The following is a 56,786-nucleotide window of genomic DNA, read 5'->3' as shown; positions in this document are numbered from 1 at the left end:
GTCATGAACGCCCCGCTCGGTCCCGGTGTCGACCGCATCATCGCGTGCGAGCTGGGTGCGACGCCGGGCGAACGCACCGAGCCGCTGGAGTTCGCCGAGGTCGTGGACGTGTGGAAGCGGCTCACCGGTGAGGACATCTCCGGTGGCACGCCCGAGTGGGTGAGCGTCTTCGGTGACGCGGCACGGCAGGCGACCGAGTACCGCCGCGGCCGGGTGCTGCTGGCGGGCGACGCCGCGCACATCCACCTGCCCGCCGGTGGCCAGGGCCTCAGCGTCGGCGTGCAGGACGCCGTCAACCTGGGCTGGAAGCTCGCCGCCGCGGTGCGGGGCTGGGCGCCGGACGGGCTGCTCGACACCTACCACGACGAGCGCCACCCGGTCGGCGTCCGCCTGCTGATGAACACCTCCGCGCAGGGCCACCTGTACCTCAGCGGGCCCGAGGTCGACCCGGTGCGGAGCGTCTTCGCCGAGCTCCTGCGCTTCGAGGAGGTCGGCCGTCACCTCGCGGGCATGGTCAGCGGGCTCGACGTCCGCTACGACGTCGGCGGCGGCGACCACCCGCTGCTCGGCCGCCGGATCCCACCGTCCGAACTGGACGACGGAACCACGACGGCCCAGGCGCTGCACGGCGGCCGGGGCGTGCTGTTCGACTTCAAGGGCGACAGCCACCTGCGTTCCGTCGCCGCTCGATGGGCGGGCCGGGTCGACGTCGTCACGGCCGCAGGCAGCCCGTTCGACGGCACCAGCGCGGTGCTCGTGCGGCCCGACGGTCACGTCGCCTGGGCGACGCCCGGCCACGTCGACGAACTGGGCGACGTGCTCGGTCGCTGGTTCGGCACGCCGGAAGTCTCGACGTGAGCGCGCGCACCTTGGGCAGCCCCAACGGTTACGGGCACTACGACACCGCCCGCCTCACCGAGTTCCACACGGCGCTCGACGCCGCCAGGGACTCGATGTACACGCGGGCCGAGCGGATCCCGCTCGACCAGCTCGCGCAGTGGAGCGCCGACCCCGACTCGGGCAACATCCGGCACGCCAGCGGGAAGTTCTACACGATCCAGGGCGTCGACGTGAGCGTCGCGGGCCCGGCGGGCACCCGGCAGTGGCACCAGCCGATCATCAACCAGCCCGAGATCGGCATCCTGGGCATCCTCGTCAAGCAGTTCGACGGGGTGCCGCACTACCTGATGCAGCTCAAGGCCGAGCCCGGCAACATCAACGGCATCCAGGTGTCGCCGACCGTGCAGGCCACCCGCAGCAACTACACGCGGGTGCACGGCGGCAACCCCGTGCCGTACCTCGACTACTTCCGCGAGCGCGACAGGCACCGGGTGATCGCCGACGTCCGGCAGTCCGAGCAGGGCAGCTGGTTCCTGCTCAAGCGCAACCGCAACGTGATCATCGAGGTCGCGGGCGACGTGCCCGTGCTCGACGGCTTCCACTGGCTGACCATCCAGCAGATCCACGAGCTCCTGCAGGTCGACGACCTGGTCAACATGGACGCGCGTTCGGTGTTGTCGTGCCTGCCGTTCCTCGACCTGATGCCGGCCACGATGGCGCTCGACCGCGACGAGCGGGTGCTCTCGCTGATCAGGTCGTGGAGCGGCGACCGGCGCAGCGTGCACGACACGGCCGACCTGCTCAGCTGGATCACCGACGTCCGCACGGTGACCGACATCGAGGTGCACGACGCGCCGCTCAACCGGTTGCCGCAGTGGCGGTACGGCGCGGACGTGATCTCGCACGAGACCGACCGCTTCTTCGACGTCATCGGCGTGCGGGTCGAGGCGGGCGGGCGCGAGGTCGGGCGGTGGGACCAGCCGATGGTCGCGGCCAGGCACGTCGGTCTCGCCGCGTTCGTCGTCGCGCGGTTCGACGGTGTGCTGCACGTGCTGGTCGGCATGCGGGTCGAGCCCGGCTTCGCCGACGTCGCCGAGATCGCGCCGACCGTGCAGTGCACGCCGGCGAACCTCGACCACGGCGACATCGCCCGGCCGCCCTTCCTCGACGTCGTGCTCGACGCACCGGAGGACCGCGTGCTGTACGACACGATGTTGTCCGAGGAAGGCGGCCGGTTCTTCCAGACCCGCAACCGCTACGTGATCGTCGAGGTCGACGAGCAGCTCGAGCACCCCGGCTTCCGGTGGATGACCCTGCACCAGCTCACAGAACTGGTGCGGCACAGCCACTACGTCGCGATGCAGGCGCGAACCCTGTTGGCCTGCACGGCAACCCTGGCCACCACGCGTGACGGGGCGGCCCGATGACCCGGTCGCCGAGGATTGCCGTGCTGGGCGCCTCGGGGTACGTCGGATCGGTCGTGTCGGGGCTGCTGGCCCAGCGCCCCGTGTCGCTGCGCCTGGTGGCCCGGCGGAACTGCGTGGTGCCGCCCGACGCGGTCGCCGGCACCGAGGCGGTGTCGATCGACCTCACCGACCCGGACGGCGTCGCCCGTGCCGTCGACGGTGCGGACGTCGTGTTCCACCTGGCCAAGCACAGCGGCGACTGGCGCCTGCCAGAGGAGAACCCGGCCGCCACCGAACCGGTGAACGTCGGCATCATGCGCTCGCTCGTCCGGGTGCTCGCGGACCGGCCGGGCTCGCCACCGCTCGTCGTGTTCGCCGGCGCGTGCACGCAGATCGGGCACACGCCGGACCACCCGATGGACGGCACCGAGCCCGACGACCCCGACACCGAGTACGACCGGCAGAACCTCGAGGCCGAGAACGTCCTCATGGCGGCTTCCGCGGCCGGTGCCGTGCGCGGCATCAGCCTGCGGCTGGCCACGGTCTTCGGTCAGACCGCGCTGTCCGGCGCGCCGGACGCCGGTGTGGTCACGACCATGATCCGCAAGGCGCTGGCCGGTGAGCAGCTGACCATGTGGCACGACGGGACCGTGGTCCGCGACATCACCTACGTCGAGGACGTCGGCCGCGCCTTCCTGGCCGCGCTCGATCACCCGGACGCGCTCGTCGGCCGGCACTGGATGATCGGCACCGGTGTTGCCGACCGGCTCGGTGACGTGTTCCGCACGGTGGCCGAAGCCGTGGCCGACGCCACCGGCAAGCCGGAGGTCCCGGTCGTCACCGTCACACCACCGGGTGCCGCCGTCGTCACCGACTTCCTCAACGTGTTCATCAACCCCGTTCCGTTCGGGTCGGCCACCGGCTGGACGGCGCGGGTGCCGCTGCGCGAAGGGATCGACCGCACCGTCGCGGCACTCCTGCGGCAGCCCGTACCGACCACCACGCCATGACCCCGGCGAGATCGAAAGGACTTCAGATGCCGACCCGAGTGTGGGACTACCAGGCGGAGTACGAGAAGGAGCGCGCGGACCTGCTCGACGCGGTCGAGACCGTGTTCGGCTCCGGCCAGCTGGTGCTCGGCCCCAGCGTGCGCTCGTTCGAGACCGAGTTCGCCGCGTGGCACGGTGTCGGGCACTGCGTCGGCGTCGACAACGGCACCAACGCGATCAAGCTCGGCCTGCAGGCCATCGGCGTCAAGCCGGGCGACGAGGTCATCACCGTGTCGAACACCGCCGCACCCACGGTGGTGGCGATCGACGCGGTCGGCGCCACGCCGGTCTTCGTCGACGTCAACGAGGACGACTTCCTGATGGACGTGTCCAAAGTGGAGGCCGCGATCACCGAGCGGACGAGCTGCCTGCTGCCCGTGCACCTCTACGGGCAGTGCGTGGACGTCGAAGCGCTGACCGCGCTCGCCGGTGACCTCGACCTCGCTCTGCTCGAGGACTGCGCACAGGCGCACGGAGCCCGTCGGAACGGCAAGCTCGCCGGCTCGTTCGGTGACGCCGCCGCGTTCTCCTTCTACCCGACGAAGGTGCTCGGCGCGTACGGCGACGGCGGGGCCACCGTCACCTCCGACGAGACCACCGCCCAGAACCTGCGCCGCCTGCGCTACTACGGCATGGAGGAGCGGTACTACGTCGTCGAGACGCCCGGCCACAACAGCAGGCTCGACGAGGTGCAGGCCGAGATCCTGCGCCGCAAGCTGCGTCGCCTGGACGACTACGTGGCGGGCCGCCAGGCCGTGGCCGCGCGGTACTCCGAAGGGCTCGGCGACACCGGCCTGGTGCTGCCGAAGGTCAACGAGGGCAACGAGCACGTCTACTACGTGTACGTCGTCCGCCACCCGCAGCGCGACGAGATCATCGAGCGGCTCAAGGGCTACGACATCCACCTGAACATCAGCTACCCGTGGCCGGTGCACACCATGACCGGCTTCGCCCACCTCGGCTGGGAGAAGGGTTCGCTGCCGGTCACGGAGCGGCTGGCGGGCGAGATCTTCTCGCTGCCGATGTACCCCTCGCTGTCCGAGGACGTGCAGGACAAGGTCATCTCGGCCCTGCGTGAAGTGCTGGAGACCCTCTGATGGAGGTTCGCGAGCTGGCCGTCGAAGGGGCGCTCGAGTTCTGCTCGGACGTCTACTACGACGGGCGGGGGCTGGTCGCGACGCCGTTCGAGCGCGCGACCTTCGAAGCGGCGCACGGCGGCGCGCTCTTCGGTGTGGCGCAGACGATCCACAGCTACTCGCAGCGCGGTGTCGTGCGGGGCATGCACTACACGGTCACCCCGCCGGGGATGGCGAAGTACGCGTACTGCGCCCGTGGCGAAGCGCTCTACCTGGTGGCCGACATCCGCGTCGGTTCGCCGACGTTCGGCAGGAGCGACACCGTGGTGATGGACCAGAAGTCGTTCCGCTCCATGTACCTGCCGGTGGGCGTGGCCAACGGCTTCGTCGCGCTCACCGACGACACGGTCATCTCGTACATGATCTCCAAGCCGTACGTGACCGAGGACGAGCGCGCGCTCTCGGTGCTCGACCCGGAGCTCGGCCTGCCCGTTCCGGACGGCATCGAGCTGGTCATGGCCGAGCGCGATCGCACGGCGATCACCCTGGCCGAGGCGCTGCGGCTCGGCCTGCTCCCGTCGTACGAGCAGTGCGTGGAGCTGGACCGCCTGTTGAGCGATCCGAACGCCGCCGTCGGCGCCACGACCACCTGAAAGGAGAAGACATGCGCTTCCTGTTCACGACCCTCCCGGGGACGTCCCACACCCTGCCGTGGGTGTCGCTGGCGCAGGCCGCCCAGTCGGCGGGGCACGACGTGCTGGCCGCGGTCAGCGGTCCGGCGTTGCAGACCGCGGCGGACGCCGGGCTGCTCGCCGTCGCCACCGACGACGGCGAGGCGCGCCGGAACTACGAGAAGCTGGCGGACATGCTCGCCGAAGGCGGCTCCGGCATGGAGGTCGGCGGCGAGCAGATGGCCCGGTTCGTCGGGAAGGTCTTCGCGGACACCAGCGCGGCGATGATCGACGGCCTGCTCGACACCGCGAGGGCGTGGCAGCCCGACCTCGTCGTCTACACGCCGCCGGCGGTCGCCGGTCTCGTCACCGCCAGGGTCCTCGGCGTGCCCGCGGTCATGCACGGCCTCGGCACCCCGCTGCCGACGCCGCCGCCCGCACTGGCCGCCTTCGCGGCGGAGGCGGAACGGCGCGGTGTCCCGGATCTGACGAAGGAGGTCCGCGACGTCGAGATCGACGTGAGCCCGCCGTCGCTCGACGCCTTCGGCCCGCCCGCGCAACGGCGATCGGTGCTGCCGATGCGGTTCACGGCCTACACCGGCGGCTCGCACCTGCCGGAGTGGCTGCTGAGCCGCGGGCCGCGGCCGCGCGTCGTGCTGACGCTCGGCTCGTTCACCCGCTGGTTCGGCGACGGCGGCCTGATGCGAGAAGTCGTTCTCGGTACCGCGGATCTCGGCGTCGACCTGGTCGTCGCGACGGCGGGCGCGGACCTGCCCGCGCTGCCGGATCCGTTGCCGGAACACGTGACCCTGGTCGACTGGGTGCCGATGCGCGCGTTGCTGGCGGTGAGCGATTCCGTGATTCATCACGGTGGTCTCGGTACGATGTACGCAGCTTTCGCTGTGGGGGTTCCTCAGTTGGTGCTGCCGGCCGCTGCCGGTCCGGCCGTCGCCAACGCTCGACTTGTCGCGGCCCGTGGGGCGGGTGCCGTGGTGGCCATGGACAGCGCCGTTCCAGCCACGCTCAAGCCTGCCGTCGAGGACGTGCTGGTCAACTCCGCATACCGCAAGGCGAGTGAGGAGGTCGCCCAGGAGATGGCCGCGATGCCCGCCCCTTCACGGGTGGTGGAGCAGCTCGCCGATTTCACGGCCTCGTACCAGCGCTACCGGCGCCCGCGCCGTCCGGCCGAGTGACCGGTGCACAACCGAAGTACCGAACCTGGAAGGAAGTTCATGACCGACACCCCGATCAACCTCGCCATCATCATTGGCAGCGTGCGGCCCGGCCGCGCGGGGGAGATGGTGGCCAAGTGGTTCAGGGATGAAGCGGCCAAGCACGATCAGTTCAAGATCACTGTCGTCGATCTCGCCGACTACCCGCCGCCGCTGATCATCACCAACGAGCCGCCCGCCGAGCTGGCCCCGATCACCGAGGCCCTCGAGGCCGCGGACGCGTTCGTGGTCGTCACGCCGGAGTACAACCACAGCTTCCCGGCGTCGATCAAGAGCCTGATCGACTGGCACTACACGCAGTGGCGGGGCAAGCCGGTCGGCTTCGTCTCCTACGGCGGCACCGCCAGCGGCCAGCGCGCCGTCGAGGCGCTCCGGCTGGTCTACGCCGAGATGCACGCGGTCACCATGCGGGACTACGTCAGCTTCGGCATCTACACCGGCGACTTCGGCGGCGAGGACAAGCTGCCCGCCGACGTCGAGGCGTCGAGCACCGCGACCAAGGTGCTGCTCGACCAGCTCGCCTGGTGGGCGTTGCCGTTGCGCGAGGCGCGCGCCAAGACGCCGTACCAGGTGGCCTTCTAGCAGGCCGCCAGTCGCACGAGGGGGAGATCTTGTACGAAGCCGATACCGCGAGCGTGTACCACGACTTCTACCGCGAGCGGAAGGGCAAGGACTACGCGGCCGAGGCGGCGCATCTGGCCGCACTGGTTCGCGAACGGATGCCGCAGGCGTCCTCGTTGCTCGACGTGGCCTGCGGTAGCGGGTCGCACCTCGAGCACTTCGTCCACGAGTTCGAGCACGTCGAAGGGATCGAGCTGTCCGAGGCCATGCTCTCGGTGGCCCGCCCGTTGCTCCCAGGGGTCCGCCTGCACCAGGGCGACATGCGCGACTTCTCCCTCGACCGCCGCTTCAGCGCTGTCACCTGCATGTACAGCTCCATCGGGTACACAGCGCACGAAGCGGGGCTGCGGCAGACGATCGCGTGTCTCGCCCGTCATCTCGAGCCGGGTGGCGTGCTGCTGGTCGAAGCGTGGTGGACACCGGGCGAGCTGCTGGACCGCTACGTCGCCGGGGACACCGTGAAGGTCGGCGACCGGACCATCTCCCGCGTCTCGCACACGGTCGATCTCGGTGACCGGAGCCGCATGGAGGTCCACTGGGTGGTCGCGGATCCCGAGCACGGGATTCGCCACGTCGCCGAGCAGCACGAGCTCGCGCTGTTCGAACAGGCGCAGTACGAGGCCGCGTTCGAGCTCGCCGGGCTGACCGTCGAGCACATCCGGCCCGCGTGGTCGGGGCCTGGGCTCTTCGTCGGCGTGCTGCGGTAGTCGGAGCAGGACAACAGGAATCCGGCCGGGGCGTGACGTACGCGCCCCGGCCGGAGCCGTGTTGATCGCGTGTTGGCCGTGCGGCGTGGCCGCTGGTCTGGTTCGCGTGGTCGCTGGGTCGAGGCGCGGCTTCGCCGGGGTCCCCGCCTGGGGGTCCCCTGATTTCATTCTCCCAGCCAGCACTGACAATTCCGGTCCGCTCGGCATGGCCGGAGCGGTACTCGGTTTCGCTGAGCGCGAAAGCGGCCTGCGGGGCCGGTATCGCGGTGGCCGTGCAGAACAACAGGATTCCGGCCGGGGCGTGACGTACGCGCCCCGGCCGGAACCGCGTTCACCGGCCGACGAGACCGTCGATCCGGCGCACGTGATCGACCGGGCCGGGCAGCCCGGCGATCTCGTCGGCCATGGCCGACGCCCGCTCGGCGAACGTGCGGTCACCGAGCAGTTGGTCGCATGCCTTGGCGACGCGTTCGGTGGCGTGTTCCTCGGCTCCGCTGAGCACGATGGCGGACCCGTGGTCGGCGAGCCGTTGCCACAGCGGCTTGTACAGCGGCCATTCGGAGAGCACCAGCTGCGGTGTGCCGGCGGCCATGGCGTTCATCGCGGTGGAGCCGCCGCCGTGGTGCACGATGAGATCGCAGTTCGGCACGAGCACCTCCAGCGGCATCCAGCCCACCCGCAGCTCCGGCAGCGCTTCGCGCACGGCCGGTGCGACGTCCTCGGGCGCGGCGACCACGAGGTCGGCGTCGAGGTCGCCGAGGTCGCGGGCGAGGCCGATCAGGAACTCCTGGCTCTCGCTGGCGGCGACCCTCGTGCCCGCGGTGACGCAGATGCGCGGCCGGGAGCCGCGCGCCAGCATCCACGGGTCGATCGGCCGGGCCAGGTTGGTCCCGATCCAGCGGGCGTGCACCGTGCCCGGCGCGTGCGGCGCCGGGCTGATGCTCGGTGGCGTCACGTCGAGCACCAGGTCGGGGTGCGGCAACGCGTCCAGCCCGAGCTCGCCGAGCTCGGGGGCGAGTTCGACGTCGGCGTAGGGGTTCGCCTCGGGGATCTCCAGCGCGTCCCACGTGTGGCGCACGTGCGGCACGCCGAGGCGGGCGGCGAGCAGGCCGGCGGCGTAGGACTGGCTGCCGCCGACGACCACGTCCGGGCGCCAGTGGTCGGCCAGCTCGCGCAGCTTGGCGTAGCTGGCCGCGGCGAGGCGGGCCATCCACGCGCCGTGGAACTCGATCTGCTCCTCGACGGTGACCGGCCACGGGAGCTCGACGCCGTTGCGGTCGGTGGACAGCAGCGCCTCGAGCGGGCGGTCGCACACCGGCACGAACGGGATCGCCATCTGCTGGGCGATCGGCGTCGTCTCCTCGGTCGTGGCCAGGACCACGGTGTGGCCCGCGTTGCGCAGCGCGGTGGCCAGCGGAGGCGCCCAGAACATCGTGGCCGGGCTCGGCCCGGTGACGAACAGGACGTTCATCGAGCGGCCGACCGCGAGTGCACGACGGTGTAGGTGTGCGGCTCGTGCGAGTTGACCAGGGCCTGCCCCAGCGCCCGCCGCTCGCGCACCTCGGCGGGGCGCTCGCTCTCGGGCAGCACGTGGAACGCGTCGTAGGACTCCTTGCTGTCCCACTGGGCGTACATCGCGACGTGCGTCCCGTCGATGCCGCGCAGGATGCTGTGCGAACGGAAGCCCGGCACGGTCTTCAGCCACTCGTCGGGCTGCGCCAGCGCCTCGACCAGCTGCGCTTGGTTCTCCGGGTCGGCAGCGAACAGCGTCAGCACCGTGAAGTCGTCGCGCTCGGCCGAGATCTCGACGATCCCGCCGAGGTCCGGGTGCGTCTGCGTGAACACGACCTCGGCCTTGATCGACTTGAACGACGTCGTCCACTGGTAGAACGCCGGCATCGTCACGTTGACCATCTTCTCGCGCTTGTAGCGCGCCTCGATGGCGTCCCGCGACCGCATCTGGATCAGGTTGGCGGTGCCGGGCACGTCCTGACCGGAGTGCACCGACGACGACACCCAGCCGGGGAACTCGTGAGCGTTGTCGACGATGTCACGCATGGCCTCGACGATGCGCTCGTGCTTGTACGGCGTGTCGGTGCCGAACCAGTTGAGGATGTTCAGATAGCCGTCGTCGACGGACAGGTATGCCATGTCTTCCTTATTCTCCCCATTTTTCAACCGCTCAAGCGGAAATCGTCATCACGTACTGGCCGTAGTCGGAGTTCGCGAGCTGCCTTCCCAGCCGGTGACAGGCCTCCGCGTCGATGTAACCCATGTTCAGCGCGACTTCCTCGATGCACGCGACGCGGATTCCCTGGCGCTGCTCCATGAGCTGCATGTAGTGGCTCGCGTCGGTCAGCGAGTTGTGCGTGCCCGTGTCCAGCCAGGTGAAGCCGCGGCCGAGGTCGACCAGGGTCGCGGCACCGCGTCCGGCGTAGACGAGGTTGACGTCGGTGATCTCCAGCTCGCCGCGCGCGGAGGGTTCGATCGACCTGGCGATCTCGACGACGTCGTTGTCGTAGAAGTAGAGTCCGGTCACCGCGAGGTTCGACCGCGGGCGGGTGGGCTTCTCCTCCAGCGTGACGATGCGCCCCTGCGCGTCGGCCTCGGCGACGCCGTAGCGCTCGGGATCGGGCACCCGGTATCCGAAGAGGACGCACCCCTTCACGTCGGCCGCGTTGTGCTGCAACACTTCGCCGAACCCCGGACCGTGGAAGATGTTGTCGCCGAGGATGAGCGCGACGTCGTCGGACCCGATGTGGTCCGCTCCGATGTGGAAGGCCTCGGCGATGCCGCGCGGCTCCTCCTGTGCCGCGTAGGAGATGTCCAGCCCGAGCTGGCCACCGTCGCCGAGCAGTGCGCGGAAGGACCCGAGGTCGTGCGGCGTCGAGATGAGCAGGATCTCCCTGACCCCGGCGAGCATCAGCACCGACAGCGGGTAGTAGATCATCGGCTTGTCGTGCACGGGAAGCAGCTGCTTCGAGACGCTGAGCGTGAGCGGATGCAGCCGGGTCGCCCGGCCACCCGCCAGGATGATGCCCTTCATCGAGTGCCTTCCGGTGGTTGGCAGAAACGCCTGACAAAAGCATGGCAAACCAGGTGTTGCGGTATCAATCGGGGAATTGTCAGGTTAGGAACAACTCCGTGTCAGGTCATTGAAAAGTGTGCTGGATCGTCTTGACGGTCGCAGGGAAGTGTCCGGCATGCTTTGTGACGAATGTCCGCCAGTGGTGAAGTGGGGCAGCATGCTGAACGTCGAGGATCTGGCCGCCCGTGCGGCCGCGGCCGCGCGTCAGGCTGAGGACCGGCGCAAGCTGGACCCGGAAGTGGTCAAGTCGATGCTCGACGTGGGCTTCGCCCGCTACTTCGTGCCGAGCGAGTTCGGCGGCGTGCAGGGCACGTTCCGCGAGCTCGTCCGGGCCGTCGGCGCGGTGGGGGAGGCCTGCCCGGCGACCGCGTGGTGCGCGTCGCTCACCGCCCACCTCGGCCGGATGACCGCGTTCCTGCCTGCCGACGGCTACCGCGAGATCTGGGCGCAGGGGCCGGATCCGCTGATCGTCGGCTCGCTCGCCGGCTTCGGTGAGGCCGTCGAGTCCGGTGACGGCTGGACGGTGTCCGGGCGCTGGCCGTACATCAGCGGCATCGACTACGCGGACTGGGTCCTGCTGTGCGCGGTGGAGCAGGACAGCGGAAGCGCGCGCGTGTTCGCGGTGCGGCGGTCCGAGGTGCTGTCCGACGACTCGTGGGACAGCATCGGCATGCGGGCGACCGGTAGCCACAACGTGTCCGTCAAGGACGTCTTCGTGCCCGCGGCGCGCAGCTTCGCGCGGGACGACATCCTCGCCGGCCGCCCGACGGACTCGACCGCGGCGTGCCACCGGGTTCCGTTGGAGGCGGTGAACCTCCTGTCCTTCGCCGCGCCTCTGCTCGGCGCGGCCGACGGTGCGCTCGCGGTCTGGTACTCCTACGCCAAGGGCAAGGCGGCCGCGTGGAATCCCGCGGCGCCGAGCGCGAGCGTGCTCGCGACGACGTACGCCCGCACGTCCGGTGAGATCGACGCCGCGCGGCTGCTGCTCGAGCGTTGCGCCGACGTCGCCGACCGCGGCGCGGAGGTCACCGAGGAGGACATCGCCCGCAACACCCGCGACATCTCGCTCGCGGTGGACATCCTCAAGACCGCGGTCAACCGCCTGGCGGCCGAGGGCGGCACGTCCAACCTCGGTGAAGGGCGTCCGCTGCAGCGCTTCTGGCGCGACGCCAACACGATGGCCTCGCACATCGCACTGCGGTTCGAGCTGGCCGCGCTGGGCTACGCCGAAGGCCGCCTGTGGGAGCCCGGCAAGGCGCCCGGCAGCGCACCCATCGGAGACGATTGGTGAGAAGCGTGCTGGTCGTCGGACGCGAAGGAGCGGTCGTCGCCGCGGTGGTCGCGGCGACCCGTGCCCGTGGTGCCGGTGCCGTCGGCGCGACGACGGACGAGGCCGCGTGCGAGGCCATGTCCGCGGGAGACGTCGCCGTGCTGGTGATCGGTGCCGGCGTCGAGCGGGAGTCGCGCGACCTGCTGCGGCGCGCGGCTGAGTCCGGTGGGACCACCGTCGTCGAAACGCCGTTGCGCGGCGGAGACGTGGACGAGTACGTGGTGCGGGAGATCATGCCCCGGTTGCGGACCGGATCATCGCGCTAGGGTGCTGGGGTCGGTGTTGTCCGTGACCCGACTTCGACTGAGGGGCGAATCCGCACATGACATCGAGCACCTTCCGCATCGGTGGGGAGCGTGAGGTACGGCGGCTCGGCTTCGGGGCCATGCACCTGAACGTCGCGTCCGGGGCCAGGAAGAGCTCCGTTGCTGTCGCCCGGCGCGCCGTCGAGCTGGGCGTCACGCTCATCGACACCGCGCAGCTGTACAGCTGGGGCGCCAACGAGGAACTGCTCGCCGAGGCGCTGCACCCGTACCCCGACGACCTGCTCATCGCGACCAAAGTCGGTGTCGCACCACCGGACGGGCCTCGCGAAGCGGCGCTCTGCGGGCGGCCGGACTTCCTGAAGAAGCAGGTGGACGAGGGCCTGCGCCGGTTGCGGCTGGACCGGATCGAGCTGCTCCAGCTGCATCGGGTCGACCCGGAGGTGCCGCTCGCCGACCAGGTGGGTGCGCTGCGGGAACAACAGGAAGCGGGCAAGATCGTCCACATCGGACTGTCCGAGGTGACGGTCGAGCAGTTGGCGCAGGCACGGCAGGTCGCGGACATCGCGAGCGTGCAGAACCGCTACAGCATGCTGTACCGCGAGTACGAGGACGTGCTCGACGCGTGCACGGAAGCGGGCATCGCGTTCCTGCCGTGGCGGCCCGTCCACCCGGCCGCGTCCCAGCCCGCCGGCGAGATCGCCGCGGTGGCAACCGAACTGGGCGCCACCCCGGCGCAGGTCGCGCTGGCGTGGCTGCTGCACCGGTCACCGGTGATGGTGCCGATCCCCGGCACCGGCCGGGTCGCCCACCTCGAGGAGAACGTCGCCGCGGCGGACCTGGAGCTGAGCGACGACCAGTACCAGCGGCTCGACGGCGTCGCGCGGCGCTGAGCTGACGCCACGAGCACGGCCGGCGTCAGCTCATGCCGCCGGCCGACAGCTCGCCGCCGGGGTGCCCGGCGTCGAGCAGCGCCAGCCTGCGCGGCTCCTTGTGCAGCGGGGTGGGCACACCGACCGAGCCGAGCCGGAAACCCACTCCTCGCACGGTGATGATCCAGTCGCCGGAGCCGAGCTTGCGGCGCAACATGCTCACGTGGGTGTCGATGGTGCGGCTGGCCGTCCAGTCGTCCTCCCACACCTCGGACATGATCTGCTCGCGGGTCAGCACCGCGTCCGGCGCCGAGGCGAGCAGGTGGAGCAGCTTGAACTCCTTGCGGGTGACGTGCACCCGGCGCGTGCCGACGTACACCTCGTGCCCGACCGGGTCGATCCTGAGTGGACCGTGCACCATCGACCGCGGCTGCTCCGGCGCCTGCCGCACCCGCCGCATCACCGCGTCGATCCGGGCGAGCAGCTCGCGGACGCCGAACGGCTTGACGAGGTAGTCGTCCGAGCCGGCCTGCAGGCCGAGCACCTTGTCGACCTCGGCCGACCGCTTCGACGTGATGATCACGACGGCGTCCTGCTCCGAGCGGATCTCCTGGCAGATCATCACCCCGTCGATGTCCGGCAGCTCCAGCTCGAGCAGGATCAGGTCGGCCCAGCGGAACAGCGGCCTCGCCCGTTCGCCGGTGGGGGCGATCTGCACCTCGTGCCCGTGCCGTTCCAACGTCCGGCCGAGCGACTCGGCGGTGGCATCGGGCTCCACTATCAACGTGCGCATGCTCCGGCCCTTCTGGTGGCTTCGGAAACGATGGGATGACAGCGAACAGGGGCCCCGCGACGCGGGACCCCTGCTCACTCGATCAGGACTAGCGCAGCGCGTAACCGGTGAAGCCACCGGCGGCGATGGCGACCACGCAGCTGCCGAGCTCCCGCGGGACGGTCGACACCTGCCCGAAGTCGTCGAAGCCCCAGGCGTACGCCTTGCCGTGCTTGACCGCGTAGCCGTTGTCGAACCCCGCGGCGATGGCGGAGACGCCGCCGCTGCGGAGGGTCTGCGGGATCGACGAGATCTGGCCGTACTGGTCGTCGCCCCACGCGTGCAGCTTGCCGTTCTTGACGGCGTACCCGGTGCCGTAGCCGCCGGTGACCGCGGTGACGCCGCTGCCCAGTTCCTGCGGCAGCTTCGTCACCTGGCCGTACTCGTCGTTGCCCCAGGCGTAGACCTTGCCGTTCTTGATGGCGTATCCGGTCTTGGTGCCCGCGGCGACGGCGCTGACGCCGCCGTCCTTCAGCGTCTGCGGGATCTTCGTCACCTGGCCGAACTCGTCGTCACCCCACGCGTGCACCTTGCCGTTCTTGATGGCGTAGCCGGTGCCGTAGCCGCCGACGACCGCGGTGACGCCGCCGTCCTTCAGCGTCTGCGGAACCTTCGACACCTCACCGGACTCGTCGTAGCCCCAGGCGTGCAGCTTGCCGCGCTTGAGCGCCAACCCGGTGGCACCGGCGGCCGCGACCGCGTCGACGCCGCCGTCCTTCAGCTCCTGCGGGACCTTCGACACCTGGCCGTAGTCGTCGTTGCCCCACACGTGCAACCGGCCCCGCTTGAGGGCGAAACCGTTGTGGTAGCTGCCCGCGGCCAGCGCGGTGACGCCGCTGCCCAGCTCCTGCGGGATCTTCGACACCTCGCCGTACTCGTCGTTGCCCCAGGCGAAGACCTTGCCGCCGGCACCGGACGACTCGAGCGCCGGAGCGGCGACCGCGGACGTCGCACTGGTCAGCAGTGCGGCGGCGGTGGCCACGCCGAGGAGCAGCCGCAGCCTGCCCTTCGTGGACATCGTGATACTCAACTCCGTTCCGTGGTGGGGATTTCCTGGTGGAACCAGGTTGTGGCGGTCAGAGGCTCTGACCGAGCAGGGTGCCGCCGGTCGCGTCGATCCAGGCGCCGGTGACCCACCTGGCATCCGCGGAGGCGATGAACGCCACGACGTCGGCGATGTGCTCGGGTTCCCCGACCTGCTCGAAGACCGAGAGCCCGCCCAGCATCTTGCGCAGCGCGGGTGCCTGCAGGAACGGGTCGCCGTTGTCGACCACGCCGGGGGCGACGGTGTTCACGGTGATCCCGCGCAGGCCGAGGTGGCGCGCGAAGTGCAGGGTGATCATCTCGAGCGCGGCCTTGGCCATCGCGTGCGGGATCTCCTGCGGGTTCGCGAACTTCGTCAGCCCGGTCGAGATGTTGATGATCCGCCCGCCGCGGGGGATGAGCGGCAGTGCGCGCTGCACGACGAAGTAGGGCGCCTTGGCGTTCACCGCCATCATCCGGTCGAAGTCCGCCGGGGTGACCATCTCCGGCGGCATCGTGGCGAGCACGCCCGCGTTGTTGACGAGGATGTCGAGCTCGTGGCGGTCGGAATGTTCCAGCAGACCCTTTTCCAGGCCGTCGAACAGGGTGTCGACGTCGCCGGGCCTGCCGAACTCGGCCACCACCGGGAACGCCCGATGTCCTTGCCCGACAATGGTCTCGACGGTCTCGTCGAGACCGGTGGTGTCGTCGCCCGAGTGCACGGCGACCAGCGCACCGTCGCGCGCCAGCCGCAGCGCGGTGGCCCGGCCGATGCCCCGGCTGGACCCCGTGACGAGCGCGATCTTGCCCGTCAGATCACCCATGCTGCCCATCTCCTGTCTGGGGTTCGCCGAACCAGCGGCGCAGTGCTTTCTCGGGTTCGGTGCCGCCGGTCCACGCGACGTGCCCGTCCGGGCGCAGCAGCACCGCGGTGAGGTCGTCCAGCGGGCTGCCCGCGGGTGGCCGGGCCACCGCCCGCAGCACGCGGTCCGCCCACGGTGAGATGTCCGTCCGCCGGTCGGCCAGGTCGATCAGCACGCCGCGGCCGGAGCGGAGCAACCGGGTCGTGCTGGTGCCGTCGGCGAACTCCGTCGGCGGGACTCGCATCCCGACCAGCGGATGATCGCCGGGCCCCGCGTCGTACCGCACGTCCAGGCCGCTGATCATCCCGGCGAGGTGCGCGCGGACCGGTTCGAACCGCAGCAGCTCGGCCAGCACGGACCGGACCGGGCCGACCTCGCCCGCGCCGAGCAGCACGTGCGCCTGCGCCCGGATGTTGGTCAGCACCCGCTGTCCTACCGGATGCCGTTCGTGGTGGTAGGTGTCCAGCAACGCGGCGGGCGCGTGGCCCGCGACCGCGGCGGCGAGCTTCCACCCGAGGTTGGCGGCGTCCTGCAGGCCGAGGTTCAGCGCTTGACCGCCGACCGGCATCTGCACGTGCGCCGCGTCGCCCGCGAGGAACACGCGCCGGTCCAGGTAGCTCGCCGCCTGCCTGCTGGTGTCGTCGAAGGCGTTGACCCACAACGGTGTTCCGCCGCTGATGTCCTCACCGGTGACCTGCGCCCACCGCTCGGCGACCTCCGCGAACGCCGGCTCCCCGGTGCGGACCGCGGGGGGCTCCCCGTACCGGTGGACCATCACCCTGGTGACCCCGTCCGGCCGCCGCGCCGACACGGCGAGGCCGCCGGGCAGCCGTTCGAACCGGCGGGCGGGAACGTCGATGCCCGCCACGTCGGCGCGCAGCATCTCCCTGCTCGCCGCGGCACCGGGGAACGCGAACCCGGCCAGCCGCCGCACGGCGCTCCGCTCGCCGTCGCAACCGACCACGTAGGACGCTCGCAAGGTGACCCGACTGGTCAGGTGCGCCTCGACGTGGTCGTCGTGCTGAACGAGACCGGTCAGCTCGTGATTGCGGCGGATGTCCGCGCCGAGCCCCGCGGCCCACTGCGCCAGCAGCTCCTCGACGCGGGTCTGCGGCACCTTCCAGATGCCCGCGTGCGGACTCGGCAGGTCGCCGAGGTCGAGCGGGATGCCGCCGAAGTGACCCGCCGCGTCGCGCGGCGGGTCACCCAGCGGTTCCAGCAACCCGCGCTGGTCGAACACCTCCGCGGTGCGAGCGTGCAGGGTCGATGCGCGGGACTCCGTGGTCGGCCGGGCCAGCCTCTCGACGACCACGACCTCGGCGCCGCCGAGTCGCAGCTCGCCTGCCAGCAGCAGCCCGACCGGGCCTGCACCGACGACGATGACGTCCGTGTCCACGTGGTCAGGCCCGTTGCTCGGCGTACTGCTTGGCGTGCCCGAGCGTGGCGAGGCTGTTGGTGCTCAACGCCCGCCGGGCGAACGTCTTCGCCTCGGCCAGGCTCACGCCCGCGCCGAGCACGTCGGCGACCTTCTCCGCGTTGATCACGATGGTGTGCTGGGAGGTGGCGGTGGTGATCCCGGTGGCGGCGTCCTCCTCGATCACCCAGTAGCCGGTGTGCAGTGCCAGCAACGGCGGCAGGGTGACCTGCTTGTAGTGGATCCGGCCGGGCAGGCACACCCGGTACGACTTCGTCGTGTGGGTCGAACCGTCCTTCGCCGTGGTGTCCATCTCGAGCTCCTGCAGACCCGGCGTGTCCTCCGTGCACGACACGCGGGACACGTGGGGGAGCCGTTCCGCCCAGTGCCAGGCCTCGTTGATGAAGGCGTAGACGTCCTTCGCCGACCCGTTGATCCGGACGGTGTCCTCGAACGACACCGTCCGCTCCTCGTTCAGCGCCAGCTCGACGTTGACCTTGAGCGAGGCCAGCTCGGACCGGCTGTTGCGGTCGACGGCCTGGTCGATCCACGCCAGCGACTCCGGATCGTCGTCGACCGCCCGGTAGTCGTGCAGCAACCGGACCAGCGACTCCTCGGCGGAGACCTGCTCGATGAGCCAGGCGCCGCCCATCGCGGCCACCGGCGGGCTGGAGACCTCCTGGCGGAAGTCGATGCGCAGCGCCTGCGGGTCCAGCGTGCGGCGCGAGGTCCAGTTCTTGGCCTGTCCGTTGGCGGTGGCCCAGATCCGGATCCGCTCCGCGGTGTCGTCCCCGTCGACGCGGTCGGCGTGGATGGTCGGCGGGAAGATCCGCGGCCAGTTCCACACCTCGGCGATCAGCCGGTAGATGTCGGACGCCTGCGCGCGCACCGACACCTCGTGCTGGACGTGGCGGGTGTTCTCCTGCTGCGACAAGGATTCCCCTAGAAGTTTCCGAGACCGCCGCAGACGTTGATCGCCTGTGCGGTGATGGATGCGGCGGTGTCGGAGGCCAGGTAGCCGACCAGTCCGGCGACCTCGTCGGGAGTGGAGTAGCGGCCGAGCGGGATCTTGGCCTGGAACCTCTCCAGGATCGCCTGCTCGGTGGTGCCGTAGAACGCCGCGTGCCGGCTGCGCACCCCTTGTGCCATCGGGGTTTCCACGTATCCGGGGCAGACCGCGTTCACGGTGATCCCGGTCGGCGCCAGCTCGTTGCCGAGCGCCTTGGTGAAGCCGACGACGCCGTGCTTGGACGCCGAGTACGGCGCGGCCAGCACCACACCCTGCTTGCCCGCGGTCGAGGCGATGTTGATGATCCGGCCCCGGTCCTTCTCCCGCATGCCGCCCGCGGTGAGCACCTCACGGGTCATCTGGAACACGCTGGTGAGGTTCGTGTTGATCACGTCGAACCAGACCTCGTCCGTGATGTCGGCGGTCACCCCGCCACCGGCCCGCCCGGCGTTGTTGACCAGCACGTCGACCGTGCCGAACCGCTCGACCGCGGCCCGCACGAACGCGCGGATCTGTTCGCCGTCGGTGACGTCGCACTGCGCGCCGTCCGCCTCGACACCCTCGTCGCGCAGCTGCTCGACGGCCGAGTCGACACCGTCGGGCTTGCGGGCGCACAGGAACACCCGGTGCCCTTGCGCGCCGAGGGTCTGCGCCACGGCGAGCCCGATACCACTGGTCGCCCCGGTCACCAGTGCGACCCGCTTCTGCTCGGTGGACATGCCACTTCTCCTTTCGGGCGCCCGTGTCAGGCGGGGGAGCCTGCCGCCAGGTGCTCGTTGACGAGGTCGAGGAACGCGCCCGGTGTCTCCGCCGCGGCGAGCGCGTCGTCGTCGAGCTGCACGCGGTACTCGCGCTGGATCCGGTTGGCCGCCTCGAGCAGCGCGAGCGAGTCGTAGCCGAGGTCGGAGAAGGCGACGTCGACGACGTCACCGCTCAGGTCGACGCCCTCGTCGGCACCCGCCGCGTCGAGCAGGATCCGCTTGAGGTCGTCCAGGGTCACACGTGCGTCAGCCATTTCAGTCCTTTCGGAAGTTTCATGTGGACAGTCAGACGGCGCGGACCACGACGGCGGAGTTGAAGCCGCCGTGCCCGCGGGCGATGACCAGCGCGGTGGTCACGGGAATCTGCCTCGGCTCGCCCGTGACGAGGTCGAGGCCGTAGCCGGGCGCGGGTGAGACGTTCGCGGTCGCGGGGATCACCGAGTCCCGGATGGACAGCAGTGCGGTCGCCACGTCCAGTGCGCCCGCGCCGGAGCTCAGTCGCCCGGTCATCGTCTTCGGTGCGGTCACCGGTACCGCCTCGCGGCCGAACACGCCGGTGATCGCGGTGGCCTCGACGTGGTCGAGCTCCGGGATCGCGGCCGCGTCGGCGAACACCACGTCGACGTCACCCGGCGCGGCGTCCGCGTCCCGCAGCGCGAGCTCGATCGCCCGGCGCAGCGCGGGCGGCCGTCCGCTGTCCGGCCGCGGGTCGAACGTCGCGCCGTAGCCGGCGATCTCGCCGTAGATCCGCGCTCCGCGGGCCCTGGCCGCGGCACCGTCCTCGAGCACGAGCAGTGCCCCGCCCTCACCGGGGACGTGGCCGTTCGCCGCCGCGTCGAAGGGGAGGTAGGCCCGGTCCGGGTCCTGGCTGGTGCTCAGCCTGCCGCCCGCCAGGTGCGCGACCCAGCCCCACGAGCAGAGCGAGGAGTCGACGGCGCCGGTGAGCATCAGCGGGGTGCCCTTGCGGATCTGCCTGCGGGCCTGTGCGAGCGCGTCGAGCCCGCCGGCCTGGTCGCTGACCACGACGCCGCTCGGCCCGCGCATCCCGTTGTGGATCGACAGCTGGCCGCTGTTCACCGCGTAGAACCAGGCGAACGACTGGTAGGCGCTGACGTGCTCGTGGCCCTTGTGCCACATGTTCCGCAGCTCGCGCTCGCCGAACTCGTAACCGCCTGCCGAGCTCGCCGTCATGACGCCCATGTCGAAGTCCGGCCACTCCCGCGGCCGCACTCCGGCGTCGGCCAGCGCCCAGTCCCCGGCGACGAGGTTGAGCCGGGTCATGTGGTCGGTCTGCGGCAGCATCCGGCTGGACAGGTGGTCCGCGGCGGTGAACCCCTTGACCTCGCCCGCCAGTCGCGCCGGGTAGCGCTCCGGGTCGAAGCGGGTCAGCACGCCGAGTCCGGTGCGCCCGGCCAGCGTCCCTGCCCAGAACTCCTCGGTGCCGAGGCCGTTGGGCGCGACCGCGGCGATCCCGGTCACCGCCGGCCTCACGGGACCCTCCGCAGCACCATGGCGCTCTGGAAGCCGCCGAACCCGCTGCCGACCGTCAGCACGGCGTCGGTCTGCCACTCCCTGGCCGTGACCGGGACGTAGTCCAGGTCGCACTCGGGATCCGGGTTGTGCAGGTTCGCGGTGGGCGGCACCACGTTGTTCTCGATCGCCAGCACGGAGGCGACGATCTCGATCGTCCCGATCGCGCCGAGCGAGTGACCGACCATCGACTTGATGGAGCTCACCGGCGTCCGGTACGCGTGGTCGCCGAGCGCGCGCTTGAACGCGGCCGTCTCGTGCCGGTCGTTCTGCTTGGTGCCCGAACCGTGCGCGTTGACGTAGTGGACGTCCTCGGCGTCCATCCGGGCCTCGTTCATCGCCATCCTGATCGCCTCGGCCATCTCCCTGCCGTCCGGACGCAGCCCGGTCATGTGGTAGGCGTTGGAGCGCGTGGCGTACCCGGCCACCTCGGCGTAGACGTGCGCACCCCGCCGCCGCGCGCTCTCCAGCTCCTCCAGCACGAGCACGGCCGCGCCCTCGGCCAGCACGAACCCGTTGCGGGTCGAGTCGAACGGCCGCGACGCGTGCTCGGGGTCGTCGTTGCGCGGAGTGGTGGCCTTGATCGCGTCGAAGCAGGCCACCGTGATCGGTGAGATCGGCGCGTCGGTCGCACCGGCGATCATGATGTCCGCGGAGCCCTCCCTGATCAGCTCGGCGGCGTAACCGACCGAGTCGATCCCGGACGTGCAGCCGGTCGACACGACGGTCACCGGACCCTCCGCCCCGACCTTCCACGCCGTCTCGGCGGCGAACGAGCTCGGCACGAAGTGGTCGTAGAGGTGCGGCACCGTGTAGCCGTGGTCGACCAGCTCGAGCCTGCCGTTGTCGCTGACGACCCGGTACTCCTCTTCGAGGCTCATCGTGGCGCCGACCGCGCTGCCGATGCTGACCCCGATCCGGCTCGGGTCGACCTGGGCGAATTCGCACCCGCTGTCGGAGACGGCCTCGGCCGCGGCGGCCACCGCGAACTGCGCCGCGCGGTCCATCCGCCGGATCTCCTGCGGGCTGAACCCGTGGGCCTCGGGGACGAAGTCGACCTGGGCGGCCACCTGGGAGCGGAACGGGCTCGGGTCGAAGAAGGTCAGTGGCCGGGTCGCGGTGCGCCCCTCACTGAGCAGACTCCAGAACTCCTTGACGCCCGCGCCGCCCGGCGCCAGCACCCCGATGCCCGTGATGACAACTCGACGCCCCATGAGGCGTCACCTCCTGATCTGGAATCTCGGCGCCGTCAGGCAGGTGGTGCCCAGTGGTAGAAGCGCGTCGCCATCGCGTCTGCGGGCGAGCGCCACGTCTGCGGGTCGTACGGGTCGATGAACGGGCGCAGGTCCGCGCTGATGCCCTGGAACAACGGGTGCGACCGGGCCTCGTCGATGCCCCGGTGACCTTCCTCGCCGTCGAAGTCCTGGAGGTGGAAGTACAGGCCCTGGTACTGGAACAGCTCGCGCCGCGTCGTGCCCATCAGGTGCGGCATCTCGGTGGTGTCGAACTCGGCGAACAGTCGGGCCACGTCCTGTGCGGACTCGGGCTTCATCCGCGCCACGATCAGCGTGCTGTGCATGTCTTTCCTCACTGTGGTGACGGTGTGGTGTCTGCGGCCAGCTGGTCGAGTCCCGCCTGCCACACCGGCCAGGCCGGCTTTCCCTGCGGTGGCAGCAGGGTGAGCACCCGGCTTCGTCCCGTTCGGACGGACGGCAGTCGCCTGGCCGCTGTGGACAGGCTGTTGCCCGGTCCTGCCTCGGCGAACGTGTACTCGCCGTCGGCGGGCAGGCTGGACAGGGCCGGCCAGAACAGCACCGGCTCGCACATCAGGCGCGCCCAGAAGGCCGGGTCGACGGCCTCACCCGCGGTGACCACGCGGGCCGTGCGAGCGGACAGGATCGGGATCTTCGGTTCGTGCAGCCGTTCGGCGGCGATGGCCTTCTCGAACTGCCCGGCGGCCTCGTCGAGCACCGGCGAGTGGAAGGGCTGCATGCTGAGCACCCGGCGTGCGGTCAGCTCCGCCGCCTCGGCGGCGCGCGCGGCGAGCCGCAGCTCCGGTTCCGCGCCGGAGAGGATCGTCTGGTTGGGCCCGTTGACCGCGCCGATCGCCAGACCCCTTGCGGCCCAGGCGGGTTCGATGAGCGCGGTGACCCGGTCCGGTGGTGCGGCGACGGCCAGCATGCCGCCAGCGGGAGCGTCGGTCAGCGCCGCGGACCTGCCGTGCAGGATGCGTGCCGCGGCAGGCAGGTCGTACACCCCGGCGAGTGCCGCGGCGGCCAATTCCCCCACGCTGTGCCCGAGCAGCAACGCGGGCTGGTGCCCTTTCGCCTGCAGCACGCGGCCGATCGCGTAGCCGATCACGAACAGCAGCGGCTGGGCCCGCGGCCCGTCGTCGATCGGGATCTCCGGGGCGTCGCTGAGCCAGTCGTCCCGCAGCCTGCGGCCCTCGGCACCCATGCCCGCGAAGAACTCGTCGAGCACCTCGGTGAAGACCGGTTCACGGTCGTACAGCGGTACCGCCATCCCCTGGTGCTGCGATCCCTGTCCGGGCAGCAGCAGCACGAGCTGTCGGGTCATCGGCTCTCCCGTGATGTCGCGGGCGGGCTCATGCCACCCATGGCGGTGTGTCGAGCACCTCGATCACCGCGCAGGACCAGCTGAAGCCGGCGCCGACGCCGACGAGCAGGCACGTGCTGCCGGGACCGGCGGCCCCGGTGGTGACGAGGTGGTCGAAGCCGGCGAACTGGTCGCCCGCCCCGAGGTGTCCGACCGTGCGGCTCCACGGCCAGGTCGAGCGCTCGGGGTCGATGTCGAACTGGCTGAAGTAACCGGCCGCGAGCCGCCGGTATCCCAGGTGCGGCAACACGAACCAGTCGATGTCGGCGAGGTCGAGCCCAGCGTCGGCCAGTGCCTGCCTGATCGCCTCCCGCTGCCCGGAGACGAGGTGGGTCAGCGCGAAGGACTTGCCCGCCTCACCGAGGAACTCGTCCTTGCACGCCTCCAGGTCGACCCGGTCGCGGTGGGCGAACGGAACCGGTCCGAACGGGACGGTGCCCCGGTGCATGCCTTCCAGCTCCGGCCTGGACACCGTCGCGAGGCTCCGCACCCTGGCGAACCCCCGCCGCCGGGACAGCACCAGTGCGGTGCCGCCGTCGGCGTAGACGGTGCCGGGATCACTGCGCCAGCGGTCGAAACCGGGCGCGCAGAACCAGTCGCCTGACGTCAGCAGGGCGGCGGTGCGGGACGGATCGGCCCGCAGGTACGCCGTCGCCAGCTCCATCGCGGCCATGCCGCCGTTCGACACCTGGCGGATCTCCATCGCCGGGCAGTGGTTGCCGACGGCCACCCGCTGGACGTACGACGCGGGTGCCCACAGTTCCTGGCCCTGGTAGTAGATCGACGCGTGCAGCACGAGATCGATCTCGGCCGGTGCGGTCCCCGCCCGTTCGAGCGCGGTCCGCGCGGCCGTCGCGGCCAGCTCCGGACCGGACTCCTTCTCGGACACGGTCACCGACGCCACCCGCATGGCACGGGCAGGCGACTCCTCGCAGAGGCCCTCGGCGATCGCCTGGTCCACGCTCATCGCGGGCGGCAGGTGCGTCGCCGTGCCCGCGACGTACATCTCCTCGGCGCTCACGGCTCAGCCGGACGTGCGCAACGCGCCGACCGGGCAGATCCGCACCGCCTGGCCCGCCCGGGTTTCCTCACCCGCGGGCACGTCTCCGGTGAACCGCACCACCAGCTCACCGTCGTCGTCGATCTGGAACAGCCGGGGCGCGACGTCCTCGCAGAGCCCGTGTCCCTCACAGCGATCGCGGTCGACGATCATCCTCATCGTTCGTCCCCTCACGCCTTGAGAGCGGCGGGCAGCGCCGAGATCGCGCGGATGGTGTTGTGCACCCGGTACTCCGGCTCGCCGACCTCGATCGTCTCCGCCTTCGTCGCCAGCGCGGTCAGCAGCGCGTGGCCCTCCAGCCGGGCGAGCCCCTGTCCGATGCAGCCGTGGATGCCGTGGCCGAAGCCGACGTGGCTGTTCGCGTTGGCGCGCTTGACGTCGAACTCGTCGGGCGAGTCCCAGTGCCGTTCGTCGCGGTTGGCCGATCCGTACAGCAGCACCACGCGCGCTCCGGCTGGCAGCACGGTCCCGCCCAGGTCCCGCTCGCGGGTCAGCACCCGTGACAGCGCCCGGATCGGCGTCTCCAGCCGGATGACCTCGTTGAGCACGTTGGGAATCAGCGAGTGGTCCGCGCGAACCGCCTGCCACTGCTCGGGATGACGCCCGAGGAAGAGCATCGCGCTCGTCAGCGCGGAGACCGTGGTGTCGAGCGACGGGACGAGGTAGTCGCCGATCAGCGCGGGCAGCAGCTGCTTGCTCACGGTGCCCTGCTGGGCGGCCTCGACCAGGTCGGCTCCCCAGCTGCCCGCGCGCAACCTGCCCGGCTGCACGATGTCCGCCATGAAGGCCCACATCCCCGCCAGCACGGGGATGTCGGCCAGCGCCCGCTCGTTCATCGGGCCGAGCGCGTTGAACCCGGCGGACGCCCACGCGAGGAACTGGTCCCTGCCATCGGACGGCCAGCCGAGCAGGTCGGGCACCACCGACAGCGGGAACAGCTGGGCGAAGTCGACGACGGCGTCGAAGGAGCCGCGCTCGAGCAGGTGGTCGACGAGCTCGTCTGCAAGTCGCTGGAAGTCGTCGCGGTGCTCGCGCAAAGCCCTGGGGGTCAAGGGTTTGCCCATCACCCGACGCACGTGGTCGTGGTAGGGCGGGTCGCTGACCAGCGCGCTGCCCTTCATCTTCTGGTTGAGCTGCTCGTTGAGCGCGACGCCGGAGCCGGACGAGAAGGCCTCGTGGTCGTGCAGCGCGTCGTACACGTCCTGGTAGCGGGCCACGACGAACACCTGGTACTGCTCCAGCCAGACGGCAGGTCCGAGATCCCTCAGGTGCCGGTACGTCTCGTAGGGCGACCGGATCACTTCCTCTGACCACAGGTCGATGTCGGAACTGGTGAACGCGAGCGTCACGGCGGATTGCTCCTCACGGCGGCGACTCTTCATGGCGGCAGACAGCACTGAGGACACACTTCGCCCAGTGCTGGGAAGTTCGTGGTTCGGGGTGTCAGACGAGCCGATCGGCTCGGATCCCGGGAAATGGGCACAACTCTGCCGCTTCACCAAAGCGTGGCACGGAACGGCGAGCCTGTCAAAGCCCCTTCACAGCGGGATGTTGGTGTGGCGCCCGCGTTCGGCGGGCGCGGCCGCCAGTGCGGCCGCGAGCCGGTGCCGGGTGGTCGCCGGTGCGATCACCTCGTCGACAGCGCCGATCGCGATGGCTTTCTTGACGCCACCGGCGACTTCCAGCTGTTCGGCGACCAGGCGGGCGCGCAGCTCGGCGCGTGCGTGCTCGGGTGCGGCGGCGAGTTTCTTGCGGTGCAGGATGCCCACGGCCGCGTCGGCACCCATCACCGCGACCTCCGCGTCCGGCCAGGCGAACACGGTGGTCGCGCCCAGCGAACGGGAGTTCATGGCGATGTACGCGCCGCCGTAGGACTTGCGCGTCACCAGAGTCACCCGTGGTACAACGGATTCGGCGAACGCGTGCAGGAGCTTGGCACCGCGGCGGATGACGCCCGTCCACTCCTGCGTGACGCCGGGCAGGTAGCCGGGCACGTCCACGAGCACGACGAGGGGGATTCCGAACGAGTCGCACATCCGCACGAACCGCGCGGCCTTCTCGGCCGCCAGGGAGTCCAGGCAGCCGCCCTTGCGCAACGGGTTGTTGGCGATCATCCCCACCGTGCGGCCCGCCAGCCTGCCGAGGCCGATGACGATGTTGGCCGCCCAGTTCGGTTGCAGCTCCTGGAACTCGTCGACCATCCGGTGCACCAGCGGGTGCACGTCGTACGCGCGGTTGGCCGCCTCGGGGAGCAGAGCGGACAGGTCCTCGCCGACCTCGCCGACGTGCTGGAACCGGCCCTGTCGTCCACAGAGGACAGCGAGGTGTCTCGCGGCCAGGAACGCGGCCTGCTCCGTGTCCACGACCACGTGCGCCACACCGGACTTGCGGCCGTGCGCCTCGCCGCCGCCGAGCTCCTCCATGTCGACCTGTTCACCGGTGACGGCGCGCACCACGTCCGGACCGGTGACGAACATCCGGCCGGACCTGGACATGATCACGATGTCGGTGAGCGCGGGGCCGTACGCGGCCGCGCCCGCCGCGGGGCCGACCACGACCGAGAGCTGGGGGATCCGGCCCGACGCGCGGGTCATGGCCGCGAACATCCGGCCGACGCCGTCCATCGACTCGACGCCCTCGGCCAGCGCGGCGCCGCCGGAGTGCCAGACGCCGATCACGGGACAGCTGTCCCGCACGGCGGTGTCGATGCCATCGACGATCCGCATCGCCTCGGCGTAACCGACCGCACCGCCCATGGACGACCCGTCCGTGCAGTAGGCGATGACGCTCGTGCCGTCGATGCGTCCGCGCACCACCTGAACGCGGCTGCCGTCGTCCGCGAACAGCGGCTCCCCCGAGCCGTCGTCCAGCAACTGCCCCAGCCGCACGTGCGGTGCACGATGATCGGACTTCGCGGCCGGCACAATGGTCTGCGGCATGATTCCCCCTGGAAGCAGTAATCCGGCGACGGCGAAAAGCCTACGCAAGTCAGGCGGTTGCCCGAGTGGTGGCCAATGCCGGTCAGACCGGTTTCCAGGGTCGGTCGGTGTGGTCCTGAGCTGGGATTACCGTGATTCAGTCGGGATAGGCCGACGTGATCGGTGAGAATGTTCTCGACGTGGATCGATGATTGTTCTGTAGGAAACTTGACGTTCTGGATGCGACATTCCCGGATGCTCTCGGCGAGCCGGTCACGTCGTTGCCGGGTCCTTGCCGGGGAACGGCGCGGATCCTCCGAGCGGCCGGACGTCCGCGGCGTCCGCGACCGCTTCCGCGGCGGCTTCGGCCGCCTGTGCCGCGTCCTCGGCGGCCTGCGCGGCGACCTCGTCCGAGTCGCTCGGCCTCGCCGCGCTGGACCGGGGCAGCACCTCGGAGAAGGCGCGCGACACGTCGTGCAGCGCGGTGGTGAACTCGCTGGGGATCACCCAGAACGTGTTGCCGGGACCCTGCGCGAGCTGCGGCAGCATCTGCAGGTACTGGTAGGCGAGCAGCTTCGGGTCCGGGTCGTTGCGGTGCACGGCCTGGAACACCTGGTCGATCGCGCGGGACTGGCCCTCGGCCTTGAGGATCGTGGCGGCCCGGTTGCCTTCGGCGCGCAGCACGGCGGCCTGCTTGTCGCCTTCGGCGGTGAGGATCTGCGACTGCCGCTGGCCTTCGGCGGTCAGGATCGCGGCCCGCTTGTCCCGCTCGGCCCGCATCTGCTTCTCCATCGCGTCCTTGATGGTCTTCGGCGGGTCGATCGCCTTGATCTCCACCCGGTTGACCCGCAGCCCCCACTTGCCGGTCGCGTCGTCCAGCACGCCGCGCAGCTGGCTGTTGATGGTGTCGCGCGAGGTGAGCGTGCGCTCGAGGTCCATGGAACCGACGACGTTGCGCAGGGTGGTGACCGTCAGCTGCTCGACCGCCTGCAGGTAGCTGGCGATCTCGTACGCGGCCGCACGGGGGTCGGTCACCTGGAAGTACAGGACGGTGTCGATCTCGACCACCAGGTTGTCCTCGGTGATCACCGGCTGCGGCTGGAACGAGACGACCTGCTCGCGCAGGTCGATGGCCGGGTAGACCCGGTCGATGTAGGGGATGACGAAGCTGAGGCCCGGTTTCAACGTGCGCTGGTACCGGCCGAGCCGTTCGACGTTGCGGGCGCGGGCCTGCGGCACGATGCGCACCGAGCGGTACACGGTGAACACCACGAACAGCGCGAACACGAATGCGGCGAGCATCAAGGCTGACATGGCTCACTCCCGTGGGTAGACAACGGCGATGCTGCCGTTGATCTGCAGCACGTCGACGGTGGCGCCCGCCGGGATCACGATCGAGTCGTCGTAGGCGCGAGCCGACCACTCCTCGCCCCCGATGCGCACCAGCCCCGCGTGACCGCTGACTTCTTGGAGGACGTGAGCGGAGCTCCCCACCAGCGCGTCGATCCCGAAGCGCTCGAGCCGAGGCTCCAGCATGGCTCGGTGCGCCCACGGCCGGACGAGGACGACACCGGCCGCCGAGACGACGGCGAACGCGATGAGCTGACCCGCCACCGGCACGCCGATCGCGGCCGTCCCCGCGGTGACCAGCGCGGCCACGGCGAACAGGCCGAGCACGGCGGTGAGCGTGAGGATCTCGGCGATGGCGAGCACCAGCGCCACGACGAGCCAGATCAGCCAGGGATCCATGCGACCCTCCTGTACCGGCAACGGTACGCCTCAGGTGCGCGATGTCTCCCTCGTTCGGCGTGCTGAGTTCGCCTCTCGTCCTCGGCCGCGGTCAGGCGGCCGCGCGGTCCCGCTCGGCCACTTCCTCGCGCACGATCGGGATCACGTACCGGCCGAAGTCGATGGCGTCGTTCAGCAGGTCGTAGCCGCGGGCGGAGAGGATCTCCACGCCGAGGTCGTAGTAGTCGAGCAACGCCTGCGCGACGGTTTCCGGGGTACCGACGAGCGCGTTGGAGTTGCCGGCGCCTCCGGTCGCCTTCGCGGTGGGTGTCCACAGTGCACGGTCGAAGCGCTCTCCCCGCTCGGCCACCGCGAGCAGGCGCTGGGAACCGGCGTTCTGCGGGTTCGTCAGCGAATGGCGCCGGGTGAGCGGGCTCGCGCCTCCGCCGGTCCTCGCGGTGATCGCGTCCAGGGTGCGGTGCGCCTTCTCCCACGCCAGTTCCTCGGTCGGCGCGATGATCGGCCGGAACGCGACCTGGATCTTCGGCACGTCCGTGCGGCCCGCGGCCTTCGCCGCCGCCTTCACCGACTCGATCTGCTCGGCGGTCTGCGCGAGCGGCTCGCCCCACAGGCAGAAGATGTCGGCCTCCGCACCACCCGCGTGGTACGCCGCCGGCGACGAACCGCCGAACGACACGCGTGGACGTGGTTGCTGCACCGGGAAGACGTCGCTGACGAAGTCCGCGAACCGGTAGTGCTCACCCTCGTGGTCGAACGGCTCGCGGGTCGTCCAGATCTTCTTGACGACCTGGATGTACTCCTGCGTGCGCGAGTAGCGGTCGTCCTTGGTGAGGTAGTCGCCTTCGCGTTGCTGCTCGTGGTCGCTGCCGCCGGTGATGAAGTGCACGGTCAGCCTGCCGTCGCTGATGTGGTCCAGCGTGGCGAAGGTCTTGGCGGCGTAGGTGGGGTAGGAGACGTTCGGCCGGTGTGCCAGCAGGATCTGCAGCTTGTCCAGCCGGCTCGCCAGGTGGGCGGCGGCGGGCGCGGGGTCCGGTGAGCCGGAGCCGTAGGCGAAGAGCACCCGGTCCCAGCCGTGCTCCTCGTGCGCGCGGGCGAGCCGGATCGTGTAGTCCTTGTCGAACGATCCGCCCGTGCGCGGCGTCGTTTCCGATCCGTTGTTGGTCGCGGCGATACCAAGGAACTCAACGGGCACGATGACCCCCCGGTCGTGTCGGCAGTCGAGAACCGAGTCGACCAGTGTCGCGGCTGCTCGTCAACGGGCGTCCACTCCTCGGAATGCCTTGACCTGTCAGGTGATCGCGTGCGTGGCTCGACGTCATGAGCGTGACGTTGGTAGTCATCGGCGGCGGACCGCGCGCCGCGGGTCTGCTCGAGCGGATCGGTGCGAACGCCGAACTGCTCGGTGACCGACGGGTCGTGGTGCACGTGATCGACCCGTTCCCCGCGGGCGCCGGACGGGTGTGGCGGCGCGAGCAGTCCCCGCTGCTGTGGATGAACTCGATGGCCGAGGACGTCACGATGTTCACCGACGAGAGCGTGGTGTGCGAAGGGCCGATCCGGCCGGGGCCGTCGCTCGCCGAGTGGTCGGGCGTCGAGCCGACTTCGTTCCCCACCAGGCAGGTGCAGAGCGAGTACCTCTCCTGGTTCTTCGACTCGGCCGTGGACTCCTTGCCGGACACCATGTCGGTGCGGGTGCACCGGACGCGGGCCGTCCGCCTCGCGGGCAGGCGCGTCTGCCTGGAGAGCGGTGAGGCGCTGACGGCCGACGTGGTGGTGCTCGCGCTCGGGCACCTCGACGCCGACGAGCTTCCCGAGCACCGGAAACTGGCGGAGCACGCCGCCGCGCACGGGCTGTGCTACCTGCCGCCCGCGTACACAGCGGATGTCGACCTGTCCGGGATTCCCGCGCGCCGTGACGTCGTGGTGCGCGGCTTCGGACTCGCGTTCGTCGACCTGATGGTGCTGCTCACCGAAGGCCGCGGCGGGAAGTTCGTTCACGTAGGGGGAGAACTGCGGTACGAGCCGTCCGGGAACGAGCCGCGCCTGCACGTCGGTTCGCGGCGCGGTGTGCCGTACCACGCCAAGACCGGCTACCGGCTGCAGGGAGAAGTGCCTCGGCTGCCGAGGTTCTTCGCGGCGACGACCGTCGACGAGCTGCTGGCCCGCGGGGCGTCGGACTTCCGCGCGGACGTGTGGCCGTTGCTGGCCAAGGAGATCGCGTGGGGGCACTACTTCGAGCTGTTCACCGGACACCCCGGCCGGGTCGCCGTCGGCCTCGCCGAGTTCGACGCCGAGTTCACCCGACATGACTGGTACAGCGAGGACATGCGGGCGTTGATCGAGCGTGCCGTGCCGGATCCCGCCGACCGCATCGACCTCGAACGCCTCGACCGTCCGATCGACGGGCTCGAGTTCGCGTCCGGTGAGGAGTTCCAGGACCACCTGCGCGACTACGTCACGGCGGACGTGCGGCGCCGCTCGGATCCGGCGCACAGCGCGGACCTGGGCGCGTTCATGGCACTGCTGTCGGTGTACGGGCAGCTGCCCCGTCTCGGCGAGCTCGGCGACTGGTGGCACGGGTTCTTCAGCTACGTGGCGAGCGGCCCGCCACCGGTCCGGCTCGAACAGCTGCTCGCCTTGTCCCGTGCCGGAGTCGTGCGGTTCCTCGGTGCGGACATGTGGGTCGACGCCGTCGAAGGAGCCTTCCTGGCGGGCAGCAGCAGTTCGCCGGAGCTCGTGCGGGCTGCCGGGCTGGTCGAGGCGCGGTTGCCCACGCACAGCCTCACCCGCACCGCGGATCCGGTGCTGCGCGGACTGCACGCGACCGGTGAGGTGACCGAAGGACCCGGTGGCCTGGTCCGGGTGTCGCCGGACGGCAGGCTGATCGGCGAGAACGGCCAGGAGCACCGGCACCGGTTCGCGCTCGGGCCCTACACGACGGGACGCGCGTACGCGGCGTTCGCCCGGCCCCGCACGAACGCTCCGGCGTTCCGGCAGAACGACGCGACGGCCCGAGAGGTTCTGCGCACGCTGCGATCTGCCGGCTGAGCACCGTTGTCAACCGTGTTCATCAAGTGGACGCAACGGAAGCGCTCTTGCGGCCGTTCTCCGCAGGTGCCTACCTTGAGTCGCGGAACGGCCGCGGCGACGCACGTCGTGCACGGGTACCTCGTCGAGTCGAACGGTGGAGTGCGGGTGCGCGAAGAGCTTTCCGAGCCGGACCGTCGAGCGGGGTGACCACAGTGGACACCGTGGTGCGCCGAACCCGTGCCGACGCACCGGAGGTCGCGGTGATGCTGGCGGAGCTGACCCGCGAGTACGCGAGCCGCTACGGCGACGAGGTGGCGCACGCGGAGATGACGCGCCACCACGATGACGAGTTCGCCCCACCGCACGGATCCCTGCTGCTCCTGATGCGCGCGGGCGGGGCGGTCGCCGGTGGGGCGCTGCGCCGCTGCGACGAGCGCACGGCCGAGCTGAAGCGGGTGTGGACGCACTCGGCGCACCGCCGACGCGGCCTCGCGCGTCAGGTCGTCGCAGCGCTGGAGAACGAGGCGGTCCGCCTCGGGTACCGCCGCCTGCGCCTGACGACGGGACCACGCCAGCCGGAAGCCCGATCCCTGTACCTGGCCACGGGGTACACGCCGCTGTTCGACGTGCACGCCGACCCGCTCGACATCGGGTTGCTGGCGTTCGAGAAGGCCCTGGACACGCGGCCCGCGCTCACCAGCGGGGTGCTGACCTACGTCGTGAAGCTCACCGCTTCGGGCTGAGCGAGATCACCCCTTTGACAGGCATCCCGACCTCAGGCAAAACGCGTATTGTCTTCACGTTCTGTCCTTCGAGGTACGGAGTGATCACGTGCGTTTCGCCGTCATCGCGGGCACCACCGCCGCGGCTCTGCTGGCCGGCATGGCCCCCGCATCGGCCGATCCGAACCTGGAGCCGCGAGAGCCGTCGAGCCGGTCGCTGGTGTACCGGGTGGAGACCTCGATCGCGGCCGAGCCCGCGCGGATCTGGCAGCTCCTGGTCGACCTGCCGGGCTACGAGAGCTGGAACCCGTGGGTCGTGCAGGCGCAGGGCCGCGCCGAACCGGGTGCCGAGGTGCGGGTGAAGGTGGTGCTGGGCAAGCACACCATGGCCGCTCAGCACGTCGTGCTGAAGGTCGACGCGGAGAAGCGGTTCTGCTGGAAGGACGCCGGGTGGAACGCGTGGTTCGTCTACGGGCAGCGCTGCCGCACGCTGACGGCACAGGGCGACGGCACGGTCCTGGTGAAGAACGAGCTGCTGCTCGACGGGCTGCTGTCCGGTGCGGCGGGTCTGGCCATGGGGCAGGCGATGCGCAACGGCATGGCGGCCGAGAACGCGGCGCTGAAGCAGCACGCCGAGGTCGTCAGGTGAGGGGCAGGTCTCCGGTCAGGCCCGCGTAACGCGGCGGCCGGGCGGCGCGATTGCAGCGGTGATCTCCAACGGGAGGCGCGGTGCTGGTTCGCGGGCGAAGAACGAGATGGGCGTTGCTGTCGATCGTCACCGGGCTGGTGCTCGGTGTGCTCAGCTTGAACCTGACGTCGTTCGACTTCATGTGGAATGCGTTCGGCGTGCCCCGCGACCTGCGTGCGGCGCAGAGCACCGGGCTCGGGATCCTGTTCCTGTGCACGGGTTTCCTGCTGGCGCTGTACTTCCAGCAGGAGGACTTCCGGATGGGAGTGCTCGCCGCGCAGCAGGCGGAGATGGCGCGGGTGCTCGCCTCGTGGCCCGCGGTGGACGTGTTCCGCTACCAGACGGGCGAAGAGGCGATGACGTCGCTCACGGCGCGCATCGCGGACGCGCGTACGGTGATCAACACGAGGATCGCGTCACCCAAGCTGACCATGGCCGTGCGGCACGGGCCGAACTCGCCGTGGGACCTCGCGGTCCGGCGCGCGGTGGCTGAAGGCCTGACGTTCCGGGAGGTGGTGAGCACCAACCACGCTGACCTCGCGCGGGATCGGTCTCGTGGCGTGGTGCCGGGCGGGCACGGGGTGTACGAGGCCGTCGTCATCCGGAACGCGACGCCGGTGTTCATGAACTTCACGATCTTCGAGTACCGGGACGGGACCAAGGAGATGTGGTTCGGCTGGGCCGCGTCGCGGACCTCGGGGTTCGAGGCGACGGTCGTCAGGACCGCGGAGGCCAGGATCGTCGCGTTGTTCGAGCACTGGCACGCCGACCTCTTCTCGTCCGGTCAGCCGGTGAAGTAGGTCCTCGCGCGCGAGCTGCGCGAGGACCTGCTTCACGCCGCACCTGGAAGGGTCAGCAGGGCTTCGTCGTGAAGTCGTACTTCGCGCGGACGGCGCCGTTGCTCTCCGCCGCCAGGATGAAGCTCCGCTGGGTCCGGTCCGAGGTGCCGAGGTTGACCCGCAGCTCCGCGTTGATGTTGAGGTTGCGGTTCTCACCGCACGGGGAGTAGACGATCTCCGAGGGGCGCGGCCGGTAGGTCGACTGCCAGTCGTCGCTCATCGGGCCGCTGAACGGGTAGTTCAGGTACGTCGTGGACGACATGCCCTGGAAGTAGAAGTTGATCCGGTGCAACGCCGTCGCGCCCGCTTCGAGGTGGGCGAAGCCGTTGTAGGAGGACCGGGCGAGGCCGTAGGTGTAGCCCTCGGGCAGGCTCACCCGGATGTTCAGCTGGCAGTTCTTCCTGAAGTCGGTGGGACGCGCTCCGCCGCCTGCCTGGGCGAAGAAGGCGCTGTAGGAGACGCTGAACGTTCTGCCTCTGGTCGTGACCTCCGACGTGCCCGCGGGGCAACCGGAGCCGTTGACGGTCACCACCTCGACCCGCACCGGCGGAGCGGCCGGGTCGGCATCGTCCGTTGCGTCGACAGGAGCCAGCGCCGAAAGGGCCATGAGTGTTGCCGCTGCCATTGTCAGCATGAGGAACCTCTCTGGATCCGTGCTCTGTGACGGCGGCAGCATCAGACGCTATCGGGCGCGCCCGTGAAGAAAACCCGCCGGACAGCCGATCCGGTGAGGTGTCAAGGGCTGCCTGCGTGGGTAAGCGTTTCCCAGGCGTAGAAGTAGCTCGCCCCGGCCGGTCGCTTGCTCTCGGTGTAGCGCTGGGACGTGTCCATCTCCAGACCGAGCCGGTTGCGGTAGTGGTTGACGACCACCTCGGTGGTGGCGGCGAGGCCGCGGCTGACCTTGCCACCGCACAGCCAGGACGGGACCGCGGCGCCCTGTTCGTACCGCACGTGGAAGTACGAGGCCTTCGTCATCCGGTCCTGCGCCTCGCGGTACAGGTTCACGCCCTGGTGCCACGCCGTCTCGGCGACGTGCGCCATCGCCTCGAGGCCCCACCCCGTGTGCCCGAAGTCGCGGCAGGTCTCCTGGGCCAGCCCGTCGACGAACCGGCTCTGGCCCTGCCAGTAGTCGACGATCTCGGCCTGCGTGTCCTTCGACGGGCAGGTGGACGGCGCCTTCGGCCGTGAGCCGTCGGAGGCGAGGTAGACGTAGCCGGGCACCCGGCCGCGCCAGATCCCGATCGCCTTGTCGAACGCGGCGCGGTCGTCGAGGAACACGGCGATCCCCACGGCCGCGTCCATCATGATGAGCTCCCAGTTGCCGTTGGTGCAGCCGCCGCCGTCGCGGATCTCGGGCAGGTAGACCTCGCGCAGCACCTTGGCGAATCGGCCCGCCTGCGGCCAGCTGGTGTACGTGTGCTTGATGATCTCGGCCGCCCTGGCGAAGGAGGCGCCGGCCCAGCCGGTCTGCAGCCGGGCGTTGTGGTTCGTGTGGTCCTTGATCACCGCGGACCAGGCGTCCATCAGCTGGATCGCCTTCTTCGCGTGCCGGTCGTCCTTCGTGATGTACCAGAGCAACGACTGCGTGTACGCGGCGAGCGCGTCCTCTCGTTCGTCGCTGCACCCGTTGTTGGGGTTGGAGGCCGGGCCGCATTCGACGACCGCGCGCGGTTTCGGTGTCCGGCTCAGCGACGCGTATGCGCTGGCGCGCATGGAGTCGTATGCGGACTTCCACGGCTGGAGACCGGCGTTCACCCTGGTGCGGGCCGCGTCGAGCTGGGCGCGGCTGACGAGCACGCCGGGATGGGCGAAGGCGGCGGGTGCGGCGGTGGCCGGAGTGCTCACGAGTCCGGCCGCGAGCACGCCTGCGAGCACGAGGTGAAGCCGGAACTTGCGCATGTCGGATCTCCTCGGGGTAGAGATGCAGGGGGTCTTACCGCGAGAGTCATCCGACCATAGAGGATCGGACACGAATGGACAACGCGTCCAGACCATTGCGACACATGCTCACAAACGTTCTCAGTCAAGGGAAATGCGCGCAACGTCGGCGCGGGGGCCGACCGCTCCCATCACGCTGACATCGGATGTCTCGTCATCGAGTGCCGGGTGTCGGGGAACGAGCCGTCGCCGAAGAGGACGCGGGCCGCGGCGGCGCGTCCGAGCGGCGTGCGCAGCACACTGAACGCGGCCTCGGTCGCGGCTGGTTCCTTCGCCCACGAAAGGACATCGCGCAGCAGGAGCCGGATGCGGAACCGGGCGCGCAGCGCGGCGCCGTCGTAGTGCCGCAGCACGGAGGCGTCACCGGTGCGCAGGTAGTCGCCGGTGACGGCGGCCGCGAGCTCGGACATCCGGAGGCACGGGTCGAGCCCGCCCGCGGTCAGCGGTGACACCGCGCCCGCCGCGTCGCCGACGAGCAGGCCCTCGGTGCACACGATGCGGCGCAGGACGCCGCCGACGGGGATCGGCCCGCCGCGACGGCGGATCGGCCCGGCGGGCGACGGCACGCCGGGGAACCGGTCGGCGAACGACCGCAGCAGCCGGGGGAGCGGCGCGGTGAGCCGGTCCGGCCGTCCGGCCAGGCCGACGTGCGCGTGCTGCCCGTCGTCGACGACCCAGGCGAGGTAACCGGGTGCGAGCCGCGGATCCAGCACGCAGTGGAACGTCGGCGCCGAGGTGCTCGTGCCGACCGGGAACACCTCTTCTACGCCGATGATCAGACGCTGGTTGACGTCGAGCCCGAGCCTGCGCGCGACCGTCGACCGGGCTCCGTCGGCACCGATGGTGAACCGAGCCCTGATGTCGTTCGACGGGTACGAGACGCCGAGGCGCACCCGCACACCGGCCCGCCTCGCCTGGGACAGCGCGTGCGCGTAGATGCCCGCCATGTCGGCGACGCGGTACTCGTCGCGCGAGCTGACGAGCTCCACCGGTGCGCGCAGCGACGGCGGATGGAGCAGGACGCGACGCACCGCGGGTCCGAGCAGGTCGTCGGGCAACGCGAAGTCCTCCAGCGTTCGCCGCACGAAGATGCCCGTGGTCCGGATGCCGATGTCGAGGTTGGTGCGGCGTTCGCACACGAGCACGTCGAAGCCCCGCAGCGCGAGCAGGCGCGCTGCGTGCAGGCCGGCGAGCCCGGCGCCGACGACGAGGACGTCCACGGTTTCCATGTCCCGCCGAAGGTAGCGCCGCCGATCCGGTCGAAGTGCTGTCGCCACAACACCTCCACCAGACCTCCACAGGTCCTCCACACGTCGTCAGCCCGGTGTGGCCGCGACGGGAAGTGGCAGCGCGGCAAGGGCTTCGACCTCGTCGGCCATCGCGGCGTTGAGCTGGAGCAGCAGACCGGCGATCTCGTCCTCGCTCCAGCGGTGCCCGGCGATCACGTCCATGACGTCGAACAGCGCGGTGGACAGGGCGTCGCGGGTCGCCTGGTAGCCGGCGAGCGCGTCCCGCTCGTCCGCGCCGTCGACGACCTCGGCGACGGCGCGGGCCAGCAGCTCGGCGTCGCGCAACGCGTCGGTCAGCCCGTGCGCGCTGAGCGGGTCCTTGAAGTAGCCCGCGTCGCCCACCAGCGCCCAGCCCCGGCCCCACGACCGCCGGACGTGGCCGGGCGCCCCGGTGAACGTGCGCAGCGCGGACGGTGCGGTCGCATCGGCCAGCCGGACGCTCAGATCGGGTGCCGACTCGGCGACGATCCGGGTGAGGGGCGCCAGCCCGCCCCGGCCGATGCGGCGGGGCGACGCGCTGGTGTACACGCAGGCCTGGCCGTCGTTGGTCGGCACGACGCCGGACGCCGCGTCGGGGCGGAAGTTCCACTCGTAGCCGTCGGTCTCCAGGCCTGACCAGTACCCGTAGGTGACGGCGGCGACGGAGCCGCCGACGCGCTCGAACGGGGCGCCGACGCGGTCGGCGACGGTGGAGCGGATCCCGTCCGCGCCGATGACGATGCGCGCCCGCGCGTGGAACGCACCGCCGTCGCGGGACCGGCCCTTGACGCCGGTGACGTGGCCGCGACCGTCGCGCTCGACGTCCGCGACCGCGACGCCGAACCGCACGTCGGCGCCCGCGGCGGCGGCCGCGTCGACGAGGATCGGGTCGAGCACCGTGCGCCGCGGCGCGTACAGGGCGTCGACGCCGAAGGAGGGCTTGATCGTGATCGGCACGGTCGTCCCCGCGTAGCGGAACGTCGTGCGGCGCACGGGGGGCGTACCCGCGGCGACGACCTGGTCGAGCAGTCCCCACCGGGACAGCTGCAGCACGCCACCGCGCATCAGCGCGTGCGTCGACAGGGTGTCGGTGCCGTAGCTCCCGCGGTCGACGAGCAGCACGCGCAGTCCGGCGCGGGCGAGCAGGAAGGCGGTGGCGGCGCCCGCGGCGCGGGCGCCGACGACTACTGCGTCATGCATGGGCGTGTCTCCCGGTGATGTGGTCGGCGACGAATGCCGCGTCGCGGCCGACTCCGCCGATGAAGTTCGAGCTGGTGATGTGGTCGGCGACGAATGCCGCGTCGCGGCCGACTCCGCCGATGAAGTTCGAGCTGGTGATGTGGTCGGCGACGAATGCCGCGTCGCGGCCGACTCCGCCGATGAAGTTCGAGCTGCGGTGGTGCTGGTAGCGCTGACCGAGCGGGAAGGCGGTGGTGGCGCCTGCGGCGCGGGCGCCGACGACTACTGCGTCATGCATGGGCGTGTCTCCCGGTGATGTGGTCGGCGACGAATGCTGCGTCGCGGCCGACTCCGCCGATGAAGTTCGAGCTGCGGTGGTGCTGGAAGCGCTGACCGAGCACGTAGAGGCCCGGTGCGGGCGTGCGGCCGCGGTGCTGGCGGATCTCGCCGTGGCGGTCGAGCACCGGGATCCGCAGCCACGGGTGGGAACGGCGGTGTCCGGTGGCCCACAAGACGGTGCGGATGCCCGCGCGGCGCAGGTCGAGCTCGCTGATGACGCGGGCCGGGGTGGTGGTCCGGGTGCGCTCGGAGCTGCGGGTGCCCGCGTGCGCGTCGATCCTGTCGAGCAGCCGCCGCCAGCGCTGGTCGGCCGCGGCGATGGTCGAGGGCAGGTCGGGGGACAGGCGCACGCGGTGGCCGTCGGCGGCGAGCACCCGGCCCACCAGCTGAACTCCCTTGGCCTGCAACGTGGTCAGGTCGATCCGATCCACCCGCCCTGCCAGCTGCGGCGACGGCTCGCGCCGCGCCCGCACCGGGTCGGGCATCTCGTCGATCGTCCTGTCGAGCACGCCGAGGCGGGCGAGCCACCAGTAGATGTCCCTGCCGAGGTGGCTGCGCTCCATGCGGGTGTGGCTGCCGGCGGCGATCGTCACGTCACGCCCGGCGGACCGGAGCTCGTCGGCTAGCTGGACACCGGTCGCCGACGCCCCGACGACGAGGACACCGCCCGGCGGCAGCGAACGCGGGTTGCGGTACTCGGCAGGCGTGACCTGGTGCGCTGTCAGGGAACGGGCCAACGCCGGGATCGCGGGCCGGTCGCACCAGCCGGTGGCCATGACGACGTGCCGGGCGCGCCACGTCCCCGCGCCCGTGACGACCTCGAAGTCGTTGCCCCGCAGGCGAAGCCGCGACACGTCCGCGTGTTCCTCGACGGGTGCGGCGAACGACCGCGCGTACTCGGCGAGCTGGTCGGTGAACGCGGCCGCGGGGGCGAACCCGTCGGGGTCCGGCCCCGCGTACGGCCTGCCGGGCAGGCCGTTCATCCAGTTGGGCGTCAACAGGTGCAGCGAGTCCCACGAGCAGGTCCGCCAGCGCTGCCCGATGCCGCCGCGGTCGAGGACGACGTGGTCGTGACCGCGGTCGGTGAGGCACCGGCTGGCAGCGAGACCTGCCTGGCCTGCGCCGATGATGACCGTGTCGGTGGTGCGCATCGGTTATCCGGCGTCCACGTCGATCGACACGGGCACCCCGTTGGTCACGACGTCGTACACGGCGGAACGCCGCCGCGACTGCTCGACCACGGAACGCAGCTTCTCCGGGTCGTCGCCCCTGAGCACGAAGCTGACCCTGAGCTGCTGGTAGCCGTTGCGGACCTCGTCCGACAGCCCCAGGATGCCGAGCAGGTCGATGTCGCCCTCGACCGTCGACGAGACCTCGGTGAGGTGCACGCCGCGGGCCGCCGCGATGTTGGCGATGCCCGCGGTGAGGCAGGCGGCCAGCGCGTGCAGCACGTACTCGACCGGCGTCGGTGCGTTGTCCTTGCCGACCAGCACGGGCGGGTGGTCGGCGTCGAACGTGAACGGCTCGCGGTGGGTCATCTCCTGCATGGCGCCGTGGAAGCCGTGGATGGTGGACCGGTTGTGGGTTCCGCTGAGCCACTGGTTGGTGGCCCTGAACTGGAACTTGGCGATGCCGGTCTCGCCCTTCACGGCGTCGAGCGTGGCGAACAGGGTCGCGGTGTCGACGCCGTTGCGGACGTGGTTCTCGGTGGTGGTCATGAAACTTGCTCCTCACTCGGGGTGAACTGACGGTCGGCTGCTCAGCCGCAGGCGCGCCCGTACGTGACGGCTTCCAGCACGGGGTCGGGAGCGGCCAGCAGCAGTTCGTGGTCGGGCTGCGCGCCCAGCGAGTCGTTGATGGTGGCGAAGGCGATGCGGAGCGCGACGAAGGTGGTGATCCCGAAGATCTGCCCGTCGTCGTAGCCGGCGTCGCGCAGCGCCTGGACGTCGCCGGCCGCGGTGGCGTTCGGGTCGCGGGCGAGCTTGCGAGCCCACTCCGCGAGCACCCGGTCGTCCGCGTCCAGCTGGTCGTCCTCGCCACGCAGGACGCGGCCCGCGACATCGGCTCCCGCGACGCTCGCCAGCCGGTTGCCCCACGCCAGCGAGCAGTACGCGTCTCCCATCACCGACGCGCACGCGGCCACCAGGACGCTGCGCTGCCGGAACGTCAGTCCACCGGCCTTCGCGGCCCGTTCGAAGAGATCGAACAGTCCGCTGTGGAGGGTCGGTTCATGCGCCCACAGGAGCGATAGGTTCATCACGAACCCAACTCGCTCCACATCGGCGTCGTAGAGGCGCTGCGCTTCGGCTGACGCTCTCGGCCGCTCGAGGAATCCCTTGTCCATGCACTGAAACTACGAACACACCTCGGGGCGCCGCGTCCGTGCGTGCACGCAACTTCCACTCGCGGCACTGTCGGGATGCACGTAGTTCAGCTGCCGGTGAGCAGCCTCGCGACCGCGGCCGTGCGGGCCGACTTCCCCTGGATCCCGAGCTTGTTGTAAGTGTTGTGCAGGTGCCGCTCGACCGTGCGCACGCTCAGCGTCAGTGCGCGGGCGATGCTCTCGTTGTCCTGGCCCTCGGCCGCCAGCCTGAGCACGTCCAGCTCCCGCGGCGAGAGTCCCGAGAGGTCCGGCGCCGGCCGCGCGGGCCTGCCGTCGGGTGCCAGGAACGCGGCGACCTCGTCGAGGAAGACCGGCCAGGCCGGTTCGTCGCCCAGCACGACGTGGTTCGAGCTCTCCAGCACGACCAAGCGCGCCCCGGCGATCACCGACGCGAGGAAGCGGCTGTCCTCGAAGCCGACCATCCGGTCGTGCCGGGAGTGCAGCACGAGCGTCGGCACGTCGAGCTGCGGCAGCAGGTCGACCACGTTCGCCTTCTTGCGCTGCCTGCGCGAGGCGAGCGCGTTCTCCATCGGCGTCGAGACCCGTTGCAGCTCGTCGACCCAGCGCATCTGCTCCTCGGTCGCGCCGGGGATCATCAACGACGTGAACACCCGCCGGAACGCCGAGTCGGGCCGAGCCCATCCCACCTTGATCAGCTGCTCGAACGTCGCGTCGAGCTCGAGGTCCTCCGGCGTCGGATCGCGGAACGCCGCGTAGCTGCCGTAGAACAGCAGCCGGGAGACCCGCTCGGGATGCCGCGCCGCGTAGGCGATCGACGGCGGCCCGCCCTGCGACATCGCCATCAACGCGAACCGGTCCAGCCCGGCGTGGTCGACCACGGCCTCGAGGTCCGCGATCCGCGCCTCGAGGCCGAAGTCGTCGACGTCCCAGTCCGACAGCCCGTGGCCGCGCTCGTCGTAGCGCACGACGGTCGCGATCCGGCCGAGGTCTTCGAGGAAGTGCCGCCACACCGGGCTCTGCCAGTCGTGCTGCAGATGGCTGAGCCAGCAGGTCGCGATCACCAGCGGTGGCCCGGAACCGTGCCGCGCGTACGCGATGCGCACGCCGTCGGCGGACCGGCAGAACCTCAGTTCCTGCGGCGGCCCGGAACCAGCGGTACCACGATCCGACGATGGCACGCGCTCGATGCTACGCCGAGAGGTTCGCGGCGTTCCACCGAGAGAACAACTCCCGCCCACCGGCCGCCGAGGCGCGGTACCGGAACGAACTCCGCACTCTATTGGCGATTTCCTTGTTCTCCGCTGACGGAGCGCGATGTGCTGGTGACGCGCCGGGCGAGGGAGGAAACGTGCACCCCGACGATCGACCGCGGCTGAGGTCGCATCTCGCGGTACGAGTGGTGGCTCCGGACGAGGTCTTCCTGCTCTCCGAGAGCGGTCACCACCTTGTGCGCGGGGAGGGCGAGGTGGCCGTCGTCCCGCTGCTGGACGGCACGCGCAGCGTCGGCGAGATCGCGGCCGCGGTGGGCGACCGGGCCAGCCTGGCCGAGTGCCTGCGTGCGCTGGCGAAGTTCCGGCGCCTCGGCCTGCTCGCCGATGGCCTGCCCGACGGTGTCTCCGTCCAGGCGACGGCCGCGTGGGACGCCCGTGGCGTCGACCCCGGCCTGGCCGCCCGCGTGCTCGGCGGCGCGACGGTGGCACTGACGGCGGTCGGCGAGGTCGACGTCCTCGGCACGGCAGGCGCTTTGGCGGTCGAGGGGGTGCGGAGTCGGATAACGCCATGGCAGCGGGTGGCCGCGGCGGACTTCACGATCGTGCTCGCGGACGACTACCTGGATCCGCGGCTGGGAGAGCTCGACGCCGCGATGCGCACGGCCGGGCGGTCGTGGTTGCTCGCCAAACCCGTCGGTGCCGAGATCTGGGTGGGGCCGCACTTCCGGCCTGGCGTCACCGGGTGCTGGTGGTGCCTGCGCGAGCGCTTGGACGGCAACCGGCCGGTCGGGCAGTACCTGCGCCGCTCCACCGGCGAGGACGCGCCGCGCACGTCGCGCGCGGCGCTGCCGCACTCGATCGGCGTGGCGACGCACCTGATCGCCGGTGCCGCGGTGACCGCGGTCGTGACCGGTGAGCTGCCCGCGCTGGACGGGGTGCTGCTGTCGTTCGACGTCGCCGGACTGACCTCCGAGCGGCACCAGCTGATCCAGCAGCCGCAGTGCGCGGGGTGCGGCGAGCCGGACCTGATGCGTCGGCCCGCTGAGGTGCGGCTCTCGTCGCGGCCCGCGTGGTTCACCACCGACGGCGGTTACCGGGTCGAACCTCCGGAGTCGACTTCCCGGCGACTGGAGAAGCACGTCGGCAGGCTGCTCGGCGTGGTGAGCTCGGTGCGGCAACTGTCCGATGTGGACGATGAGCTGATCTTCAGCTACACCGCCGGGCACAACTTCGCGGTGCAGGGCGACAGCGTCGACGGGCTGCGGCGCACCCTGCGCGGCCAGAGCGGCGGCAAGGGGCCGACCGAGGCCCAGGCCAAGGCCAGCGCGGTCTGCGAGGCGATCGAGCGGTACTGCGGCGTGTGGCGCGACAACTACCCGGTGATCCGCGGGAGCTTCGCCGAACTGGGGCGCGAGAAGGCGGTCGGGGTCGACGACCTGTTGTTGTTCTCGCCGCGCCAGTACGCGGACCGGGAGCAGTGGAACAGCTCCGCAGCGGGCAGGCTGCACCAGGTGCCCGAGCGGCTGGATCCCGCGCGGCCGATCTCGTGGACGTCCGCGTGGTCGCTCACCCACGAACGGGAACGGCTGCTGCCGGCGGCCCACACCTGGTTCGGGCACCCGGATCTGGTGGAGTCCGCGTTCTGCTCGCCCGACGCCAACGGCAACGCCGCGGGCAACACCGTCGCGGAGGCCGTGCTGCAAGGGTTCTGCGAATTGGTCGAGCGCGACGCCGTCGCACTGTGGTGGTACAACCGGGCCCGTCGCCCAGGGGTCGATCTGGACGGTCTCGGCGATCCGTACGTCGACGCGCTGCGGGACCACCTCGCCGGAGTGGGGCGCGAGCTGTGGGTGCTCGATCTCACCGCCGACCTGGGCATCCCGGTGTTCGCCGCCGTGTCGCGGCGAGTCGATCACCCGGTCGAGGACGTGCTCGTGGGTTTCGGCGCGCACCTGGACGCGCGGGTCGCCGTGGTGCGGGCGTTGACCGAGCACAACCAGTTCCTGCCCGCGGTGTCCGGGCGCACCTCCAGTGGTGGTGCGGACTACCGGGAGGACGACTCCTCCACATTGGACTGGTGGCGGACCGTCCTGGTGGCCGAACAGCCGTGGCTCGCGCCTCATCCGGAGGCGAAGCACGTGCCCGTGCACGACCTGGACCGCACCGGCGATCTCGCGGAGGACGTGCGCTCGTGCGTCGAGCTCGCGCGGCGGGCGGGGCTCGAGGTGATCGTGTGCGACCAGAGCCGTCCGGACATCGAGCTGAGCGTCGTCAAGGTCGTCGTCCCCGGCCTGCGGCACTTCTGGCGTCGTCTCGCGCCGGGGCGCCTGTACGACGTTCCGGCCGCACTCGGCTGGGTGGACGAGCCGGTTGCGGAGTCGGCGTGCAACCCGATCAGCGTGTTCTTCTGAACGGGATGACCACCCGCCTGCGCACGGTGATCCGGCTGCGCGCGGCCGCTCGGGTGCGGACCGGCGAGGACGGGGCGACCCGGCTGGTGAGCCCGTCGGGCGGGCAGTCCTTCGGCGTGCTGACCTCGGGGCAGCGCCTGCTGCTCGACGCCGTCGCCGAACGGGAGTGCGACGAGCAGGAGCTCCTCGCGGGGGCGGTGGAGGAGCTGCCGCTCGCGTACGCGCTGCTCGCCCAGCTGCACAGGGGGAACTGGCTGGCCGCGACGTTGCTCCGCGACGACCGTCCGGTGCTGACGGTCGTGCCCGCCGGTCGGCCGACCGGCACGGCCGCCGCGGTTCTGGGGGCGGCCATGGGCCGCAACGACAAGGGCACCTCGGTGTTGTCGCGGTTCGCATTGGTCCGCAGGAACGGTTCCCGGCTGGTCGTGGAGTCACCGCGCTGCGGGTTCGCGGTGGAGGTGGACGATCCCGCACTGCTGCGGCTGGACGACCCCGTGGTGGTCGCCGTGCTGGCGGAGTGCGGCCTCGCGGTGCCGGAACTGTCCGAAGAGGACACCGACGTCGCACTGGCCCAGTGGAGCCCGCACGAGCTGTGGTTCCACGCCCGCACCAGGCAGGGCCGCCACGACCTGCCGTGGGGCGCCACGCGGAGGTTCCCGGCACCGCCCGCCCACCGCGCGGTGCGGCCGGGGCGGGTGCACCGGTTGCCGCGGCCCGATCCGGCCGCTGTGGCCGCTCGTGACCCGCGGCTGACCGAGGTCATGGAGACCAGGAGATCGGTGCGGGAACACGATGACGCCGCACCGATGACCGCCACGCAGCTGGGCGAGTTCCTCCACCGCACCGCGCGCACCAGGAGCACGGTGACGCGAGACGGCGTCGAGCTGGCCGACCGGCCGCACCCGTCCGGTGGCGCGTTGCACGAGCTGGAGATCTATCCCGTGGTGGGCAACGTAGCCGGTGTGCCGCCGGGTCTGCACCACTACGACCCGAACCTCCACCACCTCACGCTGGTGGCCGCCGACAGCCCCGTGGTGCGCGGGATCGCGAGAGGCGCCGCGGCCGCGGCGGGCACGGCCGCGCGACCCCAGGTGCTGTTCGTGATCACCGCCAGGTTCGGCCGCGTGATGTGGAAGTACGAGTCCATGGGCTACGCGCTCACGCTGAAGAACGTCGGCGTGCTGATGTCGGCCATGTACCTGGTGGCCACCGCGATGAACCTCGCGCCGTGCGCACTGGGAGGCGGGGACTCCGACCTGTTCGGTCGCGTGGCCGGACTGGACTACGAGAGCGAGTCGAGCGTCGGCGAGTTCCTGCTCGGCACACCCGCCGCGTGAGTCGTCACCCAGACGGCGACCTCTGCCCGTGAGCCGAGGTCGAGCTTGAACCGGATGCTCCTGACCTGTGCCTCGATGGTGCGCAGGGAGGTGCCCAGCCGACCGGCGACCTGGGCGTTGGTCAGTCCCTGCGCCACCAGTGCCGCCACCTCCTGCTCGCGGTGGCTGAGCGGCGTTCCGGCGTGGGTGGAGGTGTCGTTCGGGCGGTTCGCGGCGGCGTCGAGAGCGAACTCGACCATCTCGACGGCGGTCAGCGCCCGGCCTCGTGCGACCGCGGCGTCGGCGAGGCCCGCGGGCACCGTGCGGAGAGCGTCCGAGACCCCCTCCGCCACGAGGTCCTGCCACCAGGTGCCGACGGGACCGCTGCGGATGTTCTCGACGTGCCGCCGGGACTCCCGCGCCGCGGTCAGCAGGCACAGGCCGCGCTCGGCCCGGCCGGAGCGGGCGGCGATCAGTCCCAGCCCTTCGACCATGAGACCGACCCGCGGCCACACGCCGCTCAGTCGCAGCGACTCGGTGAAGCGGTGGTGTGCGGTCGTGAGGTCACCGAGCTGCATCGCGATGATCCCCGCGGTGCCCAGGGTCTCCCACATCGCCTCCGGGTCGTCGGACGCGCCCGCGGCGGCGAGCAGCTCGTCCACCAGCTCCGCCGCCTGGTCCACTTCACCGGCGCACAGGAGGTTCCAGGTCAGCAGCTCGAGCGAGGCCGCGATGCTGAAGTGGTCGCCGAGCGACCGGGCGATCCGCTCGGCCTCCCGCAGGGACCTGACGCAGGCCTCGCTGTTCCCCACGTGGATCCACCCCATGGCGGCGACGGTGTGCAGCCGGGTCAGCATCCACGGCCGTTCCCATCGGCGTTCCAGCTCCAGCGCCTCCTGCGCGAACCGCAGCGGCGCCGAGGGTTCGGCCTGCCAGTCGACCAGCCAGGCCGCCTGCAGCAGGGCGTACCCCCGGTACTTCGACTCCGGGTCGGTGACCTCGAGCGCGTGCGACAGCACGTCCCTGGCGCGCACGGACATGGTCGCGATGGCGAGTGCGCAGGCCAGCAGGACCTGGCGGTCGCCCGTGTCGCCACGGGCTCGCTCGACCGCGTTCCAGACGTTCTCGCGCTCGTCGATGAGCTGCTGCCGGAGTGCGTGCGCGCGCTGGTCGATGAGCCTGCTGATCAGATCGCACAGCCAGCTGTCGAGACGGTCGTGCGCCGCTGCTTCCTCGTCGTGAGCGCGCAGCCGCTCGCGGCCGTACACGCGGATCGAGTCGAGCAGCCGGAAGCGCGCCACGTCACCGTCTCCGGGCGCCGGGTGCACCAGTGACTTGGCCTCCAGCTTCGCCAGCGTCTCCAGCACGGACAGCTCCAGGTCGGCGCACACGGCGTCCGCGGCCTCGAGTCCGAAATCGCCCGCGAGCACGGAGAGCCGGCGCAGAGCGGCCTGCTCGCCGCTGCTCAGCAGGTAGTAGCTCCAGTCGATCGCGGCGCGCAGGCTGCGGTGTCTTCGGTCCGGTGTGGACGGGTCTCTGGTCAGTGCGAGCAGGTGTTCGTCGAGCTGGGCGGTGAGCTCGGGGAGCGGGCGGTGCCGGACCGACCTCGCGGTCAGCTCGATCGCCAGCGGCAGGCCGTCCAGCCGCGCGCAGAGCGCCGCCACCTCCTCGGCGTTGTCCTCGGTCAGCTCGAATCCGGAGCCCGACCGGTCGGCGAACAGCCGGACGGCGTCCGGCGCGGCGAGTCCGTCGAGCTGGTAGACGACCTCGGCGGAGGTGTTCAGCACCTCGCGGCTCGTCGTCAGCAGGACCAGGCGCGGGCACCGGTGGAGCAGCGTCTCGACGAGCGCGCTGACGGCATCGATCACGTGCTCGCAGTTGTCCAGCTCGAGCAGGAGCTTGCCATCGCCGAACGCGGCGGCGACCGACTCGGTCATCGGCACGCCGCGTTGTTCCTCGACACCGGTCGCCGTCGCCACCGCGTCGGCCACCCGGTCGGCGTCGGACACCGAGGCGAGCTCGACGACGTGCACGCCACCGGGGAAGGAGCGCCGCACGCGCTCGACGAGCTGCCCGGCCAGCCGGGTCTTGCCGACGCCCGCGGGACCCGCGAGGGTCACCAGGCGTTCGCCGCGCATCAGCCCGGACAGGTCGGCGAGCTCGCTCTCACGGCCCACGAAATGATCAGACGGCAAGGTTGCTCTCAGCTCCTCGGGGAAACGGGAACGCGTTCGGGATTCCGGGTCACCTTGCTCGCCCGTGGACGCTCCTGGCAACACGTCCAAATGAGACGTTCTGGCCCTGAACGGTTCTGCCGCGTCATACGTTTTCCCCTTGCGATGACCAGCGACGTCGTGAACGGCAATGCATTGAGGTGCAATGGTTGCGGTGCTCGCATGACGACACCGGCCCACCTCGGCCGGCCGCAGCGGTACTGCTCGAACGCCTGCCGTCAGCGCGCCTACCGGCAACGTCGTGACGCGGAGGGCACCGCGGGCCGCCCGCCCGCCTGGCCGGACCGCTTCGTCGGCAGGGACCACGAGCTGGCCGAGCTGTCGCGGCTGCTGCGCCGGACCCGGCTGGTGACCGTGGTGGGCACCGCGGGTGCCGGGAAGAGCAGGTTGGCCGGTGAGCTGGCGGGCCAGGTGCATCGTTCGTTCCCGGACGGCGTCCACGTCGTCGACGTGGTCTCAGCGCGCGAACCCGGTGGTGTACCGGCCGCCGTGGCTGACGTGGTGGGGGTGACCGGGCCGCTGGTGGCGGCACTCGCGGAGCGCAGGACGTTGCTCGTGCTGGACGGGTGCGAGCACGTGGTGGACGCGTGCCGCGCGCTGGTCGAGGATCTGCTGCGCGGCTGCCCGGACGTGGTCGTGCTGGTCACCAGCAGGCAGCGGCTGGGCACGCCCGGCGAGGAGGTGCTGGCGCTGCACGGGCTGAGCCTGCCCGCGCGGGCGTCCGAGGCCGACCTGCTGGGCAGCGAGGCGGTTCAGCTGTTCCTGACGCGGGCCAAGGCGTCCGCCGTGAACTTCGAGCTGACCCCGGCCAACTCCGCGTCGGTCGTGGAGATCTGCGAGCGGCTGGACGGTCTGCCGTTGGCCGTCGAGCTGGTGGCCAGAACGGTGCGGCTGCTGCCGGTCGCGGTGATCGCCGACCGGCTGGGCGACGAGCTGTTCGCGCTGACCACCGGCTCGCGCACCGGGCACGGTCGCCACCGCAGCCTGCACGCCGCCATCGAGTCGAGCTACGAGCTGCTGAGTGAGGACGAGCGGACGGTGCTGCACCGGCTGTCGGTGTTCGCGGGCGGGTTCGGGATCGACGCCGCGGAGGCGGTGTGCGCGGGCCCCGGCCTGCCGGTCGAGCGGGTGTGCCGCACCATCGCGGCGTTGCGGACCAAGTCCCTGGTGATGCCGAGCGGCACCAGGTTCCGCGTGCCGGAGCCGATCCGGCTGTTCGGGTGTGCGCGGTTGGCCGCCGCCGGCGAGGAGGGCGCGACACGCGACCGGCTGACCGGCTGGTTGTCCGGCCTGGCGGGCTCGCTCCTCGACCAGGCCGTGTTCCGGCCCGCCTTCGTCGAGCGGCTGCGGGACGAGCGGGACAACCTCGTGCACGCGCTGGGGTGGGCGCGTTCGGACGAGCGGCTGCTGCTGACCGCCGCGCTCGCGCGCACCGGCGAAGCCCCGGACCGGACGCGGGATGCGCTGGAGCGGTGCGCCCCCGGTGCGCCCCACCGAGGCCTGGCGCTGCTCGAGGCGTCCGAGCTGGCCTGGACGTGCGGCGACCACGACACCGCGGTGCGGCTCGCGGAGACGGGGGTGGCGCTCGAGCGGCGGTCGGATCGACCTGCCCTGCTGGCCAGGCTGCTGCTGACCGCGGCCGAACAGCGGGGCCTGCGCGGCGACTCGGTGGCCGAGCTGGCGGCACTGCGCGAGTGCCTGGAGATCACCCGGCGCCGCGGTGACGAGCTCGCCACCGCGACGTGTCTCCACGCGCTGGCCTGGTCGGCGTTGCTCTCCGGTGAGCTGGACGACGCGGCGCGGATGCTCGGCGAAGCGCTCCCGGTCATCCGCGCCACGGCGACTCCGAGTGCCGTGAGCGCGGCGCGGCACACGGCCGGGCTGTTGGCGTTGGAGCTGGGTGACGCCGACCGCGCCGCCGCGGACTTCAGGGACGGACTCGCCGCGGACCTGCGACGCGTCCCTCCCGCGCTCGAGGGTCTCGCGCTCGTCGCGGTGCGCACCGGGCATCCCCGCCGCGGCCTGCGCCTGATCGCGGCCGCCGAACGCATCGGTGCTGAGCACAACCGCCCGGCCGACGAACGCTGGCTCGCGCTGGTGCGCGAAGCCGAGGCCGCGGCGCGTGAGGCCCTGCCCACCAGCCGCGCCGATGCTGCGGTGGCCGAGGGCCGGGCGTTCGAGGTGGAACGCGTCGTCGCGTACGCACTCGACCCCGATGTCATCCAGCCGGTCGACACCGTCACGAATTCCGCACTGCCATTGACCCAACGCGAGCACCAGGTCGCGACTTTGGTGGCACTGGGACATACCAACCAGGACATCGCCGATCAGTTGGGTGTGTCCCTGCGCACAGTCGAAAAAGAGGTTCGCAGCGTTCGGGACAGGTTGGGACTTCGGTCCCGCGTGCAGGTCGCGGCGTGGATGGCCGACCGGGTCGGTGATGTTTTTCTCGGTGGGCGGCCCTAATTTTTCGGTATGGCCGCGAACACATTTCCAGTCCATCTCGTTTGGCGCTGCTGAACCGAATTCACTTGGTGAAATGCGGCGGTCGTCGTAACAGTGCGGGTTACCCTGATGGCGATTAGTGACACTTCATCGCATCCTCCGGACCTCTGGGAAAAGCTGCTGCCGTGAGGTGTTGATGAGAACAGGCAATGCAGGACTGGTGGACCGCGAGCACGAGACCGCGGCGGTCGCCGAGCTGCTCGACGCCGCTGCGAGGGGCGAGGGTCGCATGCTCACCGCGTACGGCGGTGCGGGCAGCGGCAAGTCCGCGTTGCTCGACGCGGCGGTGAGCAACGCGCGGCGCGAGGGTTTCACGGTGCTGCTGGCCCGCGGCAGCCACGCGGAGCGGGAGCTGCCGTTCGGGCTGGTCGGCAGGTTGTTCGAACCGGTGCTGCCCCAGCTCTCCCCGGCACCGGTGCTCGTCGGTCACCGGCCGCACGTCGCCGACGCCGCGCTCGCCGACCTCCACGAACTGAACAAGGCGCTCGCCGAGCTGACGACCACCGGGCCGGTGCTCATCGCGGTCGACGACGTGCCGCAGGCCGACTGCCCGTCGTTGCGCTGGCTGGCGTCCGTGCCGCAGCGGATCGAGCGCATGCCGGTGGCGCTGCTCGCCACCGCGTCCGGCGAGCCGTGCTCCGATCCCGCGCTGGTGGACGAGGTGCTGGCGGGCAGCTCGCGTGAGCTGCGTCCGGCGGCCATCGGCCCGGCCGGAGCCGCGACCGTGCTCGAACGCGTGCTCGGGGCCACCCCCGCACCGTCGTTCGTCACGGCCTGCCTGCTCGCGACCAGCGGGAACCCGTTGCTGTTGACGGCGCTGGCCGAGGCGCTCGCGGAGCGCTCGGTCGTGCCTGCCGACGCGGCGGTGGCGGACATCGCCGTTCCTGGGCTGGAACCCGCGCTGAGAGCCAGGCTCCGGCGCGTCTCCCCGCACGCGCTGGCGATCGCACGCGCCCTGGCGGCGCTGGACGGGAAGGCCGACCTGCTGCGGATCGCCGACGTCACCGGCATCGACCCGCCGACGGTGGCGGAGGTGGCGGAGACGCTGAGCCGGTTGGGCCTGATCCGGCTGGCCGGGCAGCAGCTGGACTTCACGTGTTCGTTGCTGCGCAACACGATCACGGGTGAGCTGCCGTTCACCGCGTTGCAAGCGGTGAACTCCCAGGCGGCCGCGTTGTTGTGGGAGAGCGGAGCGCCCGCGACCTCGGTGGCCGAACGACTGCTCGCGACGCGACCGCTCGCACAGCCCTGGGTGTCCGGCGCCCTGCGCGACGCGGCCGGGGAGGCGCTCGGCTCGGGCCACCCCGACATCGCGATCGCGTACCTGCGGCGGGCGCTCGACGAGCCGTTGCCACCGGACGAGCGCGCCGCTGTGATCACCGACCTCGGCGAGGCCGAGGCGCACCTCGACCTCCCCGCGGCCGTCCGGCACCTCGGCGAGTCGGCGGAGCGGGTGCTGCTGGCCGATCTCCTCGTTCTCACTGGCCGGTATCCCGAGGGCGTCGAGCTGGCAGGCGACACCGACGACGCGCGGTCGGTCGCGCTGCGGTTGCACCTGGAACCCGCTGCCGGATCCGCGCTCGAGCGGCTCGACGAGCTGCGGGCGGATGCGCCGGGCGACCCGCGGTCGCTCAGCCTGCTCGCACTGCGCGAACTGTGGCTGGGCCGGTCGCGGACGGCCGCGGTGGCGTTCGCCGAGCAGGCGCTCGCGGACGTTCCGTTCGACGCCGAGGCGGCCACGTCCGCGGTGCGCGCGGTGCTGGTGCTCGCGGCCGCCGATCGGCTGGAGGACGCGCTCGCCCACTGCGACTCGCTCGTCAACGGCGCGCGACGCTGGGGCCATCGGCCCGCACTGGCCGCGGCCCGGTCAGCGCGGTCCGTCGTCATCCGGCGGCTCGGCAGGCCGGCCGCGGCGCTCGAGGACGCCCACGCGGGTGTGGATCTGCTGGTCGACTGCGGTGCCGACCGCCGAAGGGGCGTGGCCGTGGAGTACCTGGCGCGCCTGGTGCACATCCTCGTCGACATGGGCCGCTACGACGAGGCGACCGGTCTGCTGGAGCGCGCGGACCTGATGGGGGAGATCCGCCGGAGCTGGGCGGGCGTGGAGCTCCTGTTCGCCCGCGGCAGGCTGCGGGTGGCCTCCGGTCACCCGGCCGCCGGGGTGCGCGACCTGCTCGCCGCCGGTGCCCGCCTGGCCTCGTGGGAGGTGGCGAACCCCGCCGTCGTGCCGTGGCGGTCCGAAGCGGCCACCGCGCTGCTGGAGCTGGGAGAGGCGCAGGAGGCCCGCGAGCACGCGGCGGAGGAGGTGGAGCTCGCTCGCCGCTGGGGTGCCGCCGAGCCGCTCGGCCTCGCGCTCCGGGCGCACGGCGTGGTGGTCGGCGGGCCGCGAGGGTTGGCGCTGCTGGAAGAGGCCGTGTCGCTGGCGGACGCCCCGATGGCGCTCGCTCGCTGCCTGACCGACTACGGCGCGGCGATGCGCCGGTCAGGACGGCCGGTCCCGGCTCGCCGCGTGCTGCACACCGCGCTCGACCTGGCGCAGAAGTGCCAGTCGGCGACGCTGGCCCGTCGTGCGAGCACCGAGCTCGCCACCGCGGGAGGGCGCAGGCTCAAGAGTCGTCAGTCCGATGTGGATGGACTTACGGCGTCGGAGCGCCGTGCCGCGACGCTGGCCGCGGAGGGGAGGACCAACCGGGAGATCGCCGAGGTCCTCTTCGTTCAGCGCCGGACCGTGGAGATCCACCTGACCAACGCTTATCGCAAGCTGGGTATCGCCGGTAGGGACGGACTGGTGTCCGCTCTGCGGCGTTCGACGCGTCCTGAACGCGCCACCGGCTGAAGTACCTGCGGTGGCCGTCCCGAGGTCGGGACGGCCACCGCCGACTCCAGGAGAACTACATGCGGGCGTTGGGGATGCCGGCGTCGTTGTGCTCGACCCTGGTGCTCGTGCCGTAGCCGCCGCCTGCGACGTCCTCCAGAGCGGTCTCGTCCAGCTCGACCTGCGCTTCGGGCGCCGTCGGGTCGATCTCGATGTCGTTCGACTTGTCAGCCATGATTGTTCTCCATTTCGAGTGGTTCATCCTCGCCGTTTCGAATCGGCGCCGGTGAAACAAGAAAACGCCAAATCGGTGCACGAGTCAACCGAAGGAAAGCTATTTATCGGCGTACCGAGAAAAGGTGAAACAGAGCCAATCTCCTGTTCTCTCGGTGTGGCGAACTCAAATCTTTCGGTTGTGGGCTGCGAAATCAGGTGCTCGAATTGCGTTCGATTCACCGGCGAAGGAGTTGGGTTGTGGACATCGGGGACAAGGCCGCTTTCATCAGCGGCTACACGCGAATCCTGACCCAGGCGTGGTCGAGTGAGGAGTTCTCGCAGCGGCTGGAGTCGGATCCGCGGGCGGTGCTGGCGGAGAACGGTCTGGTGACCGCGCCGGGAACGCGCGTGGAGATCATCCGTTCGCGCGACGCCGATCCCGATCTCGACACGCAGGTGCACCTCTGGGACAACGGCCGCCTCACCGGTCGCTACGTGCTTTACGTGCCGCACATCCCGCAGGTGGACACCAGGGAACTGGATGACGACGAACTGGGCGACCTCGCGGGCGGCGTGAGCGGGTACTGCTGCACACCCTGCTGCTGTCAGTCGGTCTGACCGCGAACGACCAGACGAGAAGAACGGAGTAACCGCGATGCGGTTTCGCGAGAAGGCGCTGGCCAAGCTCCAGGCACCGGACGAACTGGACGTGCCTGCCCGGCTGGCCCGGCCGCAGAGCTGGATCGCGCTCGCGGTCGTGGCGGCGGTGGTGGTCAGCGGCGGCATCTGGGCCGCCGTGGGCACGTTGCCGCGCACGGTGCGAGCGTCAGGGATCCTCACCCACCTGCAGGGCAGTTTCTCCTTGCAGAGTCCGGTGGCCGGGCAGATCACGGGCGTGTTCGTCAGTCAGGGCAACACGTTCCCGCAGGGCACGCCCATGTTCACGGTGCAGGCGGGCGACCGCACGGAGATCATCCGGTCGGTGACCGGCGGGCGCGTCACGGCGATGCTCGGCAAGGTCGGTCAGGTCATCGCCGCGGGCAGCGACCTCGCCGTGATCGAGCGGGTCGAGGACCAGGCCGATGGACTCGTCGCCGTGCTGTACGTGCCCGCGGGCGAGGCCGGGCTGATCCGCAAGGACAGCACCGTGGACCTGTCCGTGCAGTCCGCACCAGCGCAGGAGTTCGGTGTGCTGCGCGGAACCGTGCAGTCGGTCGGCCAGTTCGCCGAGAGCAGGCAGCAGATCTCCGACTTCCTCGGCGACGACCAGCTCGGTGAGCGGTTCACCTCGCTCGGGCAGCCGTTGAAGGTCGTCGTGCGGCTGACCGACGGTGAGACGGCCAGCGGCTACCGCTGGTCCACGCAGAACGGTCCACCCTACCGGATCGACTCCAGGACCCTCGTCACCGGGGCCGTGCACCTGAGCTCCGTGAAACCGATCGACTGGGTGGTGCTCTAGATGACCGCGACGATCACTCCGCCCAGGGCGGCTCAACCGCCTGTGCCGCAGGGGAAGCCGCGCAAGACGTACCAGCCCGTGAAGACGCCGAGCGTGCTGCAGATGGAAGCCGTCGAGTGCGGTGCCGCGTCGCTGTCGATGGTGCTGGCGCACTTCAAGCGGTACGTGCCGCTGGAGGAGCTGCGGGTCGTCTGCGGGGTGTCCCGCGACGGGTCGAAGGCGTCGAACCTGCTGAAGGCGGCGCGGAGCTACGGCCTCGTCGCCAAGGGCCTGCAGACCGACCCCGACGCACTGGCCGGGATCAAGCCACCCGCCGTCGTCTTCTGGGAGTTCAACCACTTCCTGGTGCTGGAAGGGGTCGGCAAGCGGTGGGGCAAGCCGGTCGTGTTCCTCAACGACCCCGCGCAGGGGCGGCGGACGGTCACGGCCGCGGAGTTCGACGAGAGCTTCACCGGCATCGTGCTCGGCATGGAGCCCGGTCCGGACTTCCGGCCGGGTGGCAAGCCACCGGGTCTGCTGGCGGGGCTGCCCGCCCGGATGCGCGGCACCAGCGGCCTGCTGGCGCTCAGCGTGCTGGCGAGCCTGCTGCTCGTGGTGGTCAGCATCGCCACTCCTGCGTTCACCCGCGCGTACGTCGACTCGGTCCTGCTCGGCGGGGACACCTCGATCCTGTTGCCGTTCTTCTCGTTGATGGCCGCGACCATCGGGATCACCCTCGTCGCCACCGCGCTGCGCCAGTCGTTCCAGCTGCGGGCGCGCACGATCAGCGCGACGCTGAGCAGCGCCAGGTTCTTCCGGCACCTGCTCAGGTTGCCGGTCGGGTTCTTCACCCAGCGCAGCCCGGCGGACGTCACCAACCGCATGCGGTCCAACGACGACGTCGCGGAGATACTGGCCCGCGACCTGTCGACGGTGGTGATCGACGCGCTCGTCGTGATGGTCTACGCCGGCCTGCTGTGGAGCTACAACCCGCAGCTCACCGTGCTCGGCGTGGCCATCGCACTGCTCAACATCGTCGCGTTGCGCCTGGTGGTCCGCATCCGCGCGAACGGGGTGAACAAGCTCGCCGCCGACGAGGCGCACCTGCTCTCCGTGTCCTACAACGGGCTGGAGCTGATCGAGACGCTCAAGGCGACCGGTGGTGAGAACGAGTACTTCCGCAAGTGGGCGGGCGCGCAGGCGAAGGTGTTGTCCGGTCAGCAGAAGCTCGGCACACCCAGCGCCATGCTGTCGGTCGTCGCACCGGCACTGGCTGCGTTGAACAGCGCCATGATCCTGCTCATCGGCGGCCTGCAGGCGGTGGGCGGGCACATCTCGATCGGCGTGCTCGTGGCGTTCCAGA

54 protein-coding genes (2 of these 54 cut by a window edge) are annotated in these 56,786 nt (G+C 70.9%); 22 read left to right on the top strand and 32 right to left on the bottom strand.

The genetic code is table 11. The annotated features are described in order from the left end of the window. The 8 genes in view from FKR81_RS20370 to FKR81_RS20335 are tightly spaced (at most 39 nt apart) and all read left to right on the top strand, a layout consistent with a single transcriptional unit that may run on beyond the window. Positions 1-858 carry the 3' portion of an FAD-dependent monooxygenase gene (locus FKR81_RS20370; protein WP_146353689.1) on the top strand. The gene continues 594 nt to the left of window position 1, outside the view, so the window shows 858 of its 1,452 coding nt (coding positions 595-1,452); the start codon falls outside the window, past its left edge; its stop codon occupies positions 856-858. Then, the gene (locus FKR81_RS20365; protein WP_235921656.1) at positions 855-2,267 is read left to right on the top strand and encodes an NDP-hexose 2,3-dehydratase family protein; all 1,413 of its coding nucleotides are present in this window, start codon (positions 855-857) and stop codon (positions 2,265-2,267) included. The genes FKR81_RS20370 and FKR81_RS20365 overlap by 4 nt, the downstream gene beginning before the upstream one ends. A 20-nt stretch (positions 2,268-2,287) precedes the next feature. Further along, positions 2,288-3,256, top strand: coding sequence for an NAD-dependent epimerase/dehydratase family protein (locus FKR81_RS20360; protein WP_235921655.1), 969 nt, complete (start codon positions 2,288-2,290; stop codon positions 3,254-3,256). Between the two features lie 26 nt (positions 3,257-3,282). Continuing rightward, positions 3,283-4,392, top strand: coding sequence for a DegT/DnrJ/EryC1/StrS family aminotransferase (locus FKR81_RS20355; RefSeq protein ID WP_146353687.1), 1,110 nt, complete (start codon positions 3,283-3,285; stop codon positions 4,390-4,392). Next, entirely contained in the window at positions 4,392-5,024 is a 633-nt protein-coding gene (locus tag FKR81_RS20350) for a dTDP-4-dehydrorhamnose 3,5-epimerase family protein (RefSeq protein WP_146353686.1), read from the top strand. The genes FKR81_RS20355 and FKR81_RS20350 overlap by 1 nt, the downstream gene beginning before the upstream one ends. 11 nt (positions 5,025-5,035) lie before the next feature. After that, on the top strand, positions 5,036-6,235 hold the full coding sequence (locus FKR81_RS20345; RefSeq protein ID WP_146353685.1) for a glycosyltransferase: 1,200 nt from the start codon (positions 5,036-5,038) through the stop codon (positions 6,233-6,235). Between the two features lie 39 nt (positions 6,236-6,274). Then, the gene (locus FKR81_RS20340) at positions 6,275-6,856 is read left to right on the top strand and encodes an NADPH-dependent FMN reductase (RefSeq protein WP_146353684.1); all 582 of its coding nucleotides are present in this window, start codon (positions 6,275-6,277) and stop codon (positions 6,854-6,856) included. Positions 6,857-6,885: 29 nt separating this feature from the next. Further along, a complete protein-coding gene (locus tag FKR81_RS20335) occupies positions 6,886-7,602 on the top strand; it encodes a class I SAM-dependent methyltransferase (RefSeq protein WP_146353683.1) in 717 nt (238 codons plus the stop codon). Positions 7,603-7,933: 331 nt separating this feature from the next. Here FKR81_RS20335 and FKR81_RS20330 read toward each other — a convergent pair whose 3' ends face one another. Genes FKR81_RS20330 through rfbA form a run of 3 tightly spaced genes read right to left on the bottom strand, consistent with a single transcriptional unit; the run spans position 7,934 to position 10,648 of the window. Beyond that, complete coding sequence (locus FKR81_RS20330) at positions 7,934-9,073, bottom strand: glycosyltransferase (protein WP_146353682.1); 1,140 nt, start codon at positions 9,071-9,073, stop codon at positions 7,934-7,936. After that, on the bottom strand, positions 9,070-9,753 hold the full coding sequence (locus FKR81_RS20325; RefSeq protein WP_146353681.1) for an antibiotic biosynthesis monooxygenase family protein: 684 nt from the start codon (positions 9,751-9,753) through the stop codon (positions 9,070-9,072). Before FKR81_RS20325 ends, FKR81_RS20330 begins: the two co-directional genes overlap by 4 nt. 31 nt (positions 9,754-9,784) lie before the next feature. Further along, positions 9,785-10,648, bottom strand: coding sequence for a glucose-1-phosphate thymidylyltransferase RfbA (gene rfbA / locus FKR81_RS20320; protein WP_146353680.1), 864 nt, complete (start codon positions 10,646-10,648; stop codon positions 9,785-9,787). 199 nt (positions 10,649-10,847) lie between these two features. On the opposite strand from rfbA, the gene FKR81_RS20315 reads away from it, so the two are divergent. From FKR81_RS20315 to FKR81_RS20305, 3 genes are read left to right on the top strand one after another with little or no spacing between them, the layout of a single operon-like run. After that, the gene (locus FKR81_RS20315) at positions 10,848-11,981 is read left to right on the top strand and encodes an acyl-CoA dehydrogenase family protein (protein ID WP_146353679.1); all 1,134 of its coding nucleotides are present in this window, start codon (positions 10,848-10,850) and stop codon (positions 11,979-11,981) included. Next, positions 11,978-12,286, top strand: a complete 309-nt coding sequence (locus FKR81_RS20310; RefSeq protein WP_146353678.1) for a hypothetical protein — start codon at positions 11,978-11,980, stop codon at positions 12,284-12,286. Before FKR81_RS20315 ends, FKR81_RS20310 begins: the two co-directional genes overlap by 4 nt. A 56-nt stretch (positions 12,287-12,342) precedes the next feature. Next, positions 12,343-13,176 carry an aldo/keto reductase gene (locus tag FKR81_RS20305; protein ID WP_146353677.1) on the top strand — a complete coding sequence of 278 codons (834 nt, stop codon included), beginning with the start codon at positions 12,343-12,345 and terminating at the stop codon, positions 13,174-13,176. Positions 13,177-13,201: 25 nt separating this feature from the next. On the opposite strand, the gene FKR81_RS20300 is transcribed toward FKR81_RS20305, so the two are convergent. The 18 genes from FKR81_RS20300 to FKR81_RS20220 all read right to left on the bottom strand — a co-directional run bounded on the left by FKR81_RS20300 (position 13,202) and on the right by FKR81_RS20220 (position 30,122). After that, entirely contained in the window at positions 13,202-13,948 is a 747-nt protein-coding gene (locus FKR81_RS20300; protein ID WP_146353676.1) for a response regulator transcription factor, read from the bottom strand. A gap of 88 nt (positions 13,949-14,036) precedes the next feature. Continuing rightward, entirely contained in the window at positions 14,037-15,005 is a 969-nt protein-coding gene (locus FKR81_RS20295) for an RCC1 domain-containing protein (protein WP_146353675.1), read from the bottom strand. Positions 15,006-15,063: 58 nt separating this feature from the next. Continuing rightward, positions 15,064-15,834, bottom strand: coding sequence for an SDR family oxidoreductase (locus tag FKR81_RS43650; protein ID WP_186763068.1), 771 nt, complete (start codon positions 15,832-15,834; stop codon positions 15,064-15,066). Continuing rightward, the gene (locus FKR81_RS20290) at positions 15,827-17,269 is read right to left on the bottom strand and encodes an FAD-dependent monooxygenase (RefSeq protein ID WP_186763067.1); all 1,443 of its coding nucleotides are present in this window, start codon (positions 17,267-17,269) and stop codon (positions 15,827-15,829) included. The genes FKR81_RS43650 and FKR81_RS20290 overlap by 8 nt, the downstream gene beginning before the upstream one ends. A 4-nt stretch (positions 17,270-17,273) precedes the next feature. Beyond that, the gene (locus FKR81_RS20285; protein WP_146353674.1) at positions 17,274-18,221 is read right to left on the bottom strand and encodes an aromatase/cyclase; all 948 of its coding nucleotides are present in this window, start codon (positions 18,219-18,221) and stop codon (positions 17,274-17,276) included. Positions 18,222-18,229: 8 nt separating this feature from the next. Beyond that, positions 18,230-19,015, bottom strand: a complete 786-nt coding sequence (fabG, locus tag FKR81_RS20280; RefSeq protein ID WP_146353673.1) for a 3-oxoacyl-ACP reductase FabG — start codon at positions 19,013-19,015, stop codon at positions 18,230-18,232. Positions 19,016-19,041: 26 nt separating this feature from the next. Beyond that, positions 19,042-19,311 (bottom strand): acyl carrier protein, encoded by a 270-nt coding sequence (locus FKR81_RS20275; RefSeq protein ID WP_146353672.1) that lies wholly within the window; start codon positions 19,309-19,311, stop codon positions 19,042-19,044. Positions 19,312-19,342: 31 nt separating this feature from the next. Continuing rightward, the gene (locus tag FKR81_RS20270; protein WP_146353671.1) at positions 19,343-20,548 is read right to left on the bottom strand and encodes a ketosynthase chain-length factor; all 1,206 of its coding nucleotides are present in this window, start codon (positions 20,546-20,548) and stop codon (positions 19,343-19,345) included. After that, positions 20,545-21,801 carry a beta-ketoacyl-[acyl-carrier-protein] synthase family protein gene (locus tag FKR81_RS20265; protein WP_146353670.1) on the bottom strand — a complete coding sequence of 419 codons (1,257 nt, stop codon included), beginning with the start codon at positions 21,799-21,801 and terminating at the stop codon, positions 20,545-20,547. The genes FKR81_RS20270 and FKR81_RS20265 overlap by 4 nt, the downstream gene beginning before the upstream one ends. Before the next feature lie 35 nt (positions 21,802-21,836). Then, positions 21,837-22,178 (bottom strand): TcmI family type II polyketide cyclase, encoded by a 342-nt coding sequence (locus tag FKR81_RS20260; protein WP_328593151.1) that lies wholly within the window; start codon positions 22,176-22,178, stop codon positions 21,837-21,839. Next, positions 22,175-23,164, bottom strand: coding sequence for an acyltransferase domain-containing protein (locus FKR81_RS20255; protein WP_146353669.1), 990 nt, complete (start codon positions 23,162-23,164; stop codon positions 22,175-22,177). The genes FKR81_RS20260 and FKR81_RS20255 overlap by 4 nt, the downstream gene beginning before the upstream one ends. A 28-nt stretch (positions 23,165-23,192) precedes the next feature. Next, positions 23,193-24,224 carry a ketoacyl-ACP synthase III family protein gene (locus FKR81_RS20250; RefSeq protein ID WP_146353668.1) on the bottom strand — a complete coding sequence of 344 codons (1,032 nt, stop codon included), beginning with the start codon at positions 24,222-24,224 and terminating at the stop codon, positions 23,193-23,195. Between the two features lie 3 nt (positions 24,225-24,227). After that, the gene (locus FKR81_RS20245) at positions 24,228-24,422 is read right to left on the bottom strand and encodes a ferredoxin (protein ID WP_146353667.1); all 195 of its coding nucleotides are present in this window, start codon (positions 24,420-24,422) and stop codon (positions 24,228-24,230) included. Between the two features lie 11 nt (positions 24,423-24,433). Then, positions 24,434-25,612, bottom strand: coding sequence for a cytochrome P450 (locus FKR81_RS20240; protein ID WP_235921654.1), 1,179 nt, complete (start codon positions 25,610-25,612; stop codon positions 24,434-24,436). 189 nt (positions 25,613-25,801) lie between these two features. Beyond that, a complete protein-coding gene (locus tag FKR81_RS20235) occupies positions 25,802-27,202 on the bottom strand; it encodes an acyl-CoA carboxylase subunit beta (protein WP_146353665.1) in 1,401 nt (466 codons plus the stop codon). Between the two features lie 252 nt (positions 27,203-27,454). Further along, positions 27,455-28,495, bottom strand: a complete 1,041-nt coding sequence (locus tag FKR81_RS20230; protein WP_146353664.1) for an SPFH domain-containing protein — start codon at positions 28,493-28,495, stop codon at positions 27,455-27,457. Between the two features lie 3 nt (positions 28,496-28,498). Then, positions 28,499-28,930: an NfeD family protein gene (locus tag FKR81_RS20225; protein ID WP_146353663.1), complete on the bottom strand. Its 432-nt coding sequence runs from the start codon at positions 28,928-28,930 to the stop codon at positions 28,499-28,501. Between the two features lie 91 nt (positions 28,931-29,021). Beyond that, positions 29,022-30,122: an LLM class flavin-dependent oxidoreductase gene (locus tag FKR81_RS20220; protein WP_146353662.1), complete on the bottom strand. Its 1,101-nt coding sequence runs from the start codon at positions 30,120-30,122 to the stop codon at positions 29,022-29,024. Between the two features lie 125 nt (positions 30,123-30,247). On the opposite strand from FKR81_RS20220, the gene FKR81_RS20215 reads away from it, so the two are divergent. The 4 genes from FKR81_RS20215 (at position 30,248) to FKR81_RS20200 (ending at position 34,170) form a co-directional block, all read left to right on the top strand. Further along, entirely contained in the window at positions 30,248-31,978 is a 1,731-nt protein-coding gene (locus FKR81_RS20215; protein ID WP_146353661.1) for an FAD/NAD(P)-binding protein, read from the top strand. A gap of 185 nt (positions 31,979-32,163) precedes the next feature. Beyond that, a complete protein-coding gene (locus FKR81_RS20210) occupies positions 32,164-32,703 on the top strand; it encodes a GNAT family N-acetyltransferase (protein ID WP_235921653.1) in 540 nt (179 codons plus the stop codon). 88 nt (positions 32,704-32,791) lie between these two features. Further along, the gene (locus FKR81_RS20205) at positions 32,792-33,331 is read left to right on the top strand and encodes an SRPBCC domain-containing protein (protein WP_146353660.1); all 540 of its coding nucleotides are present in this window, start codon (positions 32,792-32,794) and stop codon (positions 33,329-33,331) included. A gap of 113 nt (positions 33,332-33,444) precedes the next feature. After that, on the top strand, positions 33,445-34,170 hold the full coding sequence (locus FKR81_RS20200) for a hypothetical protein (protein WP_146353659.1): 726 nt from the start codon (positions 33,445-33,447) through the stop codon (positions 34,168-34,170). Between the two features lie 52 nt (positions 34,171-34,222). Here FKR81_RS20200 and FKR81_RS20195 read toward each other — a convergent pair whose 3' ends face one another. The 9 genes from FKR81_RS20195 to FKR81_RS45045 form a co-directional block, all read right to left on the bottom strand. Next, positions 34,223-34,834, bottom strand: a complete 612-nt coding sequence (locus tag FKR81_RS20195; RefSeq protein ID WP_235921652.1) for a DUF4360 domain-containing protein — start codon at positions 34,832-34,834, stop codon at positions 34,223-34,225. Between the two features lie 110 nt (positions 34,835-34,944). After that, a complete protein-coding gene (locus FKR81_RS20190; RefSeq protein ID WP_146353658.1) occupies positions 34,945-36,108 on the bottom strand; it encodes an alginate lyase family protein in 1,164 nt (387 codons plus the stop codon). A gap of 170 nt (positions 36,109-36,278) precedes the next feature. After that, positions 36,279-37,376: an NAD(P)/FAD-dependent oxidoreductase gene (locus tag FKR81_RS20185; protein WP_146353657.1), complete on the bottom strand. Its 1,098-nt coding sequence runs from the start codon at positions 37,374-37,376 to the stop codon at positions 36,279-36,281. An 87-nt stretch (positions 37,377-37,463) separates the two neighbouring features. Beyond that, complete coding sequence (locus FKR81_RS20180) at positions 37,464-38,615, bottom strand: FAD-dependent oxidoreductase (protein ID WP_146353656.1); 1,152 nt, start codon at positions 38,613-38,615, stop codon at positions 37,464-37,466. Next, complete coding sequence (locus tag FKR81_RS20175; RefSeq protein ID WP_146353655.1) at positions 38,608-38,892, bottom strand: hypothetical protein; 285 nt, start codon at positions 38,890-38,892, stop codon at positions 38,608-38,610. The genes FKR81_RS20180 and FKR81_RS20175 overlap by 8 nt, the downstream gene beginning before the upstream one ends. Continuing rightward, positions 38,885-40,084 carry a flavin-containing monooxygenase gene (locus FKR81_RS20170; protein WP_146353654.1) on the bottom strand — a complete coding sequence of 400 codons (1,200 nt, stop codon included), beginning with the start codon at positions 40,082-40,084 and terminating at the stop codon, positions 38,885-38,887. Before FKR81_RS20170 ends, FKR81_RS20175 begins: the two co-directional genes overlap by 8 nt. Positions 40,085-40,087: 3 nt before the next feature. Further along, entirely contained in the window at positions 40,088-40,651 is a 564-nt protein-coding gene (locus FKR81_RS20165) for an OsmC family protein (RefSeq protein ID WP_146353653.1), read from the bottom strand. A 41-nt stretch (positions 40,652-40,692) separates the two neighbouring features. Next, positions 40,693-41,277, bottom strand: coding sequence for a carboxymuconolactone decarboxylase family protein (locus FKR81_RS20160; protein ID WP_146353652.1), 585 nt, complete (start codon positions 41,275-41,277; stop codon positions 40,693-40,695). 86 nt (positions 41,278-41,363) lie between these two features. Then, positions 41,364-42,455 carry an alpha/beta fold hydrolase gene (locus tag FKR81_RS45045; RefSeq protein WP_146353651.1) on the bottom strand — a complete coding sequence of 364 codons (1,092 nt, stop codon included), beginning with the start codon at positions 42,453-42,455 and terminating at the stop codon, positions 41,364-41,366. A gap of 170 nt (positions 42,456-42,625) precedes the next feature. On the opposite strand from FKR81_RS45045, the gene FKR81_RS20150 reads away from it, so the two are divergent. Both FKR81_RS20150 and FKR81_RS20145 read left to right on the top strand, forming a co-directional pair. After that, complete coding sequence (locus FKR81_RS20150; RefSeq protein ID WP_146353650.1) at positions 42,626-44,899, top strand: TOMM precursor leader peptide-binding protein; 2,274 nt, start codon at positions 42,626-42,628, stop codon at positions 44,897-44,899. A gap of 5 nt (positions 44,900-44,904) precedes the next feature. After that, entirely contained in the window at positions 44,905-46,236 is a 1,332-nt protein-coding gene (locus FKR81_RS20145) for a SagB/ThcOx family dehydrogenase (protein ID WP_146353649.1), read from the top strand. Here FKR81_RS20145 and FKR81_RS20140 read toward each other — a convergent pair. Further along, positions 46,182-48,392: an ATP-binding protein gene (locus FKR81_RS20140; RefSeq protein WP_146353648.1), complete on the bottom strand. Its 2,211-nt coding sequence runs from the start codon at positions 48,390-48,392 to the stop codon at positions 46,182-46,184. The two genes, FKR81_RS20145 and FKR81_RS20140, sit on opposite strands and share 55 nt — an antisense overlap. A gap of 219 nt (positions 48,393-48,611) precedes the next feature. Between FKR81_RS20140 and FKR81_RS20135 the strand changes: the two genes are divergently transcribed. Together FKR81_RS20135 and FKR81_RS20130 are read left to right on the top strand one after the other, a co-directional pair. Next, positions 48,612-50,915 carry an ATP-binding protein gene (locus tag FKR81_RS20135; protein WP_146353647.1) on the top strand — a complete coding sequence of 768 codons (2,304 nt, stop codon included), beginning with the start codon at positions 48,612-48,614 and terminating at the stop codon, positions 50,913-50,915. 199 nt (positions 50,916-51,114) lie between these two features. Beyond that, entirely contained in the window at positions 51,115-53,790 is a 2,676-nt protein-coding gene (locus tag FKR81_RS20130) for an AAA family ATPase (protein WP_407936535.1), read from the top strand. 55 nt (positions 53,791-53,845) lie between these two features. On the opposite strand, the gene FKR81_RS43645 is transcribed toward FKR81_RS20130, so the two are convergent. Then, complete coding sequence (locus FKR81_RS43645; protein WP_186763066.1) at positions 53,846-54,004, bottom strand: hypothetical protein; 159 nt, start codon at positions 54,002-54,004, stop codon at positions 53,846-53,848. A 239-nt stretch (positions 54,005-54,243) separates the two neighbouring features. Between FKR81_RS43645 and FKR81_RS20125 the strand changes: the two genes are divergently transcribed. The 3 genes in view from FKR81_RS20125 to FKR81_RS20115 are tightly spaced (at most 37 nt apart) and all read left to right on the top strand, a layout consistent with a single transcriptional unit that may run on beyond the window. Beyond that, positions 54,244-54,603, top strand: a complete 360-nt coding sequence (locus FKR81_RS20125) for a hypothetical protein (RefSeq protein WP_146353645.1) — start codon at positions 54,244-54,246, stop codon at positions 54,601-54,603. A 37-nt stretch (positions 54,604-54,640) separates the two neighbouring features. Then, positions 54,641-55,444, top strand: a complete 804-nt coding sequence (locus FKR81_RS20120) for an HlyD family efflux transporter periplasmic adaptor subunit (protein WP_146353644.1) — start codon at positions 54,641-54,643, stop codon at positions 55,442-55,444. Continuing rightward, on the top strand, positions 55,445-56,786 hold the 5' portion of the coding sequence (locus tag FKR81_RS20115) for an NHLP family bacteriocin export ABC transporter peptidase/permease/ATPase subunit (protein ID WP_146353643.1). The gene runs 875 nt beyond the window's last position; the window shows 1,342 of its 2,217 coding nt (coding positions 1-1,342); its start codon is at positions 55,445-55,447; the stop codon falls past the right edge of the window.

It is taken from the genome of Lentzea tibetensis, from assembly GCF_007845675.1.
Lineage (GTDB): Bacteria > Actinomycetota > Actinomycetes > Mycobacteriales > Pseudonocardiaceae > Lentzea > Lentzea tibetensis.
Note: the sequence above shows the minus strand (reverse complement) of the source record. Positions and strands in the feature narration are given on the sequence as shown.

Coding starts and splice junctions, on each gene's coding strand:
- FKR81_RS20355 (WP_146353687.1), top strand. CDS start 3,283: ATGCCGACCCGAGTGTGGGACTACCAGGCGGAGTACGAGAAGGAGCGC.
- FKR81_RS20350 (WP_146353686.1), top strand. CDS start 4,392: ATGGAGGTTCGCGAGCTGGCCGTCGAAGGGGCGCTCGAGTTCTGCTCG.
- FKR81_RS20345 (WP_146353685.1), top strand. CDS start 5,036: ATGCGCTTCCTGTTCACGACCCTCCCGGGGACGTCCCACACCCTGCCG.
- FKR81_RS20340 (WP_146353684.1), top strand. CDS start 6,275: ATGACCGACACCCCGATCAACCTCGCCATCATCATTGGCAGCGTGCGG.
- FKR81_RS20330 (WP_146353682.1), bottom strand. CDS start 9,073: ATGAACGTCCTGTTCGTCACCGGGCCGAGCCCGGCCACGATGTTCTGG.
- FKR81_RS20325 (WP_146353681.1), bottom strand. CDS start 9,753: ATGGCATACCTGTCCGTCGACGACGGCTATCTGAACATCCTCAACTGG.
- rfbA (WP_146353680.1), bottom strand. CDS start 10,648: ATGAAGGGCATCATCCTGGCGGGTGGCCGGGCGACCCGGCTGCATCCG.
- FKR81_RS20315 (WP_146353679.1), top strand. CDS start 10,848: ATGCTGAACGTCGAGGATCTGGCCGCCCGTGCGGCCGCGGCCGCGCGT.
- FKR81_RS20305 (WP_146353677.1), top strand. CDS start 12,343: ATGACATCGAGCACCTTCCGCATCGGTGGGGAGCGTGAGGTACGGCGG.
- FKR81_RS20300 (WP_146353676.1), bottom strand. CDS start 13,948: ATGCGCACGTTGATAGTGGAGCCCGATGCCACCGCCGAGTCGCTCGGC.
- FKR81_RS20295 (WP_146353675.1), bottom strand. CDS start 15,005: ATGTCCACGAAGGGCAGGCTGCGGCTGCTCCTCGGCGTGGCCACCGCC.
- FKR81_RS43650 (WP_186763068.1), bottom strand. CDS start 15,834: ATGGGTGATCTGACGGGCAAGATCGCGCTCGTCACGGGGTCCAGCCGG.
- fabG (WP_146353673.1), bottom strand. CDS start 19,015: ATGTCCACCGAGCAGAAGCGGGTCGCACTGGTGACCGGGGCGACCAGT.
- FKR81_RS20275 (WP_146353672.1), bottom strand. CDS start 19,311: ATGGCTGACGCACGTGTGACCCTGGACGACCTCAAGCGGATCCTGCTC.
- FKR81_RS20265 (WP_146353670.1), bottom strand. CDS start 21,801: ATGGGGCGTCGAGTTGTCATCACGGGCATCGGGGTGCTGGCGCCGGGC.
- FKR81_RS20255 (WP_146353669.1), bottom strand. CDS start 23,164: ATGACCCGACAGCTCGTGCTGCTGCTGCCCGGACAGGGATCGCAGCAC.
- FKR81_RS20245 (WP_146353667.1), bottom strand. CDS start 24,422: ATGAGGATGATCGTCGACCGCGATCGCTGTGAGGGACACGGGCTCTGC.
- FKR81_RS20235 (WP_146353665.1), bottom strand. CDS start 27,202: ATGCCGCAGACCATTGTGCCGGCCGCGAAGTCCGATCATCGTGCACCG.
- FKR81_RS20230 (WP_146353664.1), bottom strand. CDS start 28,495: ATGTCAGCCTTGATGCTCGCCGCATTCGTGTTCGCGCTGTTCGTGGTG.
- FKR81_RS20225 (WP_146353663.1), bottom strand. CDS start 28,930: ATGGATCCCTGGCTGATCTGGCTCGTCGTGGCGCTGGTGCTCGCCATC.
- FKR81_RS20215 (WP_146353661.1), top strand. CDS start 30,248: ATGAGCGTGACGTTGGTAGTCATCGGCGGCGGACCGCGCGCCGCGGGT.
- FKR81_RS20195 (WP_235921652.1), bottom strand. CDS start 34,834: ATGGCAGCGGCAACACTCATGGCCCTTTCGGCGCTGGCTCCTGTCGAC.
- FKR81_RS20190 (WP_146353658.1), bottom strand. CDS start 36,108: ATGCGCAAGTTCCGGCTTCACCTCGTGCTCGCAGGCGTGCTCGCGGCC.
- FKR81_RS20185 (WP_146353657.1), bottom strand. CDS start 37,376: ATGGAAACCGTGGACGTCCTCGTCGTCGGCGCCGGGCTCGCCGGCCTG.
- FKR81_RS20180 (WP_146353656.1), bottom strand. CDS start 38,615: ATGCATGACGCAGTAGTCGTCGGCGCCCGCGCCGCGGGCGCCGCCACC.
- FKR81_RS20175 (WP_146353655.1), bottom strand. CDS start 38,892: ATGCATGACGCAGTAGTCGTCGGCGCCCGCGCCGCAGGCGCCACCACC.
- FKR81_RS20170 (WP_146353654.1), bottom strand. CDS start 40,084: ATGCGCACCACCGACACGGTCATCATCGGCGCAGGCCAGGCAGGTCTC.
- FKR81_RS20165 (WP_146353653.1), bottom strand. CDS start 40,651: ATGACCACCACCGAGAACCACGTCCGCAACGGCGTCGACACCGCGACC.
- FKR81_RS20160 (WP_146353652.1), bottom strand. CDS start 41,277: ATGGACAAGGGATTCCTCGAGCGGCCGAGAGCGTCAGCCGAAGCGCAG.
- FKR81_RS20145 (WP_146353649.1), top strand. CDS start 44,905: ATGACCACCCGCCTGCGCACGGTGATCCGGCTGCGCGCGGCCGCTCGG.
- FKR81_RS20135 (WP_146353647.1), top strand. CDS start 48,612: ATGACGACACCGGCCCACCTCGGCCGGCCGCAGCGGTACTGCTCGAAC.
- FKR81_RS43645 (WP_186763066.1), bottom strand. CDS start 54,004: ATGGCTGACAAGTCGAACGACATCGAGATCGACCCGACGGCGCCCGAA.
- FKR81_RS20120 (WP_146353644.1), top strand. CDS start 54,641: ATGCGGTTTCGCGAGAAGGCGCTGGCCAAGCTCCAGGCACCGGACGAA.